This window comes from Streptomyces sp. NPDC028928 (assembly GCF_055564915.1).
Window position 1 is genome coordinate 1 of the sequence record NZ_JBVHVI010000018.1, and the last position, 55,102, is coordinate 55,102.

General features: G+C 72.0%; 55 protein-coding genes, 1 rRNA gene and 2 pseudogenes (1 of these 58 cut by a window edge). 37 read left to right on the forward strand and 21 right to left on the reverse strand.

What is annotated here, in order from left to right; genetic code table 11:
- The 10 genes from rrf to ACZ4U1_RS34255 form a co-directional block, all read left to right on the forward strand.
- Positions 1-67 (forward strand): 5S ribosomal RNA (gene rrf, locus ACZ4U1_RS34210); the annotation flags it as partial.
- Positions 68-140: 73 nt separating this feature from the next.
- Positions 141-785 (forward strand): HAD family hydrolase, encoded by a 645-nt coding sequence (locus tag ACZ4U1_RS34215; RefSeq protein WP_467908064.1) that lies wholly within the window; start codon positions 141-143, stop codon positions 783-785.
- Positions 786-877: 92 nt separating this feature from the next.
- Complete coding sequence (locus ACZ4U1_RS34220) at positions 878-1,591, forward strand: VC0807 family protein (RefSeq protein ID WP_467908065.1); 714 nt, start codon at positions 878-880, stop codon at positions 1,589-1,591.
- A gap of 87 nt (positions 1,592-1,678) precedes the next feature.
- Positions 1,679-2,896: an MFS transporter gene (locus ACZ4U1_RS34225; protein ID WP_467908066.1), complete on the forward strand. Its 1,218-nt coding sequence runs from the start codon at positions 1,679-1,681 to the stop codon at positions 2,894-2,896.
- The gene (locus ACZ4U1_RS34230; RefSeq protein ID WP_467908067.1) at positions 2,847-4,019 is read left to right on the forward strand and encodes an acetoin utilization protein AcuC; all 1,173 of its coding nucleotides are present in this window, start codon (positions 2,847-2,849) and stop codon (positions 4,017-4,019) included. The genes ACZ4U1_RS34225 and ACZ4U1_RS34230 overlap by 50 nt, the downstream gene beginning before the upstream one ends.
- Before the next feature lie 89 nt (positions 4,020-4,108).
- Positions 4,109-4,933 carry a phosphatase gene (locus tag ACZ4U1_RS34235; RefSeq protein WP_467908190.1) on the forward strand — a complete coding sequence of 275 codons (825 nt, stop codon included), beginning with the start codon at positions 4,109-4,111 and terminating at the stop codon, positions 4,931-4,933.
- 129 nt (positions 4,934-5,062) lie between these two features.
- Positions 5,063-5,275 (forward strand): helix-turn-helix domain-containing protein, encoded by a 213-nt coding sequence (locus tag ACZ4U1_RS34240; RefSeq protein ID WP_121791081.1) that lies wholly within the window; start codon positions 5,063-5,065, stop codon positions 5,273-5,275.
- Between the two features lie 136 nt (positions 5,276-5,411).
- Positions 5,412-5,510 (forward strand): 30S ribosomal protein bS22, encoded by a 99-nt coding sequence (locus tag ACZ4U1_RS34245; RefSeq protein ID WP_003948845.1) that lies wholly within the window; start codon positions 5,412-5,414, stop codon positions 5,508-5,510.
- A 220-nt stretch (positions 5,511-5,730) separates the two neighbouring features.
- Positions 5,731-6,792, forward strand: a complete 1,062-nt coding sequence (locus ACZ4U1_RS34250; RefSeq protein WP_467908068.1) for an NAD-dependent epimerase/dehydratase family protein — start codon at positions 5,731-5,733, stop codon at positions 6,790-6,792.
- Between the two features lie 14 nt (positions 6,793-6,806).
- Positions 6,807-7,856 carry a lysophospholipid acyltransferase family protein gene (locus tag ACZ4U1_RS34255; protein WP_467908069.1) on the forward strand — a complete coding sequence of 350 codons (1,050 nt, stop codon included), beginning with the start codon at positions 6,807-6,809 and terminating at the stop codon, positions 7,854-7,856.
- 104 nt (positions 7,857-7,960) lie between these two features.
- Here the strand turns inward: ACZ4U1_RS34255 and ACZ4U1_RS34260 are convergent, their stop codons facing one another.
- The 3 genes from ACZ4U1_RS34260 to ACZ4U1_RS34270 form a co-directional block, all read right to left on the reverse strand.
- Positions 7,961-9,196 (reverse strand): DUF5667 domain-containing protein, encoded by a 1,236-nt coding sequence (locus tag ACZ4U1_RS34260; RefSeq protein WP_467908070.1) that lies wholly within the window; start codon positions 9,194-9,196, stop codon positions 7,961-7,963.
- 237 nt (positions 9,197-9,433) lie between these two features.
- A complete protein-coding gene (locus tag ACZ4U1_RS34265) occupies positions 9,434-10,213 on the reverse strand; it encodes an ECF subfamily RNA polymerase sigma factor, BldN family (protein WP_189297858.1) in 780 nt (259 codons plus the stop codon).
- Positions 10,214-10,495: 282 nt separating this feature from the next.
- The gene (locus ACZ4U1_RS34270) at positions 10,496-11,425 is read right to left on the reverse strand and encodes an HAD family hydrolase (RefSeq protein ID WP_467908071.1); all 930 of its coding nucleotides are present in this window, start codon (positions 11,423-11,425) and stop codon (positions 10,496-10,498) included.
- A gap of 129 nt (positions 11,426-11,554) precedes the next feature.
- On the opposite strand from ACZ4U1_RS34270, the gene ACZ4U1_RS34275 reads away from it, so the two are divergent.
- The 7 genes from ACZ4U1_RS34275 (at position 11,555) to hemB (ending at position 19,195) form a co-directional block, all read left to right on the forward strand.
- Complete coding sequence (locus ACZ4U1_RS34275; protein WP_392817708.1) at positions 11,555-11,836, forward strand: glutaredoxin family protein; 282 nt, start codon at positions 11,555-11,557, stop codon at positions 11,834-11,836.
- A 280-nt stretch (positions 11,837-12,116) separates the two neighbouring features.
- On the forward strand, positions 12,117-12,881 hold the full coding sequence (locus tag ACZ4U1_RS34280; RefSeq protein ID WP_467908072.1) for a redox-sensing transcriptional repressor Rex: 765 nt from the start codon (positions 12,117-12,119) through the stop codon (positions 12,879-12,881).
- The gene (locus ACZ4U1_RS34285; protein ID WP_467908073.1) at positions 12,878-14,563 is read left to right on the forward strand and encodes a glutamyl-tRNA reductase; all 1,686 of its coding nucleotides are present in this window, start codon (positions 12,878-12,880) and stop codon (positions 14,561-14,563) included. The genes ACZ4U1_RS34280 and ACZ4U1_RS34285 overlap by 4 nt, the downstream gene beginning before the upstream one ends.
- Entirely contained in the window at positions 14,560-15,519 is a 960-nt protein-coding gene (gene hemC, locus ACZ4U1_RS34290; RefSeq protein ID WP_467908074.1) for a hydroxymethylbilane synthase, read from the forward strand. Before ACZ4U1_RS34285 ends, hemC begins: the two co-directional genes overlap by 4 nt.
- A complete protein-coding gene (locus ACZ4U1_RS34295) occupies positions 15,516-17,228 on the forward strand; it encodes a bifunctional uroporphyrinogen-III C-methyltransferase/uroporphyrinogen-III synthase (RefSeq protein WP_467908075.1) in 1,713 nt (570 codons plus the stop codon). The genes hemC and ACZ4U1_RS34295 overlap by 4 nt, the downstream gene beginning before the upstream one ends.
- Before the next feature lie 114 nt (positions 17,229-17,342).
- Positions 17,343-18,116 carry a hypothetical protein gene (locus ACZ4U1_RS34300; RefSeq protein WP_467908076.1) on the forward strand — a complete coding sequence of 258 codons (774 nt, stop codon included), beginning with the start codon at positions 17,343-17,345 and terminating at the stop codon, positions 18,114-18,116.
- Between the two features lie 86 nt (positions 18,117-18,202).
- Positions 18,203-19,195: a porphobilinogen synthase gene (gene hemB, locus ACZ4U1_RS34305; protein ID WP_467908077.1), complete on the forward strand. Its 993-nt coding sequence runs from the start codon at positions 18,203-18,205 to the stop codon at positions 19,193-19,195.
- Between the two features lie 5 nt (positions 19,196-19,200).
- Here the strand turns inward: hemB and ACZ4U1_RS34310 are convergent, their stop codons facing one another.
- Positions 19,201-19,899 carry a DUF4232 domain-containing protein gene (locus ACZ4U1_RS34310; RefSeq protein WP_467908191.1) on the reverse strand — a complete coding sequence of 233 codons (699 nt, stop codon included), beginning with the start codon at positions 19,897-19,899 and terminating at the stop codon, positions 19,201-19,203.
- Between the two features lie 189 nt (positions 19,900-20,088).
- On the opposite strand from ACZ4U1_RS34310, the gene ACZ4U1_RS34315 reads away from it, so the two are divergent.
- Positions 20,089-21,381: a helix-turn-helix domain-containing protein gene (locus tag ACZ4U1_RS34315; RefSeq protein WP_467908078.1), complete on the forward strand. Its 1,293-nt coding sequence runs from the start codon at positions 20,089-20,091 to the stop codon at positions 21,379-21,381.
- A gap of 10 nt (positions 21,382-21,391) precedes the next feature.
- Here the strand turns inward: ACZ4U1_RS34315 and ACZ4U1_RS34320 are convergent, their stop codons facing one another.
- Together ACZ4U1_RS34320 and ACZ4U1_RS34325 are read right to left on the reverse strand one after the other, a co-directional pair.
- On the reverse strand, positions 21,392-22,192 hold the full coding sequence (locus ACZ4U1_RS34320; RefSeq protein WP_467908079.1) for a DUF4253 domain-containing protein: 801 nt from the start codon (positions 22,190-22,192) through the stop codon (positions 21,392-21,394).
- An 87-nt stretch (positions 22,193-22,279) separates the two neighbouring features.
- Positions 22,280-22,672, reverse strand: coding sequence for a VOC family protein (locus ACZ4U1_RS34325; protein WP_467908080.1), 393 nt, complete (start codon positions 22,670-22,672; stop codon positions 22,280-22,282).
- Between the two features lie 72 nt (positions 22,673-22,744).
- On the opposite strand from ACZ4U1_RS34325, the gene ACZ4U1_RS34330 reads away from it, so the two are divergent.
- Positions 22,745-23,716 carry a helix-turn-helix transcriptional regulator gene (locus ACZ4U1_RS34330; RefSeq protein WP_467908081.1) on the forward strand — a complete coding sequence of 324 codons (972 nt, stop codon included), beginning with the start codon at positions 22,745-22,747 and terminating at the stop codon, positions 23,714-23,716.
- 34 nt (positions 23,717-23,750) lie between these two features.
- On the opposite strand, the gene argS is transcribed toward ACZ4U1_RS34330, so the two are convergent.
- Positions 23,751-25,514 (reverse strand): arginine--tRNA ligase, encoded by a 1,764-nt coding sequence (argS, locus tag ACZ4U1_RS34335; protein ID WP_467908082.1) that lies wholly within the window; start codon positions 25,512-25,514, stop codon positions 23,751-23,753.
- 128 nt (positions 25,515-25,642) lie between these two features.
- Here argS and lysS point away from each other — a divergent pair, with 128 nt between their 5' ends.
- Positions 25,643-27,382, forward strand: coding sequence for a lysine--tRNA ligase (gene lysS, locus ACZ4U1_RS34340; protein WP_467908083.1), 1,740 nt, complete (start codon positions 25,643-25,645; stop codon positions 27,380-27,382).
- Positions 27,383-27,437: 55 nt separating this feature from the next.
- On the opposite strand, the gene ACZ4U1_RS34345 is transcribed toward lysS, so the two are convergent.
- The 3 genes from ACZ4U1_RS34345 to ACZ4U1_RS34355 all read right to left on the reverse strand — a co-directional run bounded on the left by ACZ4U1_RS34345 (position 27,438) and on the right by ACZ4U1_RS34355 (position 30,734).
- On the reverse strand, positions 27,438-28,706 hold the full coding sequence (locus ACZ4U1_RS34345) for a DUF2637 domain-containing protein (protein ID WP_467908084.1): 1,269 nt from the start codon (positions 28,704-28,706) through the stop codon (positions 27,438-27,440).
- 93 nt (positions 28,707-28,799) lie between these two features.
- The gene (locus ACZ4U1_RS34350; RefSeq protein ID WP_467908085.1) at positions 28,800-29,711 is read right to left on the reverse strand and encodes a DUF3558 family protein; all 912 of its coding nucleotides are present in this window, start codon (positions 29,709-29,711) and stop codon (positions 28,800-28,802) included.
- Between the two features lie 126 nt (positions 29,712-29,837).
- Positions 29,838-30,734 (reverse strand): DUF3558 domain-containing protein, encoded by an 897-nt coding sequence (locus tag ACZ4U1_RS34355; RefSeq protein ID WP_467908086.1) that lies wholly within the window; start codon positions 30,732-30,734, stop codon positions 29,838-29,840.
- Between the two features lie 226 nt (positions 30,735-30,960).
- Here ACZ4U1_RS34355 and ACZ4U1_RS34360 point away from each other — a divergent pair, with 226 nt between their 5' ends.
- A complete protein-coding gene (locus ACZ4U1_RS34360; protein WP_467908087.1) occupies positions 30,961-32,154 on the forward strand; it encodes an RtcB family protein in 1,194 nt (397 codons plus the stop codon).
- On the opposite strand, the gene ACZ4U1_RS34365 is transcribed toward ACZ4U1_RS34360, so the two are convergent.
- On the reverse strand, positions 32,144-32,725 hold the full coding sequence (locus ACZ4U1_RS34365) for a TetR/AcrR family transcriptional regulator (RefSeq protein WP_467908192.1): 582 nt from the start codon (positions 32,723-32,725) through the stop codon (positions 32,144-32,146). The two genes, ACZ4U1_RS34360 and ACZ4U1_RS34365, sit on opposite strands and share 11 nt — an antisense overlap.
- Positions 32,726-32,819: 94 nt before the next feature.
- Between ACZ4U1_RS34365 and ACZ4U1_RS34370 the strand changes: the two genes are divergently transcribed.
- Positions 32,820-33,665: an SDR family oxidoreductase gene (locus tag ACZ4U1_RS34370; RefSeq protein WP_467908088.1), complete on the forward strand. Its 846-nt coding sequence runs from the start codon at positions 32,820-32,822 to the stop codon at positions 33,663-33,665.
- A 3-nt stretch (positions 33,666-33,668) separates the two neighbouring features.
- On the opposite strand, the gene ACZ4U1_RS34375 is transcribed toward ACZ4U1_RS34370, so the two are convergent.
- The 3 genes and pseudogenes from ACZ4U1_RS34375 to ACZ4U1_RS34385 all read right to left on the reverse strand — a co-directional run.
- Complete coding sequence (locus ACZ4U1_RS34375) at positions 33,669-33,845, reverse strand: hypothetical protein (protein WP_467908089.1); 177 nt, start codon at positions 33,843-33,845, stop codon at positions 33,669-33,671.
- The gene (locus ACZ4U1_RS34380) at positions 33,842-34,618 is read right to left on the reverse strand and encodes an SDR family NAD(P)-dependent oxidoreductase (RefSeq protein ID WP_467908090.1); all 777 of its coding nucleotides are present in this window, start codon (positions 34,616-34,618) and stop codon (positions 33,842-33,844) included. The genes ACZ4U1_RS34375 and ACZ4U1_RS34380 overlap by 4 nt, the downstream gene beginning before the upstream one ends.
- A 63-nt stretch (positions 34,619-34,681) precedes the next feature.
- Positions 34,682-34,912, reverse strand: a pseudogene (locus ACZ4U1_RS34385) (YnfA family protein); the annotation flags it as partial.
- 154 nt (positions 34,913-35,066) lie between these two features.
- Here ACZ4U1_RS34385 and ACZ4U1_RS34390 point away from each other — a divergent pair.
- Positions 35,067-35,525 (forward strand): hypothetical protein, encoded by a 459-nt coding sequence (locus ACZ4U1_RS34390; RefSeq protein ID WP_467908193.1) that lies wholly within the window; start codon positions 35,067-35,069, stop codon positions 35,523-35,525.
- Positions 35,526-35,545: 20 nt separating this feature from the next.
- On the opposite strand, the gene ACZ4U1_RS34395 is transcribed toward ACZ4U1_RS34390, so the two are convergent.
- Positions 35,546-35,950 (reverse strand): winged helix-turn-helix transcriptional regulator, encoded by a 405-nt coding sequence (locus ACZ4U1_RS34395; RefSeq protein WP_467908091.1) that lies wholly within the window; start codon positions 35,948-35,950, stop codon positions 35,546-35,548.
- Positions 35,951-36,082: 132 nt separating this feature from the next.
- Between ACZ4U1_RS34395 and ACZ4U1_RS34400 the strand changes: the two genes are divergently transcribed.
- The 5 genes from ACZ4U1_RS34400 to ACZ4U1_RS34420 all read left to right on the forward strand — a co-directional run bounded on the left by ACZ4U1_RS34400 (position 36,083) and on the right by ACZ4U1_RS34420 (position 41,036).
- Positions 36,083-36,973, forward strand: coding sequence for a zinc-binding dehydrogenase (locus tag ACZ4U1_RS34400; protein ID WP_467908092.1), 891 nt, complete (start codon positions 36,083-36,085; stop codon positions 36,971-36,973).
- Positions 36,974-37,061: 88 nt separating this feature from the next.
- Positions 37,062-38,153 carry an LLM class flavin-dependent oxidoreductase gene (locus ACZ4U1_RS34405; RefSeq protein WP_467908093.1) on the forward strand — a complete coding sequence of 364 codons (1,092 nt, stop codon included), beginning with the start codon at positions 37,062-37,064 and terminating at the stop codon, positions 38,151-38,153.
- Between the two features lie 8 nt (positions 38,154-38,161).
- Positions 38,162-38,737: an FMN reductase gene (locus ACZ4U1_RS34410; RefSeq protein ID WP_467908194.1), complete on the forward strand. Its 576-nt coding sequence runs from the start codon at positions 38,162-38,164 to the stop codon at positions 38,735-38,737.
- A gap of 139 nt (positions 38,738-38,876) precedes the next feature.
- A complete protein-coding gene (locus ACZ4U1_RS34415) occupies positions 38,877-39,596 on the forward strand; it encodes a response regulator transcription factor (protein WP_467908195.1) in 720 nt (239 codons plus the stop codon).
- A complete protein-coding gene (locus tag ACZ4U1_RS34420) occupies positions 39,597-41,036 on the forward strand; it encodes a sensor histidine kinase (protein WP_467908094.1) in 1,440 nt (479 codons plus the stop codon).
- A gap of 44 nt (positions 41,037-41,080) precedes the next feature.
- On the opposite strand, the gene ACZ4U1_RS34425 is transcribed toward ACZ4U1_RS34420, so the two are convergent.
- Complete coding sequence (locus ACZ4U1_RS34425; RefSeq protein WP_467908095.1) at positions 41,081-41,353, reverse strand: hypothetical protein; 273 nt, start codon at positions 41,351-41,353, stop codon at positions 41,081-41,083.
- A gap of 89 nt (positions 41,354-41,442) precedes the next feature.
- Here ACZ4U1_RS34425 and ACZ4U1_RS34430 point away from each other — a divergent pair, with 89 nt between their 5' ends.
- Positions 41,443-42,273, forward strand: a complete 831-nt coding sequence (locus tag ACZ4U1_RS34430) for a M55 family metallopeptidase (RefSeq protein WP_467908096.1) — start codon at positions 41,443-41,445, stop codon at positions 42,271-42,273.
- A gap of 28 nt (positions 42,274-42,301) precedes the next feature.
- Here ACZ4U1_RS34430 and ACZ4U1_RS34435 read toward each other — a convergent pair whose 3' ends face one another.
- Positions 42,302-43,714 (reverse strand): MFS transporter, encoded by a 1,413-nt coding sequence (locus ACZ4U1_RS34435; RefSeq protein ID WP_467908097.1) that lies wholly within the window; start codon positions 43,712-43,714, stop codon positions 42,302-42,304.
- Positions 43,715-43,903: 189 nt separating this feature from the next.
- Between ACZ4U1_RS34435 and ACZ4U1_RS34440 the strand changes: the two genes are divergently transcribed.
- Positions 43,904-44,797, forward strand: a complete 894-nt coding sequence (locus ACZ4U1_RS34440) for a helix-turn-helix transcriptional regulator (RefSeq protein ID WP_467908098.1) — start codon at positions 43,904-43,906, stop codon at positions 44,795-44,797.
- 10 nt (positions 44,798-44,807) lie between these two features.
- Here ACZ4U1_RS34440 and ACZ4U1_RS34445 read toward each other — a convergent pair whose 3' ends face one another.
- The gene (locus ACZ4U1_RS34445; RefSeq protein WP_467908196.1) at positions 44,808-45,698 is read right to left on the reverse strand and encodes a LysR family transcriptional regulator; all 891 of its coding nucleotides are present in this window, start codon (positions 45,696-45,698) and stop codon (positions 44,808-44,810) included.
- Positions 45,699-45,778: 80 nt separating this feature from the next.
- Between ACZ4U1_RS34445 and ACZ4U1_RS34450 the strand changes: the two genes are divergently transcribed.
- A complete protein-coding gene (locus ACZ4U1_RS34450) occupies positions 45,779-46,807 on the forward strand; it encodes an EamA family transporter (protein ID WP_467908099.1) in 1,029 nt (342 codons plus the stop codon).
- Positions 46,804-47,463: an NAD(P)-dependent oxidoreductase gene (locus ACZ4U1_RS34455; protein ID WP_467908100.1), complete on the forward strand. Its 660-nt coding sequence runs from the start codon at positions 46,804-46,806 to the stop codon at positions 47,461-47,463. The genes ACZ4U1_RS34450 and ACZ4U1_RS34455 overlap by 4 nt, the downstream gene beginning before the upstream one ends.
- 67 nt (positions 47,464-47,530) lie before the next feature.
- On the opposite strand, the pseudogene ACZ4U1_RS34460 reads toward ACZ4U1_RS34455, so the two are convergent.
- Positions 47,531-47,940 (reverse strand): annotated as a pseudogene (locus ACZ4U1_RS34460) (tautomerase family protein); the annotation flags it as partial.
- A 105-nt stretch (positions 47,941-48,045) separates the two neighbouring features.
- Between ACZ4U1_RS34460 and ACZ4U1_RS34465 the strand changes: the two are divergent.
- Positions 48,046-48,630 carry a TetR/AcrR family transcriptional regulator gene (locus tag ACZ4U1_RS34465; RefSeq protein WP_467908101.1) on the forward strand — a complete coding sequence of 195 codons (585 nt, stop codon included), beginning with the start codon at positions 48,046-48,048 and terminating at the stop codon, positions 48,628-48,630.
- A gap of 20 nt (positions 48,631-48,650) precedes the next feature.
- Here ACZ4U1_RS34465 and ACZ4U1_RS34470 read toward each other — a convergent pair whose 3' ends face one another.
- Entirely contained in the window at positions 48,651-49,160 is a 510-nt protein-coding gene (locus tag ACZ4U1_RS34470) for a tautomerase family protein (RefSeq protein WP_467908102.1), read from the reverse strand.
- Between the two features lie 307 nt (positions 49,161-49,467).
- Between ACZ4U1_RS34470 and ACZ4U1_RS34475 the strand changes: the two genes are divergently transcribed.
- From ACZ4U1_RS34475 to ACZ4U1_RS34485, 3 genes are all read left to right on the forward strand, one after another.
- A complete protein-coding gene (locus tag ACZ4U1_RS34475) occupies positions 49,468-50,193 on the forward strand; it encodes a dienelactone hydrolase family protein (RefSeq protein ID WP_467908103.1) in 726 nt (241 codons plus the stop codon).
- 259 nt (positions 50,194-50,452) lie between these two features.
- Positions 50,453-51,124 (forward strand): response regulator, encoded by a 672-nt coding sequence (locus ACZ4U1_RS34480; protein WP_467908104.1) that lies wholly within the window; start codon positions 50,453-50,455, stop codon positions 51,122-51,124.
- Positions 51,121-52,230, forward strand: a complete 1,110-nt coding sequence (locus tag ACZ4U1_RS34485) for a sensor histidine kinase (protein ID WP_467908105.1) — start codon at positions 51,121-51,123, stop codon at positions 52,228-52,230. The genes ACZ4U1_RS34480 and ACZ4U1_RS34485 overlap by 4 nt, the downstream gene beginning before the upstream one ends.
- A 138-nt stretch (positions 52,231-52,368) precedes the next feature.
- Here ACZ4U1_RS34485 and ACZ4U1_RS34490 read toward each other — a convergent pair whose 3' ends face one another.
- Entirely contained in the window at positions 52,369-54,156 is a 1,788-nt protein-coding gene (locus ACZ4U1_RS34490; protein WP_467908106.1) for an ABC transporter ATP-binding protein, read from the reverse strand.
- A 391-nt stretch (positions 54,157-54,547) separates the two neighbouring features.
- On the opposite strand from ACZ4U1_RS34490, the gene ACZ4U1_RS34495 reads away from it, so the two are divergent.
- Positions 54,548-55,102, forward strand: the 5' end (the start) of a protein-coding gene (locus ACZ4U1_RS34495; protein ID WP_467908107.1) for a DUF418 domain-containing protein. The gene runs 714 nt beyond the window's last position; the window shows 555 of its 1,269 coding nt (coding positions 1-555); the start codon lies at positions 54,548-54,550; its stop codon lies off the right edge, out of view.

The following is a 55,102-nucleotide window of genomic DNA, read 5'->3' on the forward strand; positions in this document are numbered from 1 at the left end:
AGCTAAGCCTCACAGCGCCGATGGTACTGCAGGGGGGACCCTGTGGGAGAGTAGGACGCCGCCGAACAATTTTTGGGAAAACCCCCGCATCGTTTTGATGCGGGGGTTTTCTGCGTTCAGGGTCGACTAGGGTCTACGGCATGCGCTATGACCTCGTCATCTTCGACAACGACGGCGTCCTCGTGGACAGCGAGCCCATATCCAACCGGCTCCTGGCCGCGTATCTCACCGAGTTGGGCCACCCGACCTCGTACGAGGACTCCATCCGCGACTACATGGGGTCGGCGATGCACCGCATCCACGAGCTGATCCTGGAACGGACGGGACAGCGGCTGCCGGCGGATTTCGACGAGGTCTTCCACGGCCGGGTGTTCGCCGCGTTCGAGCGGGAGTTGCAGCCCGTGGCCGGCGTGACCGGCGTACTGGAGAAGCTGGCCGTGGACGGGGTGCCGTACTGCGTGGCCTCCTCCGGGAGTCATGCGCGCATACGGGTGGGGCACCGGACGACCGGGCTCGACCGGTGGTTCACAAAGGAGCGCGTCTTCAGCTCGGAGGATGTGGGGCGGGGCAAGCCGGCGCCGGATCTGTTCCTGTACGCGGCCGAACGGATGGGGGTGGCCCCCGAGCGGTGTGTGGTCGTGGAGGACTCCCCGCTGGGCGTACAGGCGGCCGTGGCGGCCGGGATGGACGTCTACGGGTTCACCGCGATGACACCGGCGGCGCGGCTCGCGGACGCCGGGCAACTCTTCTCGGACATGGGCGAGTTGGCTGACCTGCTGGTATGACCCCGGTCCGGGGTCCGGGCTGACATTTGTCATGCGGAGCTGTGGACGATCGTTTCTACTGCCCGCCCCCGCCCGGCGGCGAAGCTGGGGGCATGACGAAGAACACGGGGAACCAGGGCCGTAAGCCGAGCGTGCTGGACAGCTTCAAGCCGCTGCTCATCGATGTGGCGGTGCCGCTCGGCTCGTACTACCTCCTCAAGGAGGCCTTCGGGATGAGCACCTTCGCGGCGCTCGCCTGGAGCAGCGTCGTCCCCGCGGTGCGGACCGTGTGGAGCCTGGTCAAGGACCGGACGACCAACGCGCTGGCGGGTCTCATCCTCGTCGTGAACATCGTCTCGCTGGTGCTGAGCTTCGTCTCCGGCGACCCGCGGCTGATGCTGGCCAAGGACAGCGGCGTCAGCAGCACGGTCGCCATCGGCATCCTGGTGTCCGTCATGCTCGGGAAGCCGATGATGACCGCGGGCATGAAGCCCTTCGTCGTGAAGGGCGACGCGGACAAGGAGGCCGCCTGGCAGCGGCTGATGTCCGGGGCGGCTGCCGAGTCCGCGGCCTTCCGGTCCAAGGAGCGGGCGTTCTCGGTGGTGTGGGGGCTGGCCCTGCTGGCCGAGTGCGTCGTGCGGGCCGTGGGTGCCTACACCGTGCCCGTGGACACCATGGTGTGGCTGGGCTCCGTCATCCTGGTCGCCGCGATGGCGATCGCCTTCGTGGTCAGCGGTGGTCTGGCCGTCGAGCCGATGGAGCGGATGCTCGCGGCCGAGGTGGAGGCCGGCCGGGCGCAGCAGCCCACGCTGGCCGTCGCCGCCTGATCAGCGATCGGGAACGGCCGAAGCTGAGGGAAATTCATCTTTGGCCGGATCTACCCACAGGTAGCCAGGGGCCCTACGCTCGCCGCCATGACTGATGTGCTGCGGCGCGGCAGGGCCTCTCTGGCGTTCGGCTTCTTCGCCCAGGGCGTCGCCTTCGCCCTGCTGGTGACGCGCATCCCGGCCATCCAGGACCGGTACGGCGTCTCCGACGCGCTGCTCCCGGCCTTCCTGGCCGCCGTGCCGATCCTCGCCGGGATCGGCAGTGTGACCACCGAGCAGCTGGTGAAGCGGGTCCGGCCCAGCCGGCTGCTGCGCTGGTCCCAGCCGGTGGTGCTGCTGGCACTGCTCGGCGTCGGGGCGGGCGGGCACGGGCAGGTGGCCGGGCTGGCGGTGGCGCTCGGCGTCTTCGGCCTGGCGGTGGGGGCGCTGGACGCGTCCATGAACATGCTCGGCGTCAGTCTCCAGCGGTCGTACGGGCGCAGCATCATGCTCAGCTTCCACGCCGCCTACAGCCTGGGCGGGATCCTCGGGGCCTCGCTGGCGTGGGCCGGGGCGCACTGGCAGCTCGCGCTGTGGGTGTCGTACCTGCCGGTGGTGGCCGTGCTGCTGCCGGCGACGCTGGTGGGGAGCCGGTGGTACGTCGACGGGGATCCGGCGCCCGTGCCGGAGGTCCGGGCGGACGGCGGTGGTGTCGTCTTCAAGCTGCTGCTGCCGCTGTGCCTGGTGATGACCTTCGCCTACATCGGGGACTCGACCGTCTCCAACTGGAGCGCGAAGTACCTGAAGGACGTGCTGGGCAGCTCGGAGCAGCTGGCGACCGTGCCGTACAACGTGTACATGGTGACCACGCTGGCGGGGCGGGCCCTGGGGGACTTCGGGGTGCGGCGGTTCGGGGCGGTGGCGGTCGTACGGCTCGGGGCGCTGGTCGCGGCCTGCGGGTTCGCGGTGGTGGCCGTGGCGCCCGGCGCGTGGGTCGGGATGCTCGGGTTCACCCTGCTGGGGCTGGGGCTGTGCGTGCTGGTGCCGCAGACCTTCGCGGCGGCGGGGAGGCTGTTCCCCGGGGCTTCGGACGCTGCGGTCGCCCGGCTGAACATCTTCAACTACGTGGGCTTCCTGATCGGTTCGCCGTTGGTGGGGGCGCTCGGGGACGCCTGGAGCTACCGGGGGGCCATGCTGGTGCCGATGGTGTTGGTGCTGGTGACCGTGGGGTACGCCAGGTCGTTCGCCGCTCAACCGGACCGATACGGTGGCGGGCATGAGCGGCCGCGCACAGCTGATGTGGGACGAGGCAGTAACGGGCTATGACTTCGGTCCGAGCCATCCGATGGACCCGGTCCGGCTGGACCTGACCCGCCGGCTGGTCGGTGCCTTCGGGCTCGACCGGGAGGTGCAGGTCGTCGCGGCCAAACCGGCCGGCGAGTCGACGCTCCGGCTGGTCCACCGGGAGGACTACATCGACGCCGTGAAGGCCGCGTCGGCGGATCCGGCCGGAGCGGACGGGTCGTACGGGATCGGCACGCTCGACGATCCCGCGTTCGCCGGGATGCACGAGGTGTCCGCGCTGATCGCGGGGCAGTCGGTGGGCGCGGCCGAGGCGGTGTGGCGGGGGGACGCCGAGCACGCGGTGAACTTCGCGGGCGGGCTGCACCACGCGATGCCGGGCGGGGCGTCGGGTTTCTGCATCTACAACGACGCCTCGCTCGCGATCGCGCGGCTGCTGGAGCTGGGCGCCGAGCGGGTCGCCTACGTGGACGTCGACGTCCACCACGGGGACGGGGTGCAGGCCGCGTTCTGGGAGGACCCGCGCGTGCTGACGATCTCGCTGCACGAGCATCCCCGCACCTTGTTCCCGCAGACCGGGTGGCCGCAGGAGACCGGCGCGGGCGCGGGGGAGGGGGCCGCGGTCAACGTGGCGCTGCCGGCCGGGACCGGGGACGCGGGCTGGGTACGGGCCTTCCACGCGGTGGTGCCGGAGCTGCTCGCGGAGTTCCGGCCGCAGGTCCTGGTCACCCAGCACGGGGCCGACACGCACTTCGAGGACCCGCTCGCCCATCTGGCCGTCTCGCTGGACGCGCAGCGGGCGGTGCAGGTGGCCTGTCACGAGCTGGCGCACGAGTACGCCGGGGGCAAGTGGGTCGCGCTGGGCGGGGGCGGATACGCGGTGGTGGATGTCGTACCGCGGTCGTGGACGCACCTGGTGGGGATCGCGGCGGGGAAGCCGGTGGCGCCGGAGGCCGTGATCCCCGAGAGCTGGCGCCGGGAAGTGTTCGCCCGCACGCGCCAGTTGGGGCCGCAGCGGATGACGGACGGGCGGTGGCCGGTGGCGTACGACGAGTGGGAGGCGGGTTACGACCCCGCCGACCGGGTTGATCAGGCCGTGCTGGCCACGCGGCGGGCCGTGTTCCCGCTGCGGGGGCTGCTGCCGTAGCGCCGCCGTCGTGGCGGCGCGGTCGGCATTAGGCCAACCGTGCGGGATTCCCGCCGTTTCCGTCCCGCCTCCGCCCCCGGTGGGCCACCATCGCATCCGTGTCGTCCCCCGCCCGTCTCCGTGCGCACCTGGTGGCCGCTCGGCTGGCCGGGGTGGTGGCGACCACGCGGGAGGAGAGCCTGCGGAGCTATCGGCTGTTCGCGGCCCGGGATCCGCGCGTGCTGATCGGGATGGATCCCGAAGGGTCCTGGGGAGTCCGGGACTTGATCGGGTTGATGGCGGAGAAGTGCGGGGTTTCGGACGATCCCCGGTACACGACCGGACCGGATGTGATCGATCCGGAGCGGACGCTCGCCGCGCTGGACGCCTTCGCCGGGCGGATCCGGGAGGTGGCCCGGCGCCGTGCGCCCGTGCTGCTGGGCACCGGGCACCCGCACCGGCTGCTGGGGTTCTACGCCGGTCTTGCGGACGCCTTGTCGGCGGCGGGATGTGAGGTCCTCACCCCCGCGCAGGGTCGCTGTGTCGACATATTGACCCGGTTCGGTCTACGTCCCCATCGCCTCGACTACGTACGAGGGGTTGGGCTGGTGCGGGAACCGGCGAGCGAGCGCCCCGGTTGTGAGCCGGGTGCCCACAGCCACTCGCCCCTCCCGGTTCGGGTCGCGCTCGACGCCGCGGCGGCGGCCGGCGGACCGCTGCCCGAGCTGGTCGTCGGGGACCACGGATGGGTCTGCGGTGCTGGTCAGCTGGGGTTCGAGGCCATCGGGCTGGCCGACACCGACGATCCCGCGCTGTTCGTGGGGGAGGCCGAGGGGCGGGTGTCCGTCGTCGTTCCGGTTGATGACGCAGTGCGGTCTGCTCACTACCGGCCGCTGGCCCGCTACGTACTCAATCGAGCGTGTCTGTCACAGTAGGCCGCCGATGGGTGCACCTCTTCCCCACTCGCATCACCCGCCCCTAGTCTGGGGAGTGAGCACGCAACGACGAAGAGTCACCGGAAGGGGAAGCCGGTGGCCGTCGAGTGCGGAAGGTTCAGGTGTGTCATGGCTGCAGCTGGCGAGAGGCCTCTGAACGAGGTTCAGTTCCTTACCGTGGCGGAGGTCGCCTCGGTGATGCGAGTGTCGAAGATGACCGTGTACCGCTTGGTGCACAGCGGTCATCTGCCCGCGATCCGGGTGGGACGTTCGTTCCGCGTCCCGGAGCAAGCGGTACACGAGTACCTCCGCGACAGCTATGTGGGGGTGGAGACGGCCTGACGACCACCCCCGGGTGACCCGGGGGTGCCCCCTCGATTACGACCTCGGCGCTCGGTTGGGTAGGCTAGCCCCTCGTAGGTCGTGTGGGCCCATGGCGCCCAAACAACCGAGACATGAGAAGTGAGCGAGGGTAGTCGTGGGCTCTGTTATCAAGAAGCGGCGCAAGCGGATGGCCAAGAAGAAGCACCGCAAGCTGCTCAAGCGCACGCGCGTTCAGCGTCGTAACAAGAAGTAGTGCGGTCCCCGCGCAAGCGGGGGTGATCCGTAAGCGGCGCCGCGAGAGTGTGGCCCTGTGGCCCCCCACCAGCAGTGGTGGGGGGCCACAGGCATATACCGATGGGGGAAATTCCGTCGCCAGGTGCATCTGGGGTCATCACAGCGCAACACCGACCGGCTAGGTTGGCCGCACACGGGGAACGCGGGATACCGGTTACGCGGGAAGGAAGGCGCTGATCTTGGGAAGGATCGTGCTCGTCACCGGAGTGGCCCGGCAGCTGGGCGGCCGGTTCGTGCGGCGGATCCAGCGGGACCCGGAGGTCGACCGTGTCATCGCGGTGGACGCGGTGCCCCCGGCACACCATCTGGGCGGAGCCGACTTCATCCAGGCCGACATCCGGCAGCCGACCATCGCCCGTGTGCTCGCCGAGACCGGCGCCGACACGGTCGTCCACATGGACGTGACCGGTACGGCCCTGGGCGGCGGCAGCCGGGCCACGGTCAAGGAGACCAACGTCATCGGCACCATGCAGCTGCTCGGTGCCTGCCAGAAGTCGCCGGCCGTGCGGCGGCTGGTGGTGAAGTCCAGCACGAACGTCTACGGCTCCGCGCCGCGCGATCCGGCCGTGTTCACCGAGACCACCCCGCCCAAGTCGCTGCCCAGCGGCGGCTTCGCGAAGGACGCCGTCGAGGTGGAGGGGTACGTGCGCGGCTTCGCGCGGCGGCGGCCGGACGTCGCCGTGTGCGTGCTGCGGTTCGCCAACATCCTCGGCCCCACCGCGGACACCCCGCTCGCCTCCTACTTCGCGCTGCCCGTCCTGCCGACCGTGTTCGGCTACGACCCGCGGCTGCAGTTCGTGCACGAGGACGACGTGATCGAGGTGCTGCGGATCGCCTCGCACGAGCCGCGCCGGGGCACCCTCAACAGCGGCACCTTCAACATCGCCGGGGACGGCGTGCTGCTGCTCTCGCAGTGCTCCCGGAGGCTCGGACGGCCCACCGTGCCGCTGCTGCTGCCCGCGGTCACCTGGGCCGGCTCCCTGGTGCGTACGCTCGGTATGACGGACTTCTCGCCGGAGCAGATCCGGCTGCTCACCCACGGGCGGGTGGTGGACACCGTCCAGATGCGCGAGACGCTGGGCTTCACGCCCCGCTACACCACGGCCGAGACCTTCGCGGACTTCGCGCGCGGCCAGGGCCCCGGGCTGCTGCCGCCGGAGACCCTCACGGCAGCCGTGGACCGGCTCGCCACGCTGACCGCGAGGGCGGGCGGCCACCCCCAGACGCACAGCGCCAACTGAGGAGAGCGGCAACGATGGCGGACGCCAAGGTCATTCCGTTCGACGACGACCGGTCCCGCGGGAGCGCCGCACAGCGCCCGGCGCGGCGCCGGAGCGCGGGGAGCCGGCGCGGCGAGGTCGGTGCCGTCCAGTCCCTGCCGGGCCGGGAGCGGGCGCGGGAGGACGGTCCCGTGAGCCGCGCGGAGGAGCCGCCGGAGGCCGGTGGCGGCCGGGACGGCGGGGACGGCGGCCTGGAGCGGCGGGTGGCGGCCGGGCTGGCCTTTCTGCGGCGCCGGCTCACCGGGGACTACGAGGTCGACGACTTCGGTTACGACGAGGAGCTGACCGACCAGGTCCTGATGTCGCTGCTGCGGCCGGTGTACGAGAAGTACTTCCGGGTCGAGGTGAAGGGCATCGAGAACATCCCGGCCAAGGGCGGGGCGCTGATCGTCGCCAACCACTCCGGCACGCTGCCGCTGGACGGCCTGATGATGCAGGTGGCGGTGCACGACCACCACCCGGCCGGCCGGCACCTGCGGCTGCTCGCCGCCGACCTGGTCTTCGTGCTGCCCGTGGTGAACGAGCTGGCCCGCAAGCTGGGGCACACGCTCGCCTGCGCGGAGGACGCGGAACGGCTGCTGGGCCAGGGCGAGCTGGTCGGGGTGATGCCGGAGGGGTTCAAGGGCATCGGGAAACCTTTCAGCGAGCGGTACAAGCTCCAGCGGTTCGGCCGGGGCGGCTTCGTCTCCACGGCCCTGCGGCAGGGTGCGCCGATCATTCCGTGCTCGATCGTCGGGGCGGAGGAGATCTACCCGATGATCGGCAACGCCAAGACGCTGGCGCGGGTGCTGGGTTTCCCGTACTTCCCGCTGACGCCGACGTTTCCGTGGCTGGGGCCGCTGGGTGCGATCCCGCTGCCCACCAAGTGGACGATCCAGTTCGGCGAGCCGATCCCGACGGACGGGTATCCGCCGGAGGCCGCGGAGGATCCGATGCTGATGTTCAACCTGACCGACCAGGTGCGGGAGCAGATCCAGCACACGCTGTACAAGCTGTTGGTGCAGCGCCGGTCGGTGTTCTTCTGAGTCCTCGTTCTTTCTGAGTCCTCGTTCTTCTGGTTCTGCCCTGTACGGCATCGAGGGCGCCCCTGCTCGGATAGGGGCGCCCTCGATGCCGTGGCCGCAGGCCGCTAGTCCGCGTCCTCGCCGTCGATGCCCAGGCCCGGGAGCAGGTCGGGGATGAGCGGGGGGATGGTGACGTCCGGCTGGCCCGTGGGGGACTTGCCGGCGGACGGGGAGCTGCCCTCCGACCCGGTCTTCGGCGGGTCGAGCAGGCCGCCCGTGTCTCCGCCGATGAGGCCCTCGCCGCTGCTGCCGGTGGCCGAGCCGCTCGGGGAGCCGGTGCCGGTGTGCTTGCCGGCGGACGGGGTGCTGCCGGCGGAGGCGGGCGGGTTCGACCGGTGGCTGCCGGAGGAACCGGTGGACGCCGAGCCGGAGCCGCCCTGACGGCTGCCGTCGCCGGGCTGGGCCGGCGGCTGCGGGAGCAGGGACTGCAGCGGGGCGACCTCTTCGTCTATGGCGTCGAAGACCGAGGACACCTGCTGTTTCACGTCGCCCAGCTGCACGGGCAGCCTGTCGCTGAGCGCGCTCCACGCCTCGCGGTGGGAGCGGGAGAACGCGGACAGCGCCTGGATGGGCTCCAGGGAGTCCGGGTCGGCCTCGTAGGCCGCGTGGAGCAGGCGGTGGCCCTCGGTGACATCGTGCTGCATCCCCGACAGGGTGCGGCGGATCTCGCCGATGGACTCGTGGTCCAGGTGGCCGCCCCGGCCGCGCTCCAGGAGCCGGCGGGCCTCGCTGAGCCGGGTGGAGGCCTGGTCGAGGTAGGTCTGGCCGCGCTGGTCGTCGCCATCGGTCAGGTAGTTGAGCTTGAAGTCCTCGATGCCGCGCTTCAGGCCGTACAGCGAGTCGCCGGGCAGTGCGTCGGAGCTGGCGGCGGCGACCCCGCCGAGCGCCCCGGCGGCCACGCCCACGCTGAGTCCGCCGGCCGCGAGGCCCTTGGTCAGCCTGGTGCGCGGGCGGAACTTGCCCAGTGGGCTCGCCCGGTGCGTGCCCCTGCCGCGGTGCGCCCGCTGTTCCGGTACCGACGCGTCCGCCGCCCCCGTGCCCTCCTGGAGCATGGCCTCCATCGCGGCCACCAGCTGGGCCCGTTGGACGACCTTGACCTCCGGGTCGAGCTGCGGCTTGGGCAGCGCGCCGAGACCGGCCGCCAGGGCCAGCAGCTCGCCCTGCTCGGAGCGTTCCTCGGTGGTCGGCGGCGATCCCGCCGGGCTTTCGGACTGCTCGGCCGCCGTGTCCCGGTCGGACTGCTCCTCCAGGGCCTGGGCGAAGGCGTTCGCCCGCCGGTGCGCCGATACGTTCGCGATCACTGGCGGCACCTCCTCTCGTCATGACGGTCGACTCCCCAGGGGGTCCTGAGGGTTGCACGTCCATGACCGCTTCCACACGATCGAGCGATCGGGGTCGGCCAGGACGTGACCACAGGGAGCCTGTATCCCGCACAACGACTGGCGCGGCACTTGGGTTACGGACGGCGGATGACCGGATCAGAAAGGCAACGGACTTTCACGGTAAGTGAGTTGGGTGTCGCCTTCGGTCACCCGGCTTCAGCGGGCGTCGTCCGGGAGCAGCCGGGCGAGGGTGCGTACGGCGCGGTACTGGAGGGTCTTGATGGCGCCCTCGTTCTTGCCCATGACCCGGGCGGTCTCGGCGACCGAGAGGCCCTGGAGGAAGCGGAGCGTCACGCACTCCTGCTGCTGCGGGTTGAGCCGCCGTACGGCGTCGAGCAGGGCGGCGTTCGACAGGGACTCCAGGACGGAGTCCTCCGGGGAGCGCTCGACCTCGTTGGCGTCGAGCATCTCGCCGGTGGTGACCTCCAGCCGGAAGCGGCTGGACTTGAAGTGGTCGGCGACCAGGTTCCGGGCGATGGTGACCAGCCAGGCGCCGAAGTCGCGGCCCTGCCAGGTGAAGGTGCCGATCCTTCTGAGCGCCCGCAGAAAGGTCTCGCTGGTGAGGTCCTCGGCGGTCGCGCGGCCGCCGACGCGGTAGTAGATGTACCGGTAGACGGTGTCGCTGTACTGGTCGTAGAGGCGCCCGAAGGCCTCGGCCTCCCCCGCCTGGGCGCGTTCGACCAGGTCCATCATGCGGGCGCTGTCGCTGTCGGCGGCCGGGCGGCGGGCGGTGGCCGCGCCGGTGGCACGCCCTCGTCTGCCGACGGCGGCGCTGCCGTCGGCCAGTGCGTAGCACGGGCCCGCGGGCGCGGCGGCGGCGAAGGCGGGGACGGCGTACGCGGTGGGGACGAAGCCGCGCAGCGTCTCTTTGACCGTCGCGACCGTTGCGCGCAGCGTAGCCAGGCCCGAGGCGTCAACCCCGACGTGTGGGTACACGGGACTCCCAGAGGCAGAGCTTCCATCACGTGCAGTGCGGGACCGTTCACCCGTCGTGGCGACGGAGGGGTACCGGTTTGCGTCTGAGGAGAATAACGCTTCGTACAGGCGCTGCTACACCGAGTTGCTCAAATCATCGATTGCGTCGCTTCTATGGCCGTTTGGTGATGGGTCAAGTTCCATAAGCTGATCGCTTGTTGACCGGAAAACGGCGTGTTTCGGTGAAGTGCGGGGCGTGTTGAACGAGGTGATGTACACGAGCGCGTTCAAGCGTCCGCGGAGCTATCGCCGGCGGCGGCTCAGGGCGATCGCCGCCGCCGTGCCGCCGGCGACCGCGCCGACGCCCGCCGCCGCCGGGATGCCGACCTTCGCCGCCTTGCGGCCCGTGCGGTAGTCCCGAAGGCGCCAGTCCTTCTCGCGGGCGTGCCTGCGGAGCTTGGCGTCGGGGTTGATGGCGTAGGGGTGGCCGACCAGGGACAGCATGGGGATGTCGTTGTGGCTGTCGCTGTAGGCGGCGCAGCGGGAGAGGTCCAGGCCCTCCGCCGCGGCGAGGGCGCGGACCGCCTCCGCCTTCGCCGGGCCGTGCAGCGGCTCGCCCACCAGCTTGCCCGTGTACACGCCGTCGACGGACTCGGCGACCGTGCCGAGCGCGCCGGTCAGACCGAGGCGGCGGGCGATCACCTGGGCGATCTCGACCGGGGCCGCGGTGACCAGCCACACCTTCTGGCCGGCGTCCAGGTGGGCCTGGGCGAGGGCGCGGGTGCCGGGCCAGATCCGGTCGGCCATGTACTCGTCGTAGATCTCCTCGCCGATCGACTCCAGCTCGGCGACCCGGTGGCCCTTGACGATCGACAGGGCCGAGTCGCGGGCGTCCTGCATGTGCTCGGGGTCCTCGACCCCGGCCAGCCGGAACCACGCCTGCTGCCAGGCGAACCTGGCCAGGTCGCGGGTCTCGAAGAACTTCCGCTTGTACAGTCCCCGGCCGAAGTGGAACAGCGCGGCGCCCTGCATGACCGTGTTGTCGAGGTCGAAGAAGGCGGCGGCCCGGTCGTCGCCGATCACCGGGAACTGAGGTTCCTCCGGCGTGGCGCGCGGGGCCTGCTGCGCCTCCTGCGAGGACTTGCGGGCGGCCTCCGCCGAGGCCTCGCCTGCCAACACGCTCCGCGCCGTGGCGGAGCGCCTACGGGGAGTGAGCCATCCGAGAGCGGCCATGACGTGAGCATAGCCAGTCTGTTCGGTGGTTCCGGCGTCGCCGGGTTGGCGCGGTGTGAACTCTCTGCGACCCGGCCGTTAAGGAAGCGATCCGGAATCCGATCCGGAACGGACGCGGGCAGGGCGAGAATGGCCGGTATGAGTCCCCTTTTCCGACGCAGGGCCGAGCCGCGCGCGCGGCTGGTCACGCTCATCCGCAAGCCCGGCTGTCATCTGTGCGACGACGCCCAGGTGGTGATCGAGAAGGTGTGCGGCGACCTCGGCGTGCCGTGGGAGCCGAAGGACATCACCGAGGACCGGGAACTCCACGACCGCTACTGGGAGCAGATCCCCGTCGTACTCATCGACGGTGAACAGCACACCTTCTGGCGCGTGAACGAGGAACGGCTGCGCCGTGCACTGACCGACTAGTCCAAACTGGCCGGAAAGTCGCTTAGGATCGACGGCGGTTTGGTCTCGGGGGCGGGATTCGTGAGGAGTGTGTGCGGTTTTGCCCCCAGTAACGAAGGAACGCCTGTGCGTATGCGCCGGTTCCCGCCGAGGGCGCGAAACCCGCGTGACCCCGGTCACTTCTGCCGGGCAAATCGGACACCATCTTTGTGCACGCGTTCACAAAGACATAGCCTGCTGTCGACGGGGCGGTCTGGGGACGTATGACCGCCTGCAGCCCCGCTCTACCCGCAGGAGCACCGTGGCAACTGGCCGAACACACCGACCGGCGACCCGTAGCCGAGGGATTCCCGAGGCCACCGTCGCCCGGCTTCCGCTGTACCTCCGAGCCCTGACCGCGCTGTCGGAGCGCTCGGTGCCCACGGTCTCCTCCGAGGAGCTGGCCGCGGCGGCGGGGGTCAACTCCGCGAAGCTGCGCAAGGACTTCTCGTACCTGGGCTCCTACGGAACGCGCGGTGTCGGCTACGACGTGGAGTATCTCGTCTACCAGATCTCCCGCGAACTCGGCCTGACCCAGGACTGGCCGGTTGTGATCGTCGGTATCGGCAACCTCGGCGCCGCGCTCGCCAACTACGGCGGTTTCGCCTCCCGTGGCTTCCGGGTCGCCGCGCTCATCGACGCCGACCCGGCGATGGCCGGCAAGCCGGTCGCGGGCATCCCGGTGCAGCACACCGACGACCTCGAGAAGATCATCAAGGACAACGGGGTCTCCATCGGCGTCATCGCCACCCCCGCCGGCGCCGCCCAGCAGGTCTGCGACCGGCTCGTGGCCGCCGGCGTGACCTCCATCCTGAACTTCGCGCCGACCGTGCTGTCCGTCCCGGACGGCGTCGACGTGCGCAAGGTCGACCTCTCCATCGAGCTGCAGATCCTCGCCTTCCACGAGCAGCGCAAGGCCGGCGAGGAGACCGCCGCGGGAGACGGCGCGCTGCCCGCCGCCACCACCCGCGACACCTCCGCCGACCAGGGGCCCGACGGGGACGTCCCCGCCGTGATGCCGGCATGAGCCTCCTCGTCGTGGGCCTCAGCCACCGCAGCGCCCCGGTCAGCGTGCTGGAGCGGGCCGCGCTGAGCGTGGACGCCCAGACCAAGCTGCTCCAGGACACGGTCGCCGCGGAGCCCGCCACCGAGGCCGCGGTGCTCGCCACCTGCAACCGCATCGAGCTGTACGCCGACGTCGACAAGTTCCACGCCGGTGTCGCCGAGTTGTCCACGCTGCTCGCCCAGCACAGCGGCGTCGGCCTGGAGGAACTGACCCCGTACCTGTACGTCCACTACGAGGACCGGGCCGTCCACCACCTGTTCTCGGTGGCCTGCGGCCTGGACTCGATGGTCGTCGGCGAGGGCCAGATCCTCGGCCAGATCAAGGACTCCCTGGCCCGCGCCCAGGAGCTGCACACCGCCGGCAAGCTGTTGAACGACCTGTTCCAGCAGGCCCTGCGGGTCGGCAAGCGCGCCCACTCCGAGACCGGCATCGACCGTGCCGGCCAGTCCCTGGTCACCTTCGGCCTGGAGCAGCTGGCCGCGGGCGGTGACGTGCGCGAGTGGGCCCTGGGCCGCACCGCGCTGGTCATCGGCGCCGGATCGATGTCGTCCCTGGCCGCCGCGACGCTCGCCCGCGCCGGGGTCGCCGAGGTCGTCGTCGCCAACCGCACCTTCGAGCGCGCCGAGCGGCTCGCCCAGATCTTGACGGACGGTGAGGACACCGCCGGCGTGACCGCCCGCGCGGTGCGCATGGACGCGGTGGCCGCCGAGCTGACACGTGCCGACGTCGTCGTCTCCTGTACCGGGGCGACGGGACTGGTGCTCACGGCGGAGGCGGTCGCGCAGGCGGTCGAGGGCCGCACCGGCGCCCCCGCCGCCGAGATCGCCGACACCGCTCGTACGCCCGCCCAGGCCAAGGCCCCGCTGGCGGCCGCCGCCGACGAGAACTGCCCGCTGGACCTGGCCGCCGTACAGCCCGGCTTCTCCGTCATGGGCGAGGCCGCCGTGGCCGGCATGGACGCGGCCACCCTGGAGCAGCACGCGGCCTGGGTCGCCGGAGGCACGATCGACCGCCGGGAGCGCCGTACACCCGAGGCGGACGCCGAGCTGATCACCGCGCTCGCCGCGACCGTCGCCACCGTCGGCCGGATCCCCGAGCGGCGCAGGCCGGAGCCGGTCGCCGAGCGCCCGGCGCCCTCCGTCTTCCTCCTCGACCTCGCCATGCCCCGCGACATCGACGCGGCCGTGCACCGGCTGGCCGGGGTCCGCCTGGTCGACATCGAGTCGCTGGCGGAGGCGTCCGCCGACGCGCCGATGGCGGCCGACGTGGACCAGGTCCGGCGTATCGTCTCCGACGAGGTCGCCGCCTTCGGCGCGGCACAGCGGGCGGCGCACATCACGCCGACCGTGGTCGCGCTGCGCAGCATGGCCGCCGACGTCGTCGCCAGTGAGATCGCGCGGCTCGACGGCCGCCTGCCCGACCTGGACGAACGCCAGCGCGGCGAGATCCGCCAGGCCGTGCACCGGGTCGTCGACAAGCTGCTGCACGCGCCGACCGTACGGGTCAAGCAGCTCGCGGCCGAGCCCGGCGGCGCCGGGTACGCGGACGCGCTGCGCACCCTGTTCGACCTCGACCCCGAGACGGTGGCCGCCGTCTCCCGGGCCGGGGACAGCACAGAGAACAAGAACCGAGGGCCAGCATGAGTGAGAAGGCACTGCGGCTCGGGACCAGGCGGAGCAAGCTCGCCATGGCCCAGTCCGGGCAGGTGGCAGAGGCCGTCCGCCAGGTGACCGGGCGGCCCGTCGAGCTGGTCGAGATCACCACGTACGGCGATGTCTCCCGGGAGGCGCTCGCGCAGATCGGCGGCACCGGCGTGTTCGTCACGGCGCTGCGCGACGCGCTGCTGAAGGGCGAGGTGGACTTCGCGGTTCATTCGCTCAAGGACCTGCCGACCGCGCAGCCCGAGGAACTGGTCCTGGCCGCCGTACCGGTGCGCGAGGACCCGCGGGACGTGATCGTCGCGCGGGACGCGCTGAAGTTCACCGACCTGCCGCGCGGAGCCCGCATCGGCACCGGTTCGCCGCGTCGCATGGCGCAGCTGAACGCGTACGCCCGCGCCCACGGCCTGGACATCGAGACGGTCCCGATCCGCGGCAACGTCGACACCCGCATCCGGTACGTCCACGACGGCGAACTGGACGCGGTCGTGCTGGCCGCCGCCGGCCTCAACCGGATCGGCCGGATCGACGAGGTGACCGACTTCCTGTCGGTCGACACGGTTCTGCCCGCCCCCGGCCAGGGGGCCCTGGCGATCGAGTGCGCCGCGGACAACGCGGACCTCATCGCCGCGCTCGGTGAGCTGGACGACCCGTTCACACGGGCCGCCGTCACCGCCGAGCGGTCACTGCTCGCCGCCCTGGAGGCCGGTTGCAGCGCACCTGTGGGCGCGCTGGCCGACCTTCTGGCCGACGGGCAGATTGTCAAGGAAATGCGCCTGCGCGGCGTCGTCGGCACGACCGACGGCACTCGCATGGTGCAGCTGTCCACCACCGGTCCCGTGCCCCAGACGCACGACCAGGCGACGGCACTCGGTCGCGAACTCGCCACCGAGATGCTCGCCCAGGGCGCGGCCGGTCTGATGGGGGAGCGAGCACAGTGAGCCCCACCGCCCTTCCTGCCGCCGGTCCTGAACACGGGCACGTCACCTTCCTCGGTGCCGGACCCGGAGATCCGGGACTGCTGACTCTGCGCGCCGTGGAGGCGCTGTCGAACGCGGACGTCCTGGTCGCCGAGCACGAGGTGCTCGACGTGATCCGGACGCACGCGCGGCAGGGCGTCTCCGTGGTGCAGACGGACGCGGACTCCTCTGCGGTGTCCCCGCCGGGCACAGGCACGCCCCAGCTGACGGTCGTTGACGGCACGTCAACACCCGTGGCTGTCCCGGCTGCTGCCCGGGATGCCGCTCATCTTGTCATGGAGGCCGCGCGGGGCGGCAGGCGGGTCGTCCGTGCCGTGTCCGGGGACCCGGGACTTGATACGTGCGCGGCGGAGGAAATGCTCGCCTGCGCCGCCGCCGGGGTGCCCTTCGAGGTCGTCCCCGGTGTGGCGGCGGCGGTCGGCGTGCCCGCGTACGCCGGTGTGCCGCTGCGGGGCTCCGAGGGCGCGGACGTCCGGTTCGTGGACGCCCGCACCGCCTCGGACCGCTGCTGGACGGAGGTCGGCGCGTCGGACGGCACGGTCGTCGTCTCGACGACCCTGGACTCGGTCGCCGCCGCGGCCGGCGAGCTGGTCTCGGCGGGCCGCAAGCCCGACACCCCCCTCACGGTGACGATCGCCGGTACGACGACCCGCCAGCGCACCTGGACGGCGACCCTCGGCACGATCGCGCAGACCCTGAAGCAGGCCAAGGTCCTCCCGTCGCCCGACGGCGGCCGGCCGGTGATAGCCGTGGTCGGCGAGCGTTCCGCCGCCGACCGGCGCGACCAGCTGTCGTGGTTCGAGTCCAAGCCGCTGTTCGGCTGGAAGGTGCTCGTACCGCGGACGAAGGAGCAGGCGGCGTCGCTCTCGGACCAGCTGCGCTCCTACGGCGCGGTGCCGCACGAGGTCCCGACGATCGCGGTGGAGCCCCCGCGCACCCCGCAGCAGATGGAACGCGCGGTCAAGGGCCTGGTGACGGGCCGCTACGAGTGGATCGCCTTCACCTCCGTCAACGCGGTGAAGGCCGTCCGCGAGAAGTTCGAGGAGTACGGCCTCGACGCCCGTGCCTTCGCGGGCATCAAGGTGGCCGCGGTGGGCGAGCAGACGGCGAAGGCCCTGATCGCCTTCGGCGTGAAGCCGGACCTGGTGCCGAGCGGCGAGCAGTCGGCGGCCGGCCTCCTGGAGGACTGGCCCCCCTACGACCCGGTCTTCGACCCGATCGACCGCGTCTTCCTGCCCCGCGCCGACATCGCGACCGAGACCCTGGTCGCCGGCCTGATCGAGCTGGGCTGGGAGGTCGACGACGTCACGGCCTACCGCACCGTCCGCGCCTCGCCGCCCCCGGCGGAGACCCGCGAGGCGATCAAGGGCGGCGGCTTCGACGCGGTCCTCTTCACGTCCTCGTCCACGGTCCGCAACCTGGTCGGCATCGCGGGCAAGCCGCACAACGTGACGGTGATCGCCTGCATCGGCCCGGCCACGGCGAAGACGGCGGAGGAGCACGGTCTCCGGGTGGACGTGATGGCTCCGGAGCCGTCCGTGCACAAGCTGGCCGAGGCCCTGGCCGACTTCGGCATGAAGCGGCGGGCTGCCGCGCTGGAGGCCGGGGATCCGGTGACCCGGCCGAGCGAGCGGCGGCCGGGAGCGCGGAGACGTCGTACGACGACGTGAGGCGTGGCGGAGTGCTCCGTGACGGGGCACTCCGCCACACTTCTCGGATCCGTCGGCTCACAGGTGTACGGCTGTGAGCGCCCGGACAGCTCCCCCGGCCACCGCGGTTCTGCCATGCTGGTCGGTATGGGTGGGGGAGATCGCCAACGGCGTTCTGAGGAGGGCACCCCCCGGTTACGCGGCCATGCCGTCGGGCTGCTGGTGACCTGTGCCGGGGTGGGGGCCGCGATTCTGCACATGGTGGCGCCCGGGCTGAAGATCGACGGCATCGTGGTGATGCTGTTGGCGATCGCCGTGGTGCCGTGGCTCGGAGAGTTGTTCCGCAGCATCGAGGTGCCGGGCTTCGCCAGAATCGAGTTCCGCGACATGGAACGTCGCATCGAGGATGTCCAGCGGACGGCGAATGCCGCACTCGTCGGTGACGCGCCCGACGGGAACGCCGATGACGGCGCGGCCTGGGACACGGTCAGGGAATTGGCCGCCGAGTATGTGAACGTACGCCTCGAACAGCCGGGCAGCCGTGCCCGGACCCAGCGCATGGACAGGATCTTCGCCCGCATGGTGCGTGCGGCACAACGAGTGCCCGCTTTCGACGCCCAGGGGCTGCTTGCCTCCCAGGACGCCGGGATGCGTCTGGCGGCCTACGCACGCCTGTACGCGCTGCCCGAGCAGGGGGCCCTGGGACCGCTGGTCGACGCCGCGATCGCCGAGCCCCTCGCCTTCAACCAGTACTGGGGTCTGCGGGCGGTCGAAAGCGGTGTGGCGGACAGAGGCGCGGCGCAGGTGCCGCTCGGTGCGGCCCGTCGCCTGATGGAGTTCCGCGCCCGGGCACCGCGTGGCCACGGCGAGGTGGTCGACCGGATCCTCGCCGAAATCGACGAGCGCTGAACGACCACGACTGCCGTGAGCCGCCCTCCGCCGGGCCGACAGCACGTCGGCAAAGGTCCACCTGGGGCGGGCGTAGCGTAGAGGGCATGACGAAGTACGGATCCTTTCCCGGTACGCGTCCCCGCCGGCTGCGCACCACCCCCGTCATGCGCCGCATGGTCGCCGAGACCCGGCTGCACCCCGCCGACTTCATCCTTCCGGCGTTCGTCCGGGAGGGCGTCAGTGAGCCGGTGCCGATCGGGGCGATGCCCGGGGTCGTGCAGCACACGCGGGACAGCCTGAAGAAGGCCGCGCTGGAGGCCGTGGAGGCCGGGATCTCCGGGATCATGCTGTTCGGTGTGCCGGAGGACGGGAAGAAGGACGCCCTCGGCACCTGCGGCACCGACCCGGACGGGATCCTCCAGGTCGCCCTGCGGGACGTCCGCGCCGAGGTCGGCGACGACCTGCTCGTCATGTCCGACCTGTGCCTGGACGAGTTCACCGACCACGGGCACTGCGGGGTGCTGGACGCCGAGGGCCGCGTCGACAACGACGCCACCCTGGAGCGGTACGCCGAGATGGCGCAGGTGCAGGCCGACGCCGGCGCCCACGTCGTCGGCCCGAGCGGCATGATGGACGGTCAGATCGGCGTCGTCCGCGACGCCCTCGACCAGATCGGCCGTGAGGACGTCGCCATCCTCGCCTACACCGCCAAGTACTCCTCCGCCTTCTACGGCCCCTTCCGCGAGGCCGTCGCCTCCTCCCTCCAGGGCGACCGCAAGACCTACCAGCAGGATCCCGCCAACTGGCGCGAGTCCCTGCGCGAGCTGGAGCTGGACGTCGCCGAGGGCGCCGACATGGTGATGGTCAAGCCGGCCGGCCCCTACCTCGACATCCTCGCCCGGGTCGCGGACGCCGTGGACGTGCCCGTCGCCGCCTACCAGATCTCCGGCGAGTACGCGATGATCGAGGCCGCCGCCGAGAAGGGCTGGCTCGACCGGGACCGGGCCATCTTCGAGACCCTCACCGGCATCAAGCGGGCCGGCGCGCGGAACATCCTCACCTACTGGGCCACCGAGGTGGCCCAGAAGCTGCGCTAGCCCGTTCACCAGCTGCTGATGGCGTCCAGGTCCTGCCGCCAGTACGTCACCTTCAGCGCGCTGTCGTAGTAGACGCCCTTGGCGGGCAGGGACGGGGTCGCGGACGGGCCGCCGCTGCTGTTCGGGGTGAGGCCCTGGAAGGCCACCGTCAGCTTGTGGGCGGTCATTCCGCCGGTGCCGCTGCCGTCGGCGGCCGACAGCAGCACGCCCGCGTACCCCGACTCGCCGGGCGCCAGGCTGACCACGGCCTGCGGCTGGGTCTCCTTGTCCGCCTGCGGCACCCACTGCATCTGGTCGAAGCGGAGCACCGGGTAGTACGGCAGCTCGCACGTCTTGCCGCCCGTGTTCTTCACGGTGATCAGCATGTGGTTGAGGGGACGGCTGAGCGGCTGGGCGGTGACGGTGGTGTTGGCGCCGTTGCACAGCACCACCGGGCTTCCGGTCCGGGTGCTCCCACCGCTGTGGCCGGGGGCCGCGCTCGGACGGGTACCGGGTGTGTGGGTACGGGCCACGGGCGTGCCGTTCGCGGCCCGGCCGCCGGTGCCTTCGGTGCCGGCCTTCGGCGTCTTCGACGCGGGTGTGTCCGCCGTCGCCGCCGGCCGGGAGGCGCCCTCGTCCTCGGTCCCCGTCCCGTTGCCGCACGCCGTGAGCGCGAGGGCGGCGACGGCGGTGCCGGTGGCGGCGAACAGACGGATATGGCGCATACGCATGGCAAGTCCTCTTTCGGGCTGAGCCGGTCGTCGTGCTTGGATGACCACAGCCTGTGGGCCCGCCCGTCCCGGTCGCCAGCACCCGACGGCCATCCGGGACGCTGGAACGCTCACACCGGCTCTGACCTGCGGGAACGACCCCTGCCTGGAATGCCGGGCTGGGACGAGGGGGAAGGGGAAACGATGTCGGACGGCACTTCTGGGAGCGCTTTCGCCGAGCTGCTGCGGGAGCTGAAGAACCGCTCCGGGCACAGCTACGGCACGCTCGCCAAGCGGCTCCACATGAGCACCTCGACGCTCCACCGGTACTGCAACGGGGACGCCGTACCGGCGGACTACGCGCCCGTGGAGCGGCTGGCCCGGCTGTGCAGGGCCACACCGGAGGAACTCGTCGAGCTGCACCGGCGGTGGGTGCTGGCGGATGCGGGACGGGGGCGGAAGGAGCCACCGCCGGTACGGCAGGCGCAGGCGCCCACGGCAGAGGAACGGGCAGCGGTGGGGGAGGAGGCGGCGCAGGAGCCGGTGGCCGAGTCGCCGCCGGAGCCGGCGACACCGGCCCGTCCCCGGCGCCGGCGGCTCGTTCTCCTCTCCGCCCTCACCGTCACCGCGCTGCTCGGCGGTGTGGCGGTCGCCCTCAACCTGCCCGCCGGCGACGGACAGCAGGACGGCAAGGGCACCACGGCCACCGTGGAGTCCGCCGCCCGGGCCGGCGGTCCGCCCACGGCGACGGCCGGGAGCCCCACGCCGCGTCGGTCCGCCACCCGCTCGGCCTCCCCCTCCGCCAAGGTCCCCGCCACCCGCACCACCGGCACACCAAAGGACAGGCCACGCGCGTCCGCGACCGAGGGAGCGGCCATGGCGGCGGCCCCGCCCCTCACGGTCACCACGCACCCCTTCGCCTGGCAGAGCCCCTGCTCCCAGCACTACCTGATCGACCGGCAGCCCGCCGCCGTCGCGCCGCCCCCGCTGGAGCAGGACGCGCCCGCCTGGGTCGACGTGCACCAGGCGGTCTCGGCCGGGGAGCAGTACGTCACCTTCACCGTGCAGGGCACCGGCAGCGAGACGGTCGTGCTGGAGAAGCTGTCCGTGCGGATGGCGGGCAAGCGGACCCCGCTCGCCTGGAACGACTACGCCATGGGCTACCCCGGCGTCGGCTGCGGCGGCGGCGTACCGACCCGCGCCTTCACCGTCGCCCTGGACGCGATGCGCCCCGCCCCCGTACCGGAGGCCGGACACCAGAACTTCCCGTTCAAGGTGAGCCGGTCGGACCCCGAGGTCTTCCACGTCACCGCCGACGCGTCCGCGTACGACGTCAGCTGGTACCTGGAGCTGTCCTGGTCCAGCGGGGACCGGCACGGCACGCTGGTGGTCGACGACGCCGGCCGCCCGTTCCGCACCAGCGGCAACAACGGACGGCCCGCGTACGCCTTCCCCCTCGGCGGCGAGAAGTGGCAACCGGCCTCGGAGGCGAACTGACGCCTCCGGGTCAGTCCCACCAGAAGGACCAACTCGTGGCGCCGACCAGCCCCTCGGCGTACCCCCGCAACGTCGTGGTGCCGTCCGTCGGACAGAAGGCGAAGTGCTCCACCGCCACCGCCTCGGCCTCCGCCGTGCTGGTCGGCGGGGCCGCGACCGACACGGCCAGCGTGTCGTAGCCGAGCGCCGTGACGCGTGTGCCGAAGCGGTCCTCCCAGGAGCGCAGTACCGCGGAGAGCCGGGCCACGTCGCTGTCGTAGTTCAGCGGCCCCGGCCACCCGATCACCGCCGGTATGTCGGCGGACCTGCGGGCCGGAACCAGCGCGAGACGCGGCTCCTTCAGCCAGGGCCGCGTACCGTCCGTCAGCACATCCGCGACCTGAGCGGCCCGGCTGTCCGGATCGGCGGCGAGGGGGCGGGCGCCGGCGAGCCCCGGCCAGCCGCTCCCGAACGGCTCGATGCCCTCCTCTTCCTCCCCGATCTCCTCCTCCCAGTACTCCGCGAGGACCTCCTCGGCGTCGTGATCCCCCGGGTACGACATGAGCCCCGGGCTCAGCTCCCACTCCTCCGGCCCGGCCATGGCCCCGCCCACATCCATGAGCACCGGCAACAGCCCGATACGTCTGGCCGGAGCGCCGAGCACCCTCCACGTGCCCGGCGCGGCGGGCTTGTCCGCCAGCCACAGCAAGGGCTCGTGCCAGCGGCCGTTGTCCGTCTCGTCTACCAGCCTGCCGGGCGGCAGTTGAAGCCCCAGGGAACGCCCACTGGGGTCGGTGGCCAGCCTGGGCAGCGGGTTGGGAAGAGTCGCCATACCCGTGACTGTAGGGCCGGCCACTGACAACGCCCTTGACCTGCTGGTTCGTTGCCCTCGGCCCCGCTCGGCCGCCCGTGTCCGGGGTCAGACCAGCGTCGTGATGCAGAACGGGTGTCCCGCCGGGTCCAGCAGCACCCGCCACCGGTCCGGCTGCGGCTGCGGCTCCGGCTTGGTCGCGCCCAGGGCGAGCAGGTGGGCCTCGGCCTCGTCCAGGTCGTCCACACCCACCTCGATGTGGGCCTGCTTCTCCTGGGCGGGGTCCGGCCAGGTGGGGCGGCGGTAGTCGGGGAGGCGGTGGAAGCCGAGTCCCGCCGTGCCGTCCTTGCCGGTGAGGAAGACGAAGTCGTCGGAGGAGTAGGCGACGGACAGGCCGAACATCTCGCCGTAGAAACGGGACAGTTCGACGGGGTCCGCGCAGTCGAAGGTGACGGCGGCGTAGCGGAACGTGGGTGTGGCGGAAGTGGTCTCCGTGGTCATGGGAGGACCGTAGGGCGTGACCCGGACAGATTCGGTCCTGGTCGCGCCCCACCCGTGTGGAAAACTTCCCCCGTGCTCAGTGCCTCCGCCCGCCTGCTGCGCCTGCTCTCGCTGCTCGCCGCCCGGCCCTCCTGGACCTGCGCCGAGCTGGCCGACCGGATGGCCGTCACCGACCGCACCGTGCGGCGGGACATCGCGCGGCTGCGGGAACTCGGGTACACCGTCGACTCCGAGGCCGGACCCTGGGGCGGTTACCGGCTCCGGGCCGGCACGCGCGTGCCGCCGCTGATCCTGGACGACGAGGAGGCGCTCGCCGTGGCCGTGGGGCTGCGGGGCGCGGCGCTCGACGGAGCCCTCGGCGGGGACCAGGCCGCGCTGTCGGCGCTGCTGAAGCTGCGCCAGGTGCTGCCGCCCCGGATCGCCGAGCGGCTCGGGGAGTGGGACGACGCCCTGGTACGGCTGCCCTGGCCCGAGGAGCCGCAGCTCCGGCCCGGCATGCTGCTGGAGCTGGCCGCCGCCTGCCGGCGCGGCGAGCGCGCCCGGCTGTCGTACCGCGACGGGCAGGGCCGGCACACGGTCCGCGACGTCGATCCGTACCGGCTCGTCCACACCGGACGGCGCTGGTACTTCGTCGCCCGGGACGCGGCACGCGGCTGGCGGACCTTCCGCGCCGACCGCGTCGAGCGGCTCCAGCCCACCGGGCAGCCGGCGGAGATCACCGACCCGCCCGACCCGGCACAGCTGGTCTCCCGCAACACCGCCAACGGCCCCTATCCGCTGTCCGCCACCATCCGCCTCCCGCTGCCCCTGGCCGACGCGCTGCGGGTCGTACCCGCCACCGTGGGCACCCACCGCCCCGACGGCCCGGACGCCACGCTCGTGGACATCGGCGGCCCCGACCCGGACAGACTCGCCCGGTACCTGCTGGGCCTCGCCACCCCGTTGCGCGTCCTCGCCCCGGACTCCGTACGGCAGGCCCTGGTCCGGCGTACCCGCGAACTCCTCGCCGACCACACGGACGACGACGGCCCGCCCCCGGGATGAGGGCGGGCCGTCGGTGCCGTGCTGCGTCGCTCGGTCAGAGCTTCTCGGGCGTCCTGATGCCGAGCAGGGCCATGCCCTGGTGGAGGGTGCGGGCCGTGATGTCGCACAGGAAGAGGCGGTTCTCCACCTGGGCCGGGGTCTCGGCGCGCAGGACCGGGCACTTGTCGTAGAACGACGTGTACAGGGAGGCCAGCTGGTACAGGTACGCCGCCAGCTTGTGCGGGGCGTACTCCGTGGCCGCCTCCCGGACCGTCTCCGCGAAGGAGTCCAGGTGGAGGCCGAGGGCGCGCTCGGCGTCGGCCAGGGCCAGCTCCGGGTGGGCGGCCGGGCGGACCTCGCCGGCCTTGCGGAGGATCGACCGGATACGGGCGTAGGCGTACTGGAGGTAGACGGACGTGTCGCCGTTCAGCGAGACCATCTGGTCCAGGTCGAACTTGTAGTCCCGGTTCGCCGACGTCGACAGGTCCGCGTACTTCACCGCGCCGATGCCCACCTGGGCGCCCCGCTCGGCGATCTCCTCCTCGGAGAGGTCCTGCGCCTTCTCCCGGACCACGGCCGAGGCGCGGTCGATCGCCTCGTCCAGCAGGTCGACCAGGCGGACCGTCTCGCCCTCACGCGTCTTGAACGGCTTGCCGTCCTTGCCGAGGACCGTGCCGAAGGCCAGCTGCACCGCCGTCACGTCCTCGTTCAGCCAGCCGGCGCGGCGGGCCGTCTCGAAGACCATCCGGAAGTGCAGGGCCTGGCGGGCGTCCACCACGTAAAGGAGGGTGTTCGCCTTGAGGTTGAAGACGCGGTCGCGGATCGCGGAGAGGTCGGTGGCCGCGTAGCCGTAGCCGCCGTCCGACTTCTGCACGATCAGCGGGACCGGGTTGCCGTCCGGGCCCTTGATGTCCTCGAAGAAGACGCAGAGGGCGCCCTCGGAGCGGACCGCGACGCCCGACTCCTCCAGGAGGCGGCAGGTCTCCGCCAGCATGTCGTTGTAACCGGACTCGCCGACGATGTCGGGGTCCCGGATCTCCATGTCCAGCTTCTCGAAGACGGAGAAGAAGTAGATCTTCGACTCGTCCACGAACTTCTGCCACATCGCGAGCGTGTGCGCGTCCCCCGCCTGGAGGTCCACCACCCGGCGGCGGGCCCGCGTCTTGAACTCCTCGTCGGAGTCGAAGAGCTTGCGCGCGGCCTTGTAGAGGCGGTCGAGGTTCGACATCGCCTCCTCGCCGGTCACCTCGGCGGCCTTGTGGTCCAGCTCGTGCGGGTGCTCGTCCAGGTACTGGATCAGCATGCCGAACTGGGTGCCCCAGTCGCCGATGTGGTGACGCCGGACCACGTTCTCGCCGGTGAACTCCAGCAGCTGGACGACCGAGTCGCCGATCACCGCGGACCGCAGGTGGCCGACGTGCATCTCCTTCGCCACGTTCGGCTGGGCGTAGTCGATCACCGTCGTGCCCGGCTGCTCGGCGTACGGCACGCCGAGGCGGCCGGTGTCGTCCGCGTACCGCGCGGCCAGGTTCTCGGTGATCGCCTTGTCCGCGATCGTGATGTTGAGGAAGCCGGGGCCGGAGACCTCGACGTCCTGGATCACGTCACCCGTCACCACCTGGGAGACGACCCGCGTCGCCAGCTCCCGGGGGTTCGCCTTCGCCTTCTTGGCCAGGGCCAGGATGCCGTTGGCCTGGAAGTCGGCCCGGTCGCTTCGTCGCAGCAGCGGGTCCGCGCCGGCGGCCTCCGGCAGGGTGGCCGAGAGAGCGGTCGCGAGGTGCTGCTGGACGTTGTCGCTGAGGGACGTGACCGAGGCCATAGGTAGGGGTGCCGTTCTCCTCGTGGGGATGGATAGACCCACCCAGTATCCCACGGGGGGTAAAGCCGTTTTCCCGGGCGCGATCCGGTCTGTGAGAATGGAGTGTCACCCCGTTCAGAAAGAAGGACGTGCCGATCGTGGCTCAGAGCACCGAGACCACCGACTGGGTCTCCCGTTTCGCGGATGAGGTCATCGAGGAGTCGGAGCGCCGGGCCCCGGGCAAACCGGTCGTCGTCGCGTCCGGACTCTCCCCCTCCGGCCCGATTCACCTCGGGAACCTCCGCGAGGTCATGACCCCGCACCTCGTCGCCGACGAGATCCGCCGCCGCGGCCACCAGGTCCGCCACCTGATCTCCTGGGACGACTACGACCGCTACCGCAAGGTCCCGGCCGGCGTCGCGGGCATCGACGAGTCCTGGGCCGAGCACATCGGCAAGCCGCTGACCTCCGTCCCGGCGCCGCGCGGATCGTCGTACCCGAACTGGGCCGAGCACTTCAAGGCCGCGATGATCGAGTCGCTCGCCCAGCTGGGCGTCGAGTTCGACGGGATCAGCCAGACCGAGCAGTACACCTCCGGCGCCTACCGCGAGCAGATCCTGCACGCCATGAAGCACCGGAACGACATCGACGCGATCCTCGCCCAGTACCGCACGAAGAAGGCCCCGAAGAAGCAGCAGCAGAAGCCGGTGGACGAGGCCGAGCTGGAGGCCGAGGAGGGCTCCGGCGCCGCGTCCGAGGACGACGGCAGCTCCGGCGCCGCCGGTTACTTCCCGTACAAGCCGTACTGCGGCAACTGCGGCAAGGACCTGACCACGGTCACCTCCTACGACGACGACACCACCGAGCTGGCGTACACGTGCAACGAGTGCGCCTTCGCGGAGACCGTCCGGCTCAGCGAGTTCAACCGCGGCAAGCTGGTCTGGAAGGTCGACTGGCCGATGCGCTGGGCCTACGAGGGCGTGATCTTCGAGCCGAGCGGCGTCGACCACTCCTCGCCCGGCTCCTCGTTCCAGGTCGGCGGCCAGATCGTCGGCATCTTCGGCGGCAAGCAGCCCATCGGGCCCATGTACGCGTTCGTCGGCATCTCCGGCATGGCCAAGATGTCCTCGTCCCGCGGTGGCGTCCCGACCCCGGCCGACGCGCTGAAGATCATGGAGCCGCAGCTCCTGCGCTGGCTCTACGCCCGCCGCAAGCCCAACCAGTCCTTCAAGATCGCCTTCGACCAGGAGATCCAGCGGCTCTACGACGAGTGGGACAAGCTCGCCGCCAAGGTCGCCGACGGCTCCGCCCTGCCGGCCGACATCGCCGCGTACACCCGCGCCGTGGGCACCGCCGCCGGTGAGCTGCCGAAGACCGCGCGCCCGCTGCCGTACCGCACCCTCGCCTCCGTCGCCGACATCACCGCCGGACACGAGGACCAGGCCCTGCGGATCCTCTCCGAGCTGGACCCCGAGCAGCCGCTCGGCTCCCTGGACGAGGTACGGCCGCGCTACGACCGGGCCGAGGCCTGGATCAACACGCACGTCCCCGCCGACCAGCGGACCATCGTGCGTGACGAGCCCGACGTCGACCTGCTGAAGTCCCTCGACGAGGCGTCCCAGCAATCCGTACGCCTGCTGCTCGACGGGCTCGCCGACCACTGGTCGCTCGACGGGCTCACCCACCTGGTGTACGGCGTGCCCAAGGTGCAGGCCGGGTTCTCCGCCGACGCCACGCCCAAGGAGCTGCCGGCCGAGATCAAGACGGCCCAGCGGGCGTTCTTCGCCCTGCTCTACCACCTGCTGGTCGGTCGCGACACCGGGCCCCGGCTGCCCACGCTGCTGCTGGCCGTGGGGCAGGAGCGGGTGCGGCGCCTGCTCGGCGAGTGAGCATGAGCGGAAACTGAAAGGGGCCCTCCTTACCGGAGGGCCCCTTCTTCATGCGCTATGCGATGTGTTCTTCCTGGAGTTCCTGGTAGTGCCGCTCGGTGAAGACCTTGACCAGCCGATCGGCTTCCGCCTTGGGGAGCGTGATGCCGAAGGTCGCCTCCACGTCGCCCCTGAGCTGGACGGCGGTCGGGTAGCTGCCGTCGATCGACTTGCGGAAGACCTGGTAGTAGTCCTCCTCCGTCGGCGCCGCCTCGGGACCGGCGCCGCCTTCGCCCAGCTCACGGGTACGGTTCGGGCCCACCGGGATGGGGAAGCTGCCGGTCTCCTCCGGGGAGGGCTGCTGGAACTGCTCCGGGGGCTGGTCCTCGTACCAGTCCTCGTACTGCTCCTCGGGGGCGTACTGGGGTTCCTGGAGCATCGGGTCGTAGGTGGGGTCGTAGCCGCCGTGGTACTCCACCTCTCGCGGAGCCTGGAACCAGGGGCTCTCCTCGTCCACCGGAGGCGCCGTCTCCGCTGGGGCGGGCGCCGCCCCAGCGGCACGACCGCCCGCAACGGCGCCCGCAACGGCGGCCGGAGCGGCGGCCGCCGCCGCTGCCAGCTGCGGCTGCCGCGGGGCCGGGGGCAGGAGGACCGGCTCGATGCCCGCCGCCGCGAGCCCCGCCGGGGCCGTCTCCGCCAACGGGACGCCGTACCGCGCCAGGCGGAGCGGCATCAGGGACTCCACCGGGGCCTTCCTGCGCCATGCCCGGCCGAAGCGGCTGCGGAGCCTGGCCTGGTAGACGAGACGTTCCTGCTCCAGCTTGATCACCTGGTCGTAGGAGCGCAGCTCCCACAGCTTCATACGGCGCCAGAGGAGGAACGTGGGCACCGGGGAGAGGAGCCAGCGGGTGAGGCGGACCCCCTCCATGTGCTTGTCGGCCGTGATGTCGGCGATGCGGCCGATCGCGTGCCGGGCCGCCTCGACCGACACGACGAACAGCACCGGGATCACCGCGTGCATCCCCACACCCAGCGGGTCCGGCCAGGCGGCGGCGCCGTTGAAGGCGATCGTCGCCGCCGTCAGCAGCCACGCCGTCTGCCGGAGCAGCGGGAAGGGGATGCGGATCCAGGTCAGCAGCAGGTCGAGGGCGAGCAGAACACAGATGCCCGCGTCGATGCCGATCGGGAACACATACGAGAAGTTCCCGAAGCCCTTCTTGATGGCCAGCTCACGGACGGCCGCGTACGAACCGGCGAAGCCGATGCCGGCGATGATCAGCGCGCCGGTCACGACCACGCCGATGAGCACGCGGTGCATCCGAGTCAGCTGCAGTGGCGCGGCCACTCGCACTCCCCTCCCCTTGCGTGTTGTTGCGCGCAACAGAGTGGCACACGTGTGCGGCGAACGTGGTGCCGGTCGGCCGCTACGGCCGTCCGGTCAGCTCTTCCTGGCGGCCGACTTGGACGGAGATGCGCCGGAGGAGGCCGACTTGGACGGGGACGACGAGGGGGACTTGGAGGCCGACTTCGACGGCTTCGCGGACGAGGACGGCGAAGTCGCCGTGCCACCCGCGCCGTTGGCCGACGACACCGACGCCACCGCCTCCTTGAGCGCCTTCTCCGCCGCCTTCGTCAGATCGTCGGCGTCGGGAGTCTTCTCGCCCGCGAGACCGGCACCGTTGTAGTCGAGCGTGACGACGACGTTCTCGACCCGGGCGACGACCGTCTGCTGCTTGAAGAGACCTTCCTTCTTCTTCAGGTCGTACCGCACCGCCGACGCCTCCGCACCCGTGCCGGACAGCGGCACGACCTTGGTGCTCTTCGCGCCGTCCACCGACTGGGCGTCCTTGACCTGCTGCGTGTAGTACGCGTGCGCCTGGTCGTCGGCGGAGCCGCGCGTGGCGTCCGAGTCGAAGCGGAGCAACGAGACGTTCAGCCAGCGGAACTGGGAACCCTTCACACCGTTGTTGTCCAGGCTGTTCCAGGCGCAGGAGGCACGCGCCGACGGATCGTCCGAGCTGCCCTTCTTACCCGACTTGGCACCCTTCGGGACCAGGTCGGACAGGGTGTCCTTCGACAGGACCGCGCACGCGTCGGGAAGCTTCCGGTACGCGGCGGCCTGCACGGTCGGGGACGCGCTCGCCGAGGGCTGCGTGCTGCCGGCGCCCGCCGACTGGGTGCTCTCGCCGCCGGACTTGGCCTTGGAGTCGCCGGAGTCCGAGGAGCAGGCGGCGGTGATCAGGACCGCGGGGACGGCTGCCGCGCAGACAAGAGCGCGGCGAAGGCGCCTGGCTCGCCTGGCTCCCATGGCTCGCTGGTCACGGTCGTCTCGCTGGGCTGCTCGCTGCATGGTTCCTTCACTCATGACGCTCGGTGTTCGTGCGGGTTCCTGCGGGGCCACGGTACGCGGTGAAGCAGCTGTGCGGTTTCCGTTCGCGCGCTTTGCGGGCAGGGGCGGGTGGGGCCGGTGAGGACGTCAGCCGCCCAGCGCGTCGTCCAGTTGCGAGGCCAGATCACGGGCCCTGTCCTGCATTTCCTTGCTGTCCGGCACCGTTCCCGTGGCCATCGGCTGCTCCTCGTACTGGATGGTGACGATGACGTTGGACGTGCGGAACACCACAGTCACCGTCCGCTGTTCGGCCGTCGAACCGGACGAATTCAGCTGGTCGTCCAGATACGCCTCGTCACCGAGGTCGGAGAGCGCGCGGGGCTGGAGATCGGTGGGCGTGACACCGGGGGAGGCGGCGGACGAGCCCGCGGACCCCGCGGACCCCGCGGACCCGGTGGACTCCGCGGGCGACGACGCGTCCGAGGACGGCTTCGTCGTGGCGGACGGAGAGCCGGAGCCGGACTTGCCGCCGGAGCCCTCCGAGGACGCCGACGAGCTGGGCGTGGCGGGCGGCGGCGCCGAGGAACTGCTCGGCGCAGGGAGGTCCGCGGCCGTCTCCTTCTCCTGGAACAGCTTCTGCGCCTGGTCGTCGTCGCTGACCGCGTTGTCGTACGACACCACGCGCTCGAGGTCCACGGACAGACGGTCCGTGGCGTCGGCCGACTCGACCTTCCAGCGGCAGCCGACCTTGCGGTCGGTGTCGTAGGTGAGCGCGGCCTCGCCCTGGTAGGCCCTGTCCCGCTGGACCGGGTCGGTGATCTGCTGGATGCCGGGCAGCAGCCCGTCCAGGGTGTCGTGGCCGACCGCGCCGCAGGGCTCGGGGAGGTTGCTGTACCTGCCCGGCTGGGCGGCGACCGTGGCCGTGCCCGCGTCGCCCGGGTTCGCGTTGTCCGTCGGACCGTCGTCCCCGGAGCCGCTCGTGCAGCCGGCCAGCAGCGCCGCGAGGAGGGCGGCGGTGCCGGTTACGTACGCCTTCCGCTGCACGGTCGGGCTCCTCTCGACGGTGTGCTCGCTGGTGTGTGCTCGCTCGGTGCTCCAGTGTCCCCGCTGGTTATTCGCTTGCCGCAGCGGGGCGCCCCCTGGAGACAATGTGTATCGCACGCACTGCCGTGGACGCCGGTCCCTTGTCCCTTTCATCGACCTTGGCGCCGCTTTTGCGTTTTGTTGCGTTTAAGCCTTTTGTTGTTGCTTCCGGGGGAATGAGGAACATATGTCGTACGTAGAGATGCCGGGCGCCAAGGTCCCGATCCGGATGTGGACGGACCCGGCGACGGTCGAGGACGTGGCCCTGCGCCAGCTCCAGAACGTGGCGACCCTGCCGTGGATCAAGGGCCTGGCCGTGATGCCGGACGTCCACTACGGGAAGGGCGCGACGGTCGGCTCGGTCATCGCGATGCGGGGCGCGGTCTGCCCGGCGGCGGTCGGGGTGGACATCGGCTGCGGGATGTCGGCGGTGAAGACGTCCCTGACCGCGAACGATCTGCCCGGAGACCTGTCGCGGCTGCGGTCGAAGATCGAGCAGGCGATACCGGTGGGGCGGGGGATGCACGACGAGCCCGTGGAGCCGGGGGACTTCCACGGGCTGGCGACGGCCGGGTGGGACGACTTCTGGGGGCGGTTCGACGGGATCGCGGAAGCGGTCAAATTCCGTCAGGAACGCGCCTGGAAGCAGATGGGAACGCTCGGAAGCGGAAACCATTTTGTCGAAGTGTGCACGGATGTGGACGGTTCCGTGTGGCTGATGCTCCACTCCGGCTCCCGGAACATCGGCAAGGAACTCGCCGAGCACCACATCGGCGTGGCCCAGAAACTCCCGCACAACCAGGGCCTGGTCGACCGCGACCTCGCCGTGTTCGTCTCGGACACCCCGCAGATGGCGGCCTACCGCAACGACCTGTTCTGGGCGCAGGAGTACGCCAAGTACAACCGCACGCTCATGATGGCGCTCCTCAAGGACGTGATCCGCAAGGAGTTCAAGAAGGCGAAGCCGACCTTCGAGCAGGAGATCTCCTGCCACCACAACTACGTGGCGGAGGAGCGGTACGAGGGCATGGACCTGCTCGTGACCCGTAAGGGCGCGATCCGGGCCGGCTCCGGCGAGTACGGCATCATCCCCGGCTCGATGGGCACGGGGTCGTACATCGTGAAGGGCCTCGGCAACGAGCTGGCCTTCAACTCGGCCTCGCACGGCGCGGGTCGGCGGATGAGCCGTAACGCGGCCAAGCGGCGCTTCTCGACCAAGGACCTGGAAGAGCAGACCCGGGGCGTGGAGTGCCGCAAGGACTCCGGCGTCGTGGACGAGATCCCGGGCGCCTACAAGTCGATCGACCAGGTCATCGACCAGCAGCGGGACCTGGTGGAGGTCGTGGCCAAGCTGAAGCAGGTCGTCTGCGTCAAGGGCTGACCTGGAGCGAGTCCAGCCAGCGCAGCAGGCGGTTGCCCTCGCGGGTCATGATGTCCGGGTCGCGGAGGGCGTTGGTCAGGAGGGACATGCCCTGGTAGGCGCAGACCAGGGTGAGGGCGAGGTCGTCGGGGGACGGTAGGCCCCACTCGCGGAACTGGGTGGCCGTCCAGTCCAGCAGGCGGCGGATCACCGCGCCGGCCTCCGCGTCGAGGGTGCCGTCCGCGCGCTTGTCGAGTTCGACGGCCAGGGTGCCGGTGGGGCAGCCGTGGCGGGCGGCGACCTCGCGTTGGGCCACCCAGGCCTCGATCAGGGCCTTGAGGCGGTCGCGCGGGTCGGGCAACCGGTCCAGGCCGCGGGTGAGTTCGTCCAGGTGGGCCCGGTGTTCCGAGAGGGCGGCCTGGACGAGCTCGTCTTTTGTTTTGAAGTAGTAGTAGACGTTTCCCACCGGGACGTCGGCCTCGCGGGCGATGTCGGCGAGCGTGGTGCGCTCTATGCCCTGTTCGTGCAGGACCCGCGCCGCCGCCGCCGTGAGTCGTTGGCGCTTCTGTGACGCCTGTACCCGTCGATCCACTGAGTTTGTCACCTGACTGACTATAGACAGGTGGGGGTGGGGGCGTGCTAGCGTCCCTTGTTAGTTAGGTAGCTAACTCACTCAGGGGGTTGTGATGATCGTCGTGACGGGTGCCACCGGGAACATCGGGCGGGTGCTGGTGCGGTTGCTCGCCGGGGGCGGTGAGGAGGTCGTTGCCGTGTCGCGGGGGGACGGGGCGGGCGAGGACCTGGCCGGGGTGCGGTGGGTCCGGGGCGGGGTCGGGGACGCCGGGAGCCTGCGGCCCGCGCTCGACGGTGCGCGGGCGGTGTTTCTCTTGCTGGGGGGTGAGCTGAACTTCCGCGGGGAGGCGCCCGAGGCCGTGACGAAGACGGTCGCGGATGCCGGGGTCGAGCGGATCGTGCTCGTGTCCTCGCAGGTCGCCGCCACCCGGCCGGACGCGTCCTCGCACGACCGGCTGCGGGAGTTCGAGAGTGCGGTGCGGGCGTCGGGGCGGGAGTTCACCGTTCTGCGGCCTGCGGGGTTCGCGTCCAACGCGTTCGCCTGGGCCGAGTCCGTCCGTACCCGGCGCACCGTCCACGCGCCCTTCGGCGATGTCGCGCTGCCCGTGGTCGACCCGGCGGACATCGCCGCCGTGGCCGCCGCCGCGCTGCGCGAGGAGGGGCACGCGGGCCGGGTGTACGAGCTGACCGGGCCCGAGTTGATCAGTCCGCGTGGGCAGGCCGAGGTCATCGGGGCGGCCCTCGGTGAGGAGGTGGGGTTCGTGGAGCTGTCCCGGGCGGAGGCGCACGCGGGGATGGCGCGGTTCATGCCGGAGCAGGTCGTCGCGGGCACGCTGGACGTGCTCGGCGCGCCGCTGCCCGCCGAGCAGAAGGTCAGCCCCGATGTGGAGGCGGTGCTGCGCAGGCCGGCGGCGCCGTTCTCGGCGTGGGTCGCGCGCAGCCTGCCCGCGTTCGCCTAGCCGCTACTTCGCGTGCCGTACCGCGTAGATCATGATGAACGCGATGAAGTGGATACCGAAGAGAAAGTAGGCCAGGAAGTACCAGACCTGGCGTTCGTCCTTGGTCTCCTGGGCCAGGCGCCGCTTCTCCAGGGACTCCAGGGACTCCAGGGATTCCGAGGAGTCGTCGGGGCTCGTCACAGTTCCCGGTGGACCTTCGTGTTGGACGCCTGGGCGCGCGGGCGCAGGACCAGGAGGTCGACGTTGACGTGGCTGGGGCGGGTCACCGCCCAGGCGATGGTCTCGGCGACGTCGTCGGCGGTGAGGGGTTCGGCGACGCCCTGGTAGACCTTCTCCGCCTTCTCCTGGTCGCCGCCGAAGCGGGTGAGGGCGAACTCCTCCGTCTTGACCATGCCGGGGGCGATCTCGATGACCCGGACCGGCTGGCCGACGATCTCCAGGCGGAGGGTCTCGGCGAGGACGTGGGCGCCGTGCTTGGCGGCGACATAGCCGGCGCCGCCCTCGTAGGTGCCGTGGCCGGCGGTGGAGGAGACGACCACGACCACGCCGTCCCCGCTCGCGACCAGCTTCGGCAGCAGGGCCTGGGTGAGGTTCAGGGTGCCGATGACGTTGGTCTCGTACATCGCGCGCCAGTCGGCCGGGTCGCCGGTGGCCACCGGGTCGGCGCCGAGGGCGCCGCCCGCGTTGTTGACGAGGACGCCGATCGTCTGGAAGGCGGTGGCGAACTCGTCGACGGCGGCGCGGTCGGTGACGTCCAGCTGGTAGGCGACGGCCGAGTGGCCGGCCTGGGTGAGTTCCTCGGCGAGGGCTTCGATGCGGTCCTTGCGGCGGGCGGTGAGGACGACGCGGTAGCCGGCCGTGGCGAGCTGCCGGGCCGTGGCGGCGCCGATGCCGCTGCTCGCGCCGGTGACGACGGCGATGCGGGAGGCGGCGGACGGGGCGGCGGTGGCCATGGCTGCTCCTGGGGCTGCGTCGGGGTGGTGTGCGACCGAGGTTCCGTCCAGCGTAAGTGACCTTCAGCCGGCGTCTCGTGGCGCCCACATGATGACGGCCGTCCCGGCGAGGCAGATCAGCGCGCCGGTGATGTCCCAGCGGTCGGGGCGGTAGCCGTCGGCGAGCACGCCCCACAGGAGGGATCCGGCCACGAAGATCCCGCCGGAGGCGGCGAGGACGCGGCCGAAGTGGGCGTCCGGCCGGAAGGTGGCGACGAAGCCGTACGCGCCGAGGGCGACGGCGAAGAGGGCGGCGGAGCGCAGGAGCGGCATGGGGCCGGCTTCGCGGGCGGGGGTGGTGTCACCTGTTGGAGGGCGCCTGGTGGGCGGCTCGCGTGGCATACATCCGTACGGCAGTCGTACCCGCGGCGGTGCGGCGCGTGAGCGAGGAGTGGTGAGGGGCGTGCGGATGCGGGCGTGGGTGTTGTCCGGGGTGTGTGCCGGGGCCGTGCTGGTGCCGGGGGTCGCGGTGGCCGCTCCGGCTCCGCAGGCCGATCTCGCCTTCCACGGGAGCGCGGTGCTGGAGGGGGACCGGGTGGAGGTGTTGCTGACCCCGCGCAACAACGGGCCCGCCGAGGTCTCGGACGCGACGGTCCGGCTGCGCTGGTCGGTGGAGCTGGCCGACGAGCAGGAGCTGCCCGCGCGGTGTGCGCGGGAGGACGAGCGGACGGTGCTGTGCGGGACGGGGGCGCTGGCCGTGGACGCGGCGGGGGAGCAGCTGCGGCTGCCGGTACGGCTGCGGGAGCGGCCTGCGGAGCTGACGCTGGAGATCGACACCGCGTGGAGCGCGGGGGTGACGGACGAGGACCGGACGAACGACCGGATGGCGGTGCTCGTGCTGGCGACCGGGGACTCGTACTCCTTCTGACTCCCTGAGCCGCTCCCTGGCTAGGCGGGGTTCTGCGCGTCGTAGCGTTCGCGGGCGGTGCGGACCTCGTCGAAGTGGGTCTCGGCCCAGTCCTTCACCGCGGTGAGCAGGCCGGCGAGGCTGGCGCCGAGCGGGGTGAGGGCGTAGTCGACGCGGACCGGGACGGACGGGGTGACCGTGCGGCTGATGATGCCGTCCCGTTCCAGGGCGCGCAGGGTCTGGGTGAGCATCTTGGGGCTGACGCCGGCGATCTTGCGGCCGAGGTCGCTGTAGCGCAGGGGGCCGGGGGCCAGGGCGGAGACGACGAGGCTGACCCACTTGTCGCTGAGCCGTCCGAGGAGCTGGTTGGTGGGGCAGCCGCGGATGAAGGCGTCGTATGCGGCGCGGGCCTGTTCGCGGCGTTGGGCGGCGGTCATGGTGGCCATGGCTCTCCTCCGGGTCGGCTACGCACTCTCAGGTAACTACTTACCGATGGATAGTAGCTCTCCTACGGTTGGCGGTGCGGCCGGAAAGGTGCCGCGGACCCGTCAAGTGGCTTGATTTCGAGGAGAGTTGTCATGCGTGCAGCAGTGGTGAGGGTGTTCGGCGGTCCGGACGCGGTGGAGATCGCGGAGGTGCCGGTGCCGGAGCCGGGGGCGCGGCAGGTGCGGATCAGGGTGGCCGCGGGGGCGCTGAACCCCGTGGACGCGGGGGTGCGCGCCGGCTTCTTCGGCGGGGCCGGCAAGACCCTCGGGCTCGGCTGGGACGTCGCCGGGACGGTGGACGCGGTCGGTGTGGCCGCTGCCTGGCAGGTCGGGGACCCGGTGGTGGCGCTGGTGCCGGGGGTGGCCGATCCGCTGGGGGCGCACGCCGAGTATGTCGTCGTGGCCGCGGACGCGGTGGCGAAGGCGCCGGCCACGGTGGACGCCGTGCACGCGGGCACCCTGCCGCTGAACGGGGTGACCGCGCTCCAGGCGCTGGATCTGCTGGATCTCGCGCCGGGTGCGTCCCTGCTGGTGACCGGGGCGGCGGGCGCGGTCGGCGGTTTCGCCGTGCAGCTGGCCGCGCACCGGGGGCTGGAGGTGACCGGGCACGGCCGGGCGGGCGACGAGGAGCTGGTGCGCTCGCTGGGCGCCGCGCGCTTCACGGCGGACGGGGTCGCGCCGGGGAGTGCGGACGCGGTGCTGGACGCGGCGGTGCTGGGCGAGGCGGCCCTGGAGTGGGTGCGGGACGGGGGCGCGTACGTCGGGGTGCGGCCCGGGGCGCAGCCCGGTCCGGTGCGCGGGGTGCGGACGGGGGCCGTGGAGGTGGCCGCGGACGGGGCGGGGCTGGCGGAGCTGGTCCGGCTGGTGGACGAGGGGGTGCTGACCCTGCGGGTGGCCGAGACCTATGCCTTGGCGGAGGCGGCCGAGGCGCACGCCCGGCTGGCGGAGGGCGGGGTGCGGGGGCGGCTGGTGCTGGTGCCCTGACTCGCGGGAGAGGGGGCGGAATAGCCGGGGGAGGGGGACCGTTCCAGGGGTATAGTTGAACGGTCAACAACCTGGAGGGTGAGCGACCATGCAGTTCGGGATCTTCACGGTCGGCGACGTCACGCCGGACCCCACCACGGGGCGGACCCCGACCGAGCGCGAGCGGATCAAGGCCATGGTCGCCATCGCGCTCAAGGCCGAGGAGGTCGGGCTCGACGTCTTCGCCACCGGCGAGCACCACAACCCGCCGTTCGTGCCGTCCTCCCCGACCACCATGCTCGGCTACATAGCCGCGCGGACGGAGAAGCTGATCCTCTCCACGTCCACCACGCTGATCACCACCAACGACCCGGTGAAGATCGCGGAGGACTACGCGATGCTCCAGCACCTGGCCGACGGGCGGGTGGACCTGATGATGGGCCGCGGCAACACCGGACCGGTGTATCCGTGGTTCGGCCAGGACATCCGGGAGGGCATCAACCTCGCCATCGAGAACTACGCCCTGCTGCGCCGCCTGTGGCGCGAGGACGTCGTCGACTGGGAGGGCAAGTTCCGCACCCCGCTGCAGGGCTTCACCTCCACCCCGCGCCCGCTGGACGACGTGCCGCCGTTCGTCTGGCACGGCTCCATCCGCTCGCCGGAGATCGCCGAACAGGCCGCGTACTACGGCGACGGCTTCTTCCACAACAACATCTTCTGGCCCGCCGACCACACCAAGCGGATGGTGGAGTTCTACCGGAAGCGGTACGCCCACTACGGGCACGGCACCCCGGAACAGGCGATCGTCGGCCTGGGCGGCCAGGTGTTCATGCGGAAGAACTCGCAGGACGCGGTACGGGAGTTCCGGCCGTACTTCGACAACGCGCCGGTGTACGGCCACGGGCCCTCGCTGGAGGAGTTCACCGAGCAGACCCCGCTGACCGTGGGCTCCCCGCAGCAGGTGATCGAGAAGACCCTGTCCTTCCGCGAGTACGCCGGCGACTACCAGCGCCAGCTGTTCCTGATGGACCACGCGGGACTGCCGCTGAAGACCGTACTGGAGCAGCTCGACATGCTCGGCGAGGAGGTCGTGCCGGTGCTGCGCGAGGAGTTCGCCCAGGGGCGTCCGGCGGACGTGCCGGAGGCGCCGACCCACCAGTCCCTGCTCGCCGCGAAGGAGAAGGAGGCGGCCACCGTATGAACGAGCGCATGAAGACTGTCGTCGTGTCCGCGGGACTGGGCGTCCCGTCCTCCACCCGGCTGCTCGGCGACCGGCTGGCCGCCGCCGTCGACCGGCACACGCCGGTGGACACCGAGGTGATCGAGCTGCGGGAACTCGCGGTCGAGATCGCGCACAACTTCACCAACGGGTTCGCGGGCAAGAACCTCGCCGCCGCGCAGGACGCGGTGGCGGGGGCCGACGGGCTGATCGTCGTGACCCCGGTGTTCAGCGCGTCGTACAGCGGGTTGTTCAAGTCGTTCTTCGACGTGCTGGACAAGGACGTACTGGCCGGGAAGCCGGTGCTGATCGCGGCGACCGGGGGCACGGCGCGGCACTCGCTGGTGCTGGAGCACGCGCTGCGGCCGCTCTTCGCCTACCTGCGGGCCGTGGTCGTACCGACCGGCGTGTATGCCGCATCGGAGGACTGGGGCGCCGCGGAGGGGCTGGCCGAGCGGATCGAGCGGGCGGCGGGGGAGCTGGCCGCGCTGATGCCGTCGGCTCCGCGGCGGGGCGAGGAGGCCGTGGTGCCCTTCGCGGAACAGCTGGCCAGGCTCGCCTCCTAGGCGCCGCCGAGGAGACGGCAGGGCGGTGGGGCGGGTTGCCGTTGTGACGGTGAGAGGGCGGTAAAAAGGGTGATCACAGGCCCGGCGAGGCCGGTCCGACCGCCGGAGGCCTTGGCACACTGGCTCCGTGCCCCAGACTGTGCTGCTCGCCGAAGACGACCGTGCCATCCGACATGCCCTGGAGCGTGCCCTGACGCTGGAGGGGTACCGGGTGACGGCGGTCGCCGACGGCGTGGAAGCGCTGGCGCAGGCCCACAAGAACCCGCCGGACGTCCTCGTGCTCGACGTGATGATGCCGGGCATCGACGGCCTCCAGGTCTGCCGGGTGCTGCGGGCCGAGGGTGACCGGACGCCGATCCTGATGCTCACCGCCCTGGTGGAGACCGCCGACCGCATCGCGGGCCTGGACGCCGGCGCCGACGACTACGTGGTCAAGCCGTTCGACGTCGAGGAGGTCTTCGCCCGGCTGCGCGCGCTGCTGCGCCGTACCAGCCCGGCGCCCGCAGCCGGCTCCGGTGCCGCGCCGGAGAGCGCCGTGCGCGAGGCGCAGGTCTCCGACCGGCAGGTGGAGGCCGCCGGCATCCGCATGGACCTACAGGCCCGCCGGGCCTGGCGCGGCCGGCGCGAGCTGGAGCTGACCCGCACCGAGTTCGAGCTGCTGGAACTGCTGGCGCGCAACGCCGGCATCGTCCTCGACCACTCCACGATCTACGACCGGATCTGGGGGTACGACTTCGGGCCCGGCTCCAAGAACCTCGCCGTCTACGTCGGCTACCTGCGCCGCAAGCTGGACGAGCCCGGAGCCCCGCAGCTGATCCACACCGTGCGGGGCGTGGGTTACGTGCTCAGGGAGGACTAGGTGGGCCGCCGCTGGCGGCTGCCGGCCGGGCCCCGGCCGAAGCTGGTCTCCCTGCGCACCACCTTCGCGGTCTCCTTCGCCGCCGTCACCGCCGCCGTCACGATCCTCGTCGGCATCCTGTCGTACAACTCCGCCGCCCGGCTCGTCCGCGTCGACCAGCAGTCGGTGTTCACGCAGGTCGTGCAGGACGTGCGGGACGAGGTACGGCAGCACGCGATGAGCCCCGACGACTTCTCCTCCTCCCGCCCCGGCCACGACGTGGTCCGCCCCGCCCGCACCGACGTGCAGGTGCTCGGCGCGCAGGGGCAGATCATGGACCACGGCAGTCCGGTGCTGCCCGTCACCTCCCGGGACCGGGACATGGCCGTCGCGCGGACGGCCGGGCGGGTGGTCCAGCACAAGGACGTACGGGTGGACGCGGACCTGTTCCGCATCGCCACCGTCTCGCTCGGCGACGGGCGCGGAGCGGTGCAGGTCGCGCAGGAGTTCAGCGACACCGAGGACCTGCTGCGGGCACTCCAGCAGCGGACGCTGATGCTGATGGCGGCGGTCGTGGTGGCGGCCGGGCTGTTCGGGTGGTGGCTGGCCCGGCGGATCACCCGGCGCCTGGTGGTCCTCACCTCCGCCGCCGAGGACGTCGCCCGCACCCGGCAGCTGGACATCCAGGTGCCGGTGGCCGGTCTGGACGAGGTGGGGCGGCTGGGCCGGGCCTTCGACCGGATGCTGGGCCGGCTCGCGCAGTCGGAGGAGGACCAGCGCAGGCTGGTGCAGGACGCCGGGCACGAACTGCGCACCCCGCTCACCTCCCTGCGTACGAACATCTCGCTGCTCCGGCGCATCGACGAACTCCCGCCCGACACCCGGGAGGAACTGGTCGCCGACCTCTCCCAGGAGGCCAGGGAACTGACCGACCTGGTCAACGAGCTGGTCGACCTCGCCGCCGGGCAGTCCGACGCCGAGCCGCCCCAGCGGGTGGACCTCGCCGACCTCGCCGAGGACGTCGTCGGGCTGGCCAGACGCCGTACCGGCCGGGACGTGGTGCTGAGCGCGAGCGGTGACACGACGACCGACGGACGGCCCGGGATGCTCCAGCGTGCCATCTCCAACCTGGTCGAGAACGCGGCCAAGTTCGACCGGGACGGCAAGGCGCCGATCGAGGTCCGCATCACCGGACCCGCCCGGCCGGGCACGGTACGGGTGGAGGTGCGGGACCGGGGGCCCGGGATCGCCGAGGGCGACCTCGTCCGCATCTTCGACCGCTTCTACCGCGCAGCCGACGCCCGCTCCCAGCCCGGCTCGGGCCTCGGCCTCTCCATCGTCCGCGAGGTCGCCATGGCCCACGGCGGGGCCCCGTTCGCCTACCGGCGCGAGGGCGGCGGCGCGGTCATCGGATTCACGGTCGGGGGCGGGATCGTGCCCGGCGCCGGCAGGGGTGAGTAGGTGTCCCACGACGCCGGGTGGAAGGGTGAGCCCTCCGGCCGCGCTCAGTTCGCCTGGCCGCGCCGGGCCGCCGTCAGGTGCCAGGCCAGGTTGCCCACCGCCGCCCCGGCGGCCACGGCGGCGACGATCACCCCGCCGGTGGCGAGGCCGTCGCTGAACAGGTGCGGGCGCCGGTCCAGGCTGTGCAGCCCGAAGCCGCACAGCTCGTACACGCCGACGGCGGCGATGACCAGGCTGACGACCAGCACGGTCAGCGTCGGCGCCAGATCGCGCGCGCAGACCTCCGTACCGGGCTCCGCTTCCGTGGTGTCCTGCATGGGTCCCCCGTTGAACAGACGTGTGAACAGCCCGGCGGGCGTGGGCGATTGGGAACCTACAATACGTAGGGTCGGTTAGGGTCGACGCCGTGCGGATCTACATCAGCGTGGACATGGAAGGCATCACCGGGCTCGTCGACGCCGACGACGTCCAGCCGGGCGGCCGGGACTACGAGCGGGGCCGCACCATGATGGCCGAGGACGTGAACGCCGCCGTACGGGGCGCGCTGGCGGCCGGGGCGACCGGCGTCCTCGTCAACGACGCCCACGGGCCGATGCGCAACCTGCTCCCCGAGGCGCTGCACCCGGCGGCCCGCCTGGTACGCGGCAAGCCCAAGCAGCTCGGCATGCTGGAGGGCCTGACCGGGGAGTACGACGCCGCGCTGTGCGTCGGCTACCACTCCCGGGCCGGGGCACCGGGCGTGCTCAGCCACAGCTTCATGGGCCACGAGATCGAGGACATGTGGCTGGACGGCCGCCCGGTCGGTGAGATCGGGCTCGCCCATGCCACGGCGGCGGCCCTCGGGGTGCCCGTGGTGGTCCTCACGGGTGACGACACGGCGTGCGCGGAGATGACGGAGTGGGACGCGTCGGTCGTGACCGTCCCGGTGAAGTACGCCCATGACCGGTTCGCGGCCGAGCTGCGGCCGGCCGCGCAGGCACGCGAGGCCATCGAGGAGGCGGTCGCCCGGGCGCTGACCCCGGCCCCGGCCCGCCCGGCGCCGTCCGCCGCCGAGGCGACCCTCACCGTGCGCTGGCAGTCCGCCTCGGTCGCAGGCACCCTGCTCGGCATCCCCGGCGTGACCGCCGAGGACACGCGGACGGTCCGGGCGAGCGGCCCGCTGCCCGCGCTGTACCGGCAGTTCGGGGTGTGGATGCGGGTGGCGGCCTCCCTCACCAACCAGGCGCCGTACTGCTGACCTTGCCGGCTCGAGGGCCGTACTGACCTCACCGCCTGCCCCTGAGGAACAGCGCGCCGGCCAGGGTGCCGAGGAGGACGACGGCCGCGTTCGCCGCGATCGCGGTCCTCAGTCCGCCGAGGACGGCCACGGCGCCCGTACCGGACATGGCGGCGGTGGCGACGGCGCTCATCACCGGCGTACCCATGGTGATGCCGATCTGCTGGGTCATCGTGGCGAGCCCGGTGGCCAGGCCCTGTTCGTCGTCGGCGAGACCGGACGTGGCCGTCACCATGAAGCCGACGATGACCAGCATGTTCCCGACACCGCCCGCGAAGGTCGCGGCCAGCAGCAGCCACAGCGAGGAACGGCCGGTGCCGAGCCCGAGCAGGGCCGCCGTGAACACGGCCTGGACCAGACCGCCCGCCAGCAGCGCCCGCGTGGCGCCGAACCCGCCGATCCACCGCGGGGCCAGCGCACCGCCGACGACCGTCCCCGCGCCCAGCACCCCGAAGGACAGCCCGGCCGCCAGCGGGGAGAAGCCGAGCACCTCCTGGAGGTACAGGGTCAGCAGGAACACCAGGGACGTCTCGGTGAGGAACGCGACCAGACCGGCGAGGTTGCCCCACGCCACCGACCGCCTCCCCAGCACGTGCGGCGGCACCAGCGGCGCGGCCACCCGGCGTTCCACGGCCGCGAACACCCCGAGCAGCACCACCCCGGCCGCGAGCGGCAGCAACGTGGCCGGCGCACCCCAGCCGTGCTCACCGGCCTGCGTCAGACCGAGGACGACCGCCAGCAGCCCGAGCGTGACCGTCACGGCACCCGGCACGTCCAGCTTCGGGCGCTCGGCGGGCCGGGACTCGGCGATGACCGCGGGCGCGACGAGGAGCACGACGAGCGCCACCGGCACGTTGACGAAGAACGCCCACCGCCAGGACAGCAGGTCCGTCAGCAGCCCGCCGAGGATCGCGCCCGTGGTGAAACCGGCCGACATCAGCGCCCCGTTGAGGCCGAGCGCCTTCTCCCGCAGCGGGCCCTCCGGGAAGGACGTCGTCAGCAGCGACAACCCGGCCGGGGTGACCGCCGCGGTGGCCAGCCCCTGGCACACCCGGGCCGCGATCAGCACCTCGGGGCTCTGTGCCAGCCCGCCCGCCAGCGAGGCCGCGCCCAGCACGAGGAGACCGCCCAGGAACAGCCGGCGCCGGCCGAAGAGATCGGCGACCCGCCCGAACAGCAGGGTGAACCCGGCCGCGCACAGGGCGAACGCCGTGCCGATCCACTGGAGATGGGCGAGGGAGAAGCCGAGACCCGCACCGATCACCGGCAGGGCCACGTTCAGGATGGAGAAGTCCACGGCCAGCATGAACTGTGCCGCGAGCAGCAGCACGAGCACCAGGCGGAGCCGGGGGGTCAGGACCGGGGGCGCGCCGGCCGGTCGGCGAGTGTCGGTGACGGACATGGCGAGGTGGTCCCCTCTGTGCGGTGGAGTTTCCGGGCACGAACCTCGCCCCTTCCGGCCACCGCAGCCAGAACCCCCGTACGACCGGCCGCCGCGAGGGTGGTCATCGCATGACCACCCTCGGGTGTCCCGTTCACCCCCTCGGGCGGGCAGGATGGACGGCGACCGCCCCACACCCCGGAGGCCCGCATGAACGCGTCGACCGAGCTGGGAGACTTCCTGAAGTCCCGCCGTGCCGCGGTGCGGCCGGAGGACGTCGGCATCGCGACCACGCCGGCCCGCCGCCGGGTCGCCGGACTGCGCCGCGAGGAACTGGCCCTGCTCGCGGGCGTCAGCATCACCCACTACACCCGCCTCGAACAGGGCCGCGCGGCCGGTGTCTCCGACTCCGTGCTGGACGCGATCGCCCGCACCCTCAAGCTCACCGAGGACGAGACCGCCCACCTCCGGGACCTGGCCCGGCCCGCCCGGCGCCGCCCGGCCGCGCCCCGCGCCGAACACGCGACCCCCTCGGCCCGCCGGCTGCTCGCCGCCATGACGGACGTACCGGCGCTCCTCCTGGACCGGCGCGGTGACGTCCTCGCCTGGAACCGGCTCGGCCACGCCCTGCTCGCCCCGCACCTGCCGTGGGAGTCCCCGGACATCCCCGCCGACCGCCCCAACCTCGTCCGCATGCTGTTCCTGGACGAGCGCTACCGGGCCCTGTACACCGACTGGAAGGAGGAGGCCCACCTCGCGGTCGCCTCCCTGCGCCTGGTCGCCGGCCGGCACCCCGACGACCGGGCACTGGCCGAGCTGATCGGCCGACTGTCCATCCAGAGCGACGAGTTCACCGCCCTGTGGGCCCGGCACCCGGTCCGCACCTGCACCTCGGGCAGCAAGTCCCTGCGCCATCCGGCCGTCGGCGCCCTGGAGCTGGGCTTCGAGAACCTGTGCCTCCCGGGCACCGGGGGCCGGCGCCTGATCACCTACACCGCCGAACCCGGCACCCCGTCCGACGCGGCCCTGCGCCTGCTGGCGGCTACGACGGCCCCCAGGGCGACCGCCACCGAGCCGGGACCGCCCGCCCTGGACGCGCGGTGAGCGGTCGCGGTCACGTGCGGGCGCCGGCCCCGAGGACGTCGAGCATGGCCCGGGTGGCCGGGCTGGGATTGAAGCGGCTCCACGCCAGACACTCCACGCGGTGCGGCCCGTCGACCACCGGGACCAGTGCCAGCGCGGGATCGTCCGCGGCCAGCGGCCGGATGAACGCCGAGGGCAGCAGCGCGACGCCGAGTCCGCGCGCCACCAGCCGGGTGATCAGCTCCACCACACCGGCCTCGTACGCCACATCGCGGACCAGTCCCGCCGCGGCGAACGCCTGATCCGACTGGGCCCGGGCGGGCGTACCGGCCACGAAGTCCACGAACGTCTCGTCGGCGATCTCCCGCAGCGTCACCCGGGCCGCCCCCGCCAGCCGGTGCCCGGCCGCCACGACCAGGACGTGCGCGTCGTGGGCGAGGACGAGGCTCTCCACCCCGGAGGGCCGCTGGTCCTCCGGCAGCCCCAGGAAGGCGATGTCCAGGTCCCCGCTCCGGATCGCCGCCGCCAGTTCGTCGCTGCGCCCGGACCGGAGCATCACCCGGACCTGCGGGTGCTGGGCCCGGTACCGCTGCAACACCTCCGCCACGTCCACGGCGGCGGTGGTCACGATCACGCCGACGGCCAGCCGCCCCCGTACCACTCCGGCCGCGGCGGACGCGTCGGCCATCGCCCTCTCGGCGGCGGCCAGCGCCTCCCGCGCTCGGGCCACGAACGCCTCGCCGGCGCTGGTGAGTTCGACCCGCCGGCTGGACCGCGCGAACAGCCGTGCCCCCAACTCCCGCTCCAGCGCGGCGATCCGGTGACTGAGCGAGGACTGCACCACGAAACAGCGTTCGGCGGCCCGGGTGAAGTTACGGGTCTCGGCGACGGCGACGACGTACCGCATCTGCTGGAGGTCCACGCGATCATCGTTGTCGTTCATGGCTGCGATGACAACCATGTCTTGGACGCATGGCGGGTCGCCCGCCGAGACTTCCTGACATGCCCCCGTACACCCACCGGCCGGCCACCGTCCTGCTGACCGCCCTCGCCCCCGCCGCCTGGGGCACGACCTACGTCGTCACCAGCGAACTCCTCCCGCCCGGGCACCCGTTGTTCGCCGGCCTCATGCGCGCCCTGCCCGCCGGACTGCTCGGCCTGGCGCTCACCCGCGTCCTGCCGCGCGGCAACTGGTGGTGGAAGGCCGTCGTCCTCGGCCTGCTCAACATCGGCGGAATGCCCCTGCTGTTCGTGGCGGCCCAGCGGCTCCCCGGCGGTGTCGCCGCCACCCTCGGCGCCACCCAGCCGCTGCTGGTCGCCGCCCTGGCCATCGCCGTCCTCCACGACCGGCCGACCGCCTGGCGCTGGGCCTGGGGCGTGCTCGGCGTGGCCGGCGTCGGACTCGTCGTCCTCGGGCCGCACGCCCGGCTCGACGCCGTAGGGGTGCTCGCCGGTCTCGGCCATACGGCGACCATGGCCGGCGGGGTCGTCCTCAGCAGGCGCTGGGGCCGGCCGGCGGGGGTCGGTCCGCTGACCCTGGCCGGCTGGCAACTCACGGTCGGCGGACTGCTCCTGCTCCCGCCGACCCTGCTGTTCGAGGGGCTGCCCGAGCGGATCGACGCGGGTGCCGTCGGCGGTTACCTGTGGCTCGGCAGCATGGGCGGCCTGATCGCGTACACCCTCTGGTTCCGCGGCCTGGCCACCCTCCCGGTCGGCGCCTCCGCGCCCCTGGTGCTGCTCTCCCCGCTGGTCGCCACCGTCATCGGCACGGCCCGCGGCGAGTCCCTGACCCTGCCCCAGAGCTGCGGCTTCGTCCTGGCCCTGGTGGCGCTGCTGGCCGCACAACTCAACCCACCGCGGCCAGGAAACTCCCCCCGCCGTGGCCAGGAATCTCCGGCCCGCCGTGGCCGGGAATCTCCGGCCCGCCGTGGCCGGGAATCTCAGATCCACCGCGGCCAGGAAGCCCCGACCCACCGCGGACAAGAAGAAGACCCAACCCCCCGCGGACAAGAAGGAGAACGGATCCCATGAGCACAGGTATGACGATCGCGGTCCTCGGCGCCACCGGAACGGTCGGCAGCCGGGTCGTCGCCGAGGCCGTCGCACGCGGCCACCGGGTGCTGGCCCTGTCCCGGAAGCCGACGAGCGAGCACCCGGACGTGACACCGGTCCCGGTCGACGCGCACGACCCGGACGCCGTGCGCGAGGCGCTCGCGGACTCGGGCGCGGACGCCGTCGTGGTGACCGTACGCACCCACCCGGTGGACGAGGACTTCCTGCTCGGCACCACCCGGACCGTCCTGGACGCGGCCGCGCGGCTGGGGGCCCGCGTCCTGGTGGTAGGCGGGGCCGGCGCCCTGCGCAGCCCCGGCGCGCCCGGCCTCCTGGTCGCCGACGACCCGGCCCACGTCCCGCCGCGGTTGCAGCCGGTCGCCGCCGCCGGAGTGGCCCAGCTCCGGACCTGCCGGGCCCACGCCCACACCGACTGGGTCTACCTCAGCCCCCCGGCCCTCCTCGAGCCCGGCACCCGCACCGCCCGCTACCGCCGGGGCACCGACACCCTGCTCACCACGGCCGACGGCCGGTCCTGGATCAGCACGGAGGACCTGGCCGTGGCCGCCCTGGACGAACTGGAGAACCCGGGCGACGACCGGCACATCACGGTCGTCCACGCCGGGGAGGAGTGAGGCGCGGCCGGCTTTCGGGGCCGGTCAGCCGTCCGCCTCTGCTGCCTCCGCCCGGACGAAGACCGGCTTTCGCCAGTTCCACCAGGTCGGCGTAGCGGATCACGGAGCCGCCCGCGCCCCAGGTGCCGTCGGGCTGCTCGTGCACCAGGACCCACACGCGCAGGGCGTCGTCGGCGGTGAGGCCGGCCGCGCCCAGCACCGTCCTCGTCGCCTCCTCGACCAGGCCGGCCTTGCGGCGCTCGGACAGGGCGCCCTGCGGGACGGTGACCTCCACCAGGAAGCGCGGCGCGTCGTCCCCCGCGGTGGTCTGGGCCCCTCGGGCAGTTCCACGAGGTAGCTCCAGGCCTGGGCGTGGAAGAAGGCGGTGTCGGGGGCGCCCTCCCAGCGCAGGAGTACGGCGGCGAGGTCGCGCTGGACGGTGGTGCGGCCCTGTTCGGTGAGGGCACCGGTCGGGACGGTCAGCCGGATCATGGGCACGGCGGGGCTCCTCGGGTCGTCGGCGGCGACTGTCTATGACGGTCGTTATAAAGCGGAGCCACGCTAGACTATGACGGCCGTTATAGCCAGAGGGGACGAGTGCAGGTGGCCAAGAGCAGTACGCCGTCGCGTGAGCGGATCGTGGCCGGGGCCGCCGACATGATCAGTCGGCGGGGCCTGAGCGCCACGAGCATCCGGGAGATGGCCAAGCACGCCAGGGCGCCGCTCGGCTCGACGTACCACTACTTCCCCGAGGGCAAGCAGCAGCTGGCCACCGAAGCGGTCCGGTACACCGGCGAGTGGGTCGCCCGCGTCCTGCGCAAGGAGCTGGAGGCGGGGCCGGTGGAAGGGCTGCGGGCGTTCCTCGCCCTGTGGCGGAAGATCGTCGTGGAGAGCGACTTCCACGCCGGCTGCCCCGTCCTGGCCGTGGCCATCGAGGAACCCCCGGCCGACGGGATCCCGCCCGCACTCGCCGCCGCGGCCGAGGTGTTCGCCCAGTGGGAGACCCTGCTGGCCGACTCGCTGCGGGCCCACGGCGCCGAAGCGGAGCAGGCCGCGCAGCTCGCGACGCTCGTCGTGGCGGCCGTCGAGGGCACGGTCGCGCTGTGCCGCGCCAAGCGGAGTACGGAGCCGCTCGACCGCACCGCCGAGCAGTTGCAGGCGCTGGTCGCCGGGGCGGTCGAGGGCTGACGGAGACGCGCAGGCCCGGGTCATGCGCCGAGTGCGGTGCGTACGGCCCTGGCCTTCTCCTCCGTGAACACCCCGCTGTCCAGGAGGGAGGGGGCGGACAGCACACCGCCGCGCGACCCCCAGCTGCCCTCGCCGATCACCCGGAAGGTGACCCACCAGGCCGGAGACGGCTCGGGGAGCCCGCAGGCGTCGGCCGTCGCGGCCAGGACGCGTTCGATGACCTCGGCCCGGACCTCCTCCCGCCAGTCCCCGTCCATCACCGTCACGTCGATCACCATGACGTCGGCGCTGCCCGCATCCGCATCCGCATCGGTGTCGGTATCGGCATCCGCATCGGCGAGGAGTCGTCCGCCGATGGCCATCATGTCGGCCTCGCGTTCGGTGAAGTGCACCTGGAACCCGACCCGCGCGGCCGGCGCGAACTGTCCGACCTCCGGAACGAGGACCGCGTCCGTCAGCGTCTCGGCCAGCTCGCGGCGCTGCTCCTGGCTCAGGCGGCCCTTCGGGGCGTTCACGGCGATGATCGTCACGGCGTCCTCCTATGACAGTCGTTATAAGCGACGGCCAGGCTACACGCCTCTATAACGACTGTCATAAGCCGGGCTGTGCAGGCTCGGTAGGAGATGACCGCCGAGCGACCGACCCTCGGGCGTCATGTGGGTCATTCGACAGCGCCGCCCGAAATGGAGCCTGACCCTTGACGTCCCACGGACACGGCAGCTGAGGAACATCCGTCTCTTCAGCGGTTTCTGGCGCGGCCAGAGGGACACCCGCGCTGTTCTGCCGGCGGCAGAACACCGGCCGGACCGGGCTTGACGATCACTACCGTCCAGTCTCATGACGACGATTACGACGCGTACGGTCGAGTACCTGGCCGACGGTCTGACGATGATCGGGTACCTCGCGCTCCCGGCCGGTGTCGACCGCCGGCCCGCGGTGCTGCTCGGACCAGAGGGCATGGGGCTCAGCGACGTCGAGCGCCGCCGGGCCGATGCTCTCGCCGAGCTGGGATATGCAGCGCTGGCCTTCGACCTTCACGGCGGGCGCTATTTGGGTGACCCCGAGGAGATGCTGGCCCGGTGCCTGCCGCTGCTCGACGACCCCGACCGGATGCGGGGTATCGGCCACGCGGCGCTCGACGTACTGCGCGCCGAACCGCGGACCGACCCCGACCGGATCGCCGCCGTCGGCTACGGCACCGGTGGCGCGATCGCGCTGGAACTCGGGCGCGACGGCGTCAACCTGCGCGCGATCGCGACCGTCAACGGGCTGACCACCGGCCGACCGGACGAGGCGGCGCGCATCCGCTGCCCGGTGTGGGCCGGGGTCGGGTCGGAAGACCCCATCATGCCGCCCGCGCAACGGGACGCATTCACGGCCGAGATGCAGGCCGCGGGCGTCGACTGGCGCCTTGTGGTCTACGGCGGCGCCTTGCATGCCTTCCACCACCCGCCGGTCGACCACACCGTGCTCCCCGGCGTCGGACACCACCCACGGCATGCGCAGCGAGCCTGGCACGACGTCGTCGACCTGCTCGCCGAGTGCCTGCCCGTGACGGAGTGATCCGGTCGGTCCGAACTCGGGCACCCACTGACCAGCGCCCACCGGTCAGCACGGCAGGTTTCTGGCGTATGCGGTCCCACTGCTTCAGCGGCGACGGTGCGGCGGCCGGCGGGGCGGCTGTGATGTCCCTGCCGACCGGAGGGAGCTGCCCCGCCGCATGGCTGGAGCTGCTGTCTGTCCGGCTGCTGGGTCTGTGGAGGGCTTTAAGGTCGAGTCGGCAGAGGCCGGACGGCATGAACGAAAGCTAGGCGGAGCGCGCGTGATACGGGTAGTGGTGGTGGACGACGAGGCACTGGTCCGCTCTGGCTTCGAACTCATCCTGGGCGCGGCCGAGGACATCGAGGTCGTCGCGACCGCCGACGGGCGCGGCGCCGTGGAGACCGTACGCCGGGAGCGGCCCGGCGTGGTGCTGCTGGACATCCGCATGCCGGACGTCGACGGGCTCACCGTCCTGCGCGAGCTGCGCGCGATGCCGGATCCGCCGGTGGTGGCGATGCTGACCACGTTCGACGCCGATGACTACATCCTCACCGCGCTGCACTCCGGCGCTGCCGGTTTCCTCCTCAAGGACACCGAGCCCGAGCAGCTCGCCCACCTGGTGCGTACCCTGGCCGCGGGCGGTGTCGTGCTGTCCCCCAAGGCGTCGCGGACACTGCTGCGCGGCCACCCCGGCAGCGGGGCGGCCGTCGACGAGGAGGCGGCCCGCGTCCGGCTGCTCACAGCCCGGGAACGCGACGTCCTCGTCCTGGTGGCGGAGGGCCTGTCGAACGCGGACATCGGGGGGCGCATCCACTTGAGCACCGGCACGGTCAAGGACCACGTGAGTGCGATCCTCACGAAGCTGCGGGTGACGAGCCGGGTGCAGGCCGCGTTGCTGGCGCAGCGGGCCGGACTGCTCGACGAGCGCCCGCAGCCGCAGGTCGGACGATGAGCCGCGCCACGGCTGCGTGGAAGCGGGTTCCCACTTGGGTCGTCGACGTCCTCGTGGTGGCGGTGGCGGCCGTGGACGTATGGCTGAACATGTGGGAGCACACGCGCCTCGGTGTCGCGCCGGCCGCTGTCGGCTGCGCCGCGTTGGCGTTCCGGCGCCGGTTCCCGCTCGGCGTGTTCGTGCTCACCCTGCCCATCGCGCTGACTCAGGACGTCGCCGTCGCTGTGCTCGTGGCGCTGTTCACCCTGGCCGAACGCTCCCGCAACCGCCGTCTCCTCGCGGTGTGCGTCGCCCTGTCCGCCGTCGTGGGCAGTACCCCGTGGCCCCTGGCCGAGGCCGACCGGACCATGACGCTGGTCATCTTCGTCTACAGCCTGGCGACCGCCGCCGCACCCGTCCTCTTCGGCCAGCTCCTCCAGGCACAGCGGGACCTGGCGCGGCGGCTGGACGAGATCGAGGAGGCCAGGGAGCACGAGCGTGCCCTGCACGCCCAGGCCGTCCTCGCCCGCGAACGCGCCCAGCTGGCCCGTGAGATGCATGACGTGGTCTCCCACCAGGTCAGCCTGATCGCCGTACGGGCCGGAGCCCTCCAGGTCGCCACCAAGGACGAGAACACCAAAGAGGCCGCTCGCACGATCCGTTCGCTGAGCGTCACCACGCTTGACGAACTGCGCACCATGGTCACGCTGTTGCGCGCCTCCGGCGGCCGCGACACCGAGCTGACGCCTCAGCCCACTCTCGCCGACCTGCACAAACTGGTGGAATCAAGCGGCACTCACGCGGAGCTGACCGGTGAACTCGCGCCCGCCGTCGGCACCCCCGCCCAACGGGCCATCTACCGCACGGTCCAGGAGGCGCTGACCAACGTACGCAAGCACGCCCCGGGCGCCGCGGCCCGCGTCGAACTGTGGCAGGACGGCGACGATGTCGGAGTGACTGTCACCAACACCGCGCCCACGCGTCCCTCCCTGTCCCTGCCCGGTTCGCAACAGGGTCTGATCGGCCTGCGGGAACGGGCCGACATTCTGGATGGGACCCTGGAGTCGGGCCCGACGGCCGAGGGTGGCTACCGGGTGCGGCTGCGGATCCCGCTCGGCGGGGACTGACCGGCCAGGGCCGGGGTGAGGCCGGTGAAGAGGACTCACAGGGTGTCGTCCATGCGCGCGGCCCGAGTCACCTCGCCGAACGGCGTGAGCGCGGCGACGGCTTACCTCGATACCCAAGGCCGTACGCGCCGCCGTGGGTCATCGCGTGGGGGTCAGGAGCTGGGTGGCCGCCAGCCGCGCGTACAGCCGGTCCCGGACCACCAGTTCCTCATGACTGCCCACCGCCCGGACCCGGCCGGCTTCCATGACGACGATCCGGTCGGCTCCGGTCACTGTCGACAGGCGGTGGGCCACCACGAGCACGGTGGTCTCACGGGCCACCTCCGTGACGACGTCCCGCAGCGCCAGCTCGTTGACGGCGTCGAGCTGCGACGTCGCCTCGTCCAGGAGCAGCAGCCGGGGCCTGCGCAGCAGGGCGCGGGCGATGGCGATGCGCTGCCGTTCGCCGCCCGACAGCTTGGAGCCGCGGTGTCCGACGGGGGTGTCCAGCCCGTGGGGCAGGCGCTGGACGAGGGTGTCGAGCTTCGCTCGGGCCAGGACGTCGCGGATGTCGTCGTCCGTCGCGCCGGGCGCGGCGAAGACCAGGTTCTCCCTGAGTGTGCCGGCCAGCACCGGAGCGTCCTGTTCCACGTATCCGATGGCGGACCGTAGTCCGGACAGGGACCAGTCCCTCACGTCCTTGCCGTCGACCAGGACCCGGCCGCCGGTGGCCTCGTGGAACCGCTCGATGAGCGCGAACACCGTCGACTTGCCCGCACCGGAGGGACCGACGAAGGCCGTCATCCCGCCGCGCGGCACCTCGAAGCTCACCCGATGGTGCGTGTACGGCAGGTCCGGACGGTAGCGGAAGGACACGTCCTCGAAGCGGACCGACGCCGGACCCGGCACCGCTGCCACCTGCCTGGGCAGGCCGCCCGTCCGCCGGTCGGTGGGCTCCGTCGACAGGCGTTCCACCTGCGCGATCCGGGAGATCGCGGCCGCCCCCTCCTGATAGTGGGACACGGCGTCGACCAGCTGGGACACCGGCTCGATCAGATAGAAGAGGTACAGCAGGAAGGCGATGAGGGTGGACACGGGGATCTCCCCGGACGCAACCCGCGCCCCACCGACCCCGAGCACCGCCAGGAAGGCCAGTTGTACGGCGAGTTCGTCCGCCGAGCCGGCCACGGCCTCCCACTTCGCGCTCTTCACACCGTGCCGCCACGCCCGCCGCGCCGCAGCCTCCACCAGGGCGGTCTCCCGCTCCTCGGCACCCGACGCCTTCACCGTGCGGAACGCCCCGAAGACCCGCTCCAGCGCGATGGAGATCTCCCCGACCGCCTCCTGCGCCCGCTCGGTGGCGCGGGCGATGCGCGGCATCACCAGCGCGACGGCCCCGCCGACCAGCACGACCGCACCGAGCGTCACACCCAGCAGGACGACGTCCAGGAACCCCATCATCACGAGCGCCGCCACGAAGGACACCGCGCCGGTGGCCGCGGAGACGACCGCCTGGGTGCTGACCGCACGCAGCAGCGTGGTGTCCGAGGTGACCCGGGACATCAGATCACCCGGTGGGATCCGCTCCCACTCCGCGATCCGCAGCCGCAGCAACCGCCCCGCAAGGGTGCGCCGTGCGGCCAGGACCACCGACTCCGCCGTCCGCTCCAGCACATACGCGCCGAACGCCTCGACCGCAGTGCCCAGCAGGACCAGGACGGTGAGCGCGATCAGTATCCCGGTGATGGTCTCGCCGGAGGCGAGCCGGTCCACCAGCGCCTTCGTGGCCAGCGGCTGCAGCAGCCCCCCGGCGGCCCCGATGAGGGCGCACAGCAGGCCGAGGACCACGGCCCACCGGTGCGGGCGGACGTAGGCGTGCAGCGCCTTGATCGTTTCTCGGGCAGAGAGGGGAGTCTCATCCGTCGTCGGGGCGGATGCGGTGTTCACGAAGTTCCTTTCTCCTGCAGTGTGGCGGGCACCGCGTCAGCGGTCCGGCGCACCAGGACGTGAGCATGTCGGTTACCTCAGGGCGGACGACGAACAGGACGAAGGCGCCCGCCGCCAGCGTCAGACCGAGGAACTCCAGAGGTCCTCCTGCTTGTCGGATTGCGCACGGTGTGTCACGCCTCGATCGTGGAAGCACGTTCGACCCCGCGCCCATCCGGCAACCGTCGGGTCCACCCCCGCCGGGTGGGTGAGGAAGACCGCTGCCCGGTCGCGTCGGAGACCGGTCAGGACGAGACTCCGCCGGTCGGCAGGGTGGTATCCGCCGATCGGCGGGAGCGTTGCCGAAGGCTGCCGGATGGTCCGCCACTGACGGCCACGCGAGGTTCTCCGTATGACACGGACACAGCCTCCGCAGGAGACGTCAGGTCCCCAGGAGAACTCGCCTCCGCCGCCCCGAACCTCCCCCGAGCCCGCGGTGCCGGCCTCGCCCGGTGTCTCGACGGCACGCCTCGTGGGGGTGGATCTGGCCCGCGCACTGGCGGTGTTCGGCATGTACGTCGTGCACATCGGCCCGCCGCTGTCGGCCACGGACGGCGTCGCCAGCTGGATCCGGTACCTGGCGGACGGTCACTCCTCGGTCCTGTTCGCCACGCTCGCCGGGTTCTCGCTGATGCTGATCGCCGGCCGCCGCGAGCCCCGGACCGGCCTGGCCGGCCGGCAGGCGAAAGCGCGGATCGCGATCCGCGCCGTGGTCCTGCTGGCGCTGGGCACCGTGATGGCGATGGAGTACGGGGGAGTGATCATCCTCGGCTTCTACGGGGTCTACTTCCTGCTCGTCCTGCCCCTGGTGCGACTGCGCGCCAGGACACTCGCGATCATCGCGTCCGCGTTCGCCCTCGTCTCACCGCAGCTGGCGTTCGCCCTGACCTCGCTGCTGACTCCGTCA

Excerpts from the sequence above, each read along its gene's own strand:
- ACZ4U1_RS34215 (WP_467908064.1), top strand. The coding sequence starts at position 141 with ATGCGCTATGACCTCGTCATCTTCGACAACGACGGCGTCCTCGTGGAC.
- ACZ4U1_RS34220 (WP_467908065.1), top strand. The coding sequence starts at position 878 with ATGACGAAGAACACGGGGAACCAGGGCCGTAAGCCGAGCGTGCTGGAC.
- ACZ4U1_RS34225 (WP_467908066.1), top strand. The coding sequence starts at position 1,679 with ATGACTGATGTGCTGCGGCGCGGCAGGGCCTCTCTGGCGTTCGGCTTC.
- ACZ4U1_RS34230 (WP_467908067.1), top strand. The coding sequence starts at position 2,847 with ATGAGCGGCCGCGCACAGCTGATGTGGGACGAGGCAGTAACGGGCTAT.
- ACZ4U1_RS34240 (WP_121791081.1), top strand. The coding sequence starts at position 5,063 with ATGGCTGCAGCTGGCGAGAGGCCTCTGAACGAGGTTCAGTTCCTTACC.
- ACZ4U1_RS34255 (WP_467908069.1), top strand. The coding sequence starts at position 6,807 with ATGGCGGACGCCAAGGTCATTCCGTTCGACGACGACCGGTCCCGCGGG.
- ACZ4U1_RS34270 (WP_467908071.1), bottom strand. The coding sequence starts at position 11,425 with ATGGCCGCTCTCGGATGGCTCACTCCCCGTAGGCGCTCCGCCACGGCG.
- ACZ4U1_RS34275 (WP_392817708.1), top strand. The coding sequence starts at position 11,555 with ATGGCCGGTATGAGTCCCCTTTTCCGACGCAGGGCCGAGCCGCGCGCG.
- ACZ4U1_RS34285 (WP_467908073.1), top strand. The coding sequence starts at position 12,878 with ATGAGCCTCCTCGTCGTGGGCCTCAGCCACCGCAGCGCCCCGGTCAGC.
- hemC (WP_467908074.1), top strand. The coding sequence starts at position 14,560 with ATGAGTGAGAAGGCACTGCGGCTCGGGACCAGGCGGAGCAAGCTCGCC.
- ACZ4U1_RS34300 (WP_467908076.1), top strand. The coding sequence starts at position 17,343 with ATGCTGGTCGGTATGGGTGGGGGAGATCGCCAACGGCGTTCTGAGGAG.
- hemB (WP_467908077.1), top strand. The coding sequence starts at position 18,203 with ATGACGAAGTACGGATCCTTTCCCGGTACGCGTCCCCGCCGGCTGCGC.
- ACZ4U1_RS34310 (WP_467908191.1), bottom strand. The coding sequence starts at position 19,899 with ATGCGCCATATCCGTCTGTTCGCCGCCACCGGCACCGCCGTCGCCGCC.
- ACZ4U1_RS34315 (WP_467908078.1), top strand. The coding sequence starts at position 20,089 with ATGTCGGACGGCACTTCTGGGAGCGCTTTCGCCGAGCTGCTGCGGGAG.
- ACZ4U1_RS34320 (WP_467908079.1), bottom strand. The coding sequence starts at position 22,192 with ATGGCGACTCTTCCCAACCCGCTGCCCAGGCTGGCCACCGACCCCAGT.
- ACZ4U1_RS34325 (WP_467908080.1), bottom strand. The coding sequence starts at position 22,672 with ATGACCACGGAGACCACTTCCGCCACACCCACGTTCCGCTACGCCGCC.
- argS (WP_467908082.1), bottom strand. The coding sequence starts at position 25,514 with ATGGCCTCGGTCACGTCCCTCAGCGACAACGTCCAGCAGCACCTCGCG.
- ACZ4U1_RS34350 (WP_467908085.1), bottom strand. The coding sequence starts at position 29,711 with ATGCAGCGAGCAGCCCAGCGAGACGACCGTGACCAGCGAGCCATGGGA.
- ACZ4U1_RS34360 (WP_467908087.1), top strand. The coding sequence starts at position 30,961 with ATGTCGTACGTAGAGATGCCGGGCGCCAAGGTCCCGATCCGGATGTGG.
- ACZ4U1_RS34370 (WP_467908088.1), top strand. The coding sequence starts at position 32,820 with ATGATCGTCGTGACGGGTGCCACCGGGAACATCGGGCGGGTGCTGGTG.
- ACZ4U1_RS34380 (WP_467908090.1), bottom strand. The coding sequence starts at position 34,618 with ATGGCCACCGCCGCCCCGTCCGCCGCCTCCCGCATCGCCGTCGTCACC.
- ACZ4U1_RS34390 (WP_467908193.1), top strand. The coding sequence starts at position 35,067 with ATGCGGGCGTGGGTGTTGTCCGGGGTGTGTGCCGGGGCCGTGCTGGTG.
- ACZ4U1_RS34395 (WP_467908091.1), bottom strand. The coding sequence starts at position 35,950 with ATGGCCACCATGACCGCCGCCCAACGCCGCGAACAGGCCCGCGCCGCA.
- ACZ4U1_RS34400 (WP_467908092.1), top strand. The coding sequence starts at position 36,083 with ATGCGTGCAGCAGTGGTGAGGGTGTTCGGCGGTCCGGACGCGGTGGAG.
- ACZ4U1_RS34405 (WP_467908093.1), top strand. The coding sequence starts at position 37,062 with ATGCAGTTCGGGATCTTCACGGTCGGCGACGTCACGCCGGACCCCACC.
- ACZ4U1_RS34410 (WP_467908194.1), top strand. The coding sequence starts at position 38,162 with ATGAAGACTGTCGTCGTGTCCGCGGGACTGGGCGTCCCGTCCTCCACC.
- ACZ4U1_RS34425 (WP_467908095.1), bottom strand. The coding sequence starts at position 41,353 with ATGCAGGACACCACGGAAGCGGAGCCCGGTACGGAGGTCTGCGCGCGC.
- ACZ4U1_RS34435 (WP_467908097.1), bottom strand. The coding sequence starts at position 43,714 with ATGTCCGTCACCGACACTCGCCGACCGGCCGGCGCGCCCCCGGTCCTG.
- ACZ4U1_RS34440 (WP_467908098.1), top strand. The coding sequence starts at position 43,904 with ATGAACGCGTCGACCGAGCTGGGAGACTTCCTGAAGTCCCGCCGTGCC.
- ACZ4U1_RS34450 (WP_467908099.1), top strand. The coding sequence starts at position 45,779 with ATGCCCCCGTACACCCACCGGCCGGCCACCGTCCTGCTGACCGCCCTC.
- ACZ4U1_RS34455 (WP_467908100.1), top strand. The coding sequence starts at position 46,804 with ATGAGCACAGGTATGACGATCGCGGTCCTCGGCGCCACCGGAACGGTC.
- ACZ4U1_RS34475 (WP_467908103.1), top strand. The coding sequence starts at position 49,468 with ATGACGACGATTACGACGCGTACGGTCGAGTACCTGGCCGACGGTCTG.
- ACZ4U1_RS34485 (WP_467908105.1), top strand. The coding sequence starts at position 51,121 with ATGAGCCGCGCCACGGCTGCGTGGAAGCGGGTTCCCACTTGGGTCGTC.